The following is a 40655-nucleotide window of genomic DNA, read 5'->3' on the forward strand; positions in this document are numbered from 1 at the left end:
TCTGTCAGGCGAGATTGTCCCTCTGGATCTGGCCGCTTAAACCAAGCTTTCGATTACTCGCCCGGCCCCGCCCATTCGGCGCGTAGGGGGCCGTTTGCGACGCGGATGCTCACTTCAACTCCGTTTGCCACGAGCAATTCTGTCGCTGCCTGAGCATCGGTCGCATTGCCAACCAATACAATCGGCAAATCAACGCGCGATGCAGCCCACTGGACCACACTCAAAGCCTGCGAACCCTCGGGCGTTGGCCCGTCTTCTCCGAAAGTGATCTCCGCCGGCAAACGTCCCGCAGGCGGCAACAGCTCGACATCCCATTCCGGCTCGGTCGCGCTGATCCGCTGCTCCAAAGCTTTGTACGCCGCGAGAGTGGCACCCTCTAGCACCTCAGCTCGAACCAGAGCTTTGCGGCGTGTACGATCGATCAGCACGTCGTCTTCGGGAACGCCTGCAACCAGCGCCAGACGCTGGGCAAGATCGGTGGCCCGCGCCTGCGCATCGGCTTCCTCGCTTTCCCGCGTTGCTGAAAGCTGCGCTTGCTCCGCGGCGCTGGCGCTTGTCCCGACCTGAAACTGAGTCAGAGATAGCTCAACTGGCTGCCCGAGACGGTTCGCCAAAGCACGCTCGATTTCGGTTTCGGCATCGAGTTTGGGTGATGGTGTGTAAATCGAAGCAGACACCGCAATCGGCTTTGCCCGGAAATCGACATCAAGCCTCGAAATCTCGGACCCGGTCATAAACGGTTCTTCGATCTCGCCCCGAATGATGCGCTGTGAATTGGTCTGAAACGCGATCTGTTGCAGCGAGAGGGCCAGAGGGATCGCCAGTCCGATGAACACGGCGATCACCATAAAGTTCTGATATTGCGTCTGGCGGTGGCTCAGCGTGGTTTTGAACCCGTATAGCCGCGCCATCGCCCACGCCGTTAGAGCGATGGTGATAAGGTTGGTCACATAAAGCAGCAGCGCGCCGGAAAAGACTGTCCAGTTCCATGTCGCCAAACCAAAGCCGACCACGGCCAATGGTGGCATCAAAGCGGTCGCAATTGCCACGCCGACAATCGTGCCTTCGCGTCCGCGGATCATAGCGTATGCGCCCGCCAGTGCAGAGAAGAGAGCCACGAACAGGTCAAACAGGTTCGGCTGGGTCCGCGCAGCGATTTCCGGCGTAATCGTCTGGATAGGCGACATATAAACCAGCACCCCGGTCAGGGCGATGCCCATAACACTGCCCCATGCAAGGCTACGCGCGGATTGTTTGAGCCATTGGTAATCACCGATAGCCAATGCAAAGCCGAGCCCCATGATCGGGCCCATCAATGGGGAGAGCAACATCGCGCCGATCACGACAGCAGGCGATGACAGAAGCAGACCGAGCACGGCAATGCCCGCGCTCATCGCGGTCATAAACAGATAGCGTTCGGAAAGCAGGCAATCCTCGCGCCGTTTTTCGATCACCTGCGATTGGTTCACCGTGCCGATGACATCGCGCATCCACCAGCGCAGCAGGCTGAACTTTACGGTTCCGAAGGTCGAAGCGGTTGACCGGATAGCCGTCGCCTCGCCCTCTTCCTTTTTTGCTTCTTTGACCGGATTGTTGCTGTCAGTCGCCAAGTGTTTCAGCCCTTTAGTGTTTCCGGGTAATTACGGCGTTTCGCGCATAAGGCAAAGCGCCTGCGAACAGACGCGCGCAATTTGTTGGAACAGCCGCAACAAAAGAGCTACCTTGAAAGGTGTGTTTTAGATCACTAATACAGTGATTGAAGACATTATGGATTTTGCGGCCGAGCGGCCGACGGAGGAAACGCGTTAGAATGAGCACCGAAAGCCAGCCGGAAACAAAGATCGCCACCGCGACCAAGACCGCCACCGATTTCGAGCTGACCCCGCCCGATCCCGTGCCTGAGGTTGCACCGGAAAAGGCAGCTGGCCTCGTTCCCGTTTCGACCGAAGAGAAAAGCAAGCTCGATACAAAGGTCGATGCCTTTGTAACCGATCTGGTCTCCGTCGATGCCAAATCGCCTGAATTCGGCGAGAAGGTCGATCAGATTACCCGCATGGGTCAGGAGCAAATCCGGGCTGCTGCTGCGCATTCCAACCGCTTCCTTGACCGTCCTGTTCGCGCCATGGATGCCGACAGCAGTGTGGGCAGCGATCTGGCTGAACTGCGCCGCACGGTCGAAGACCTCGATCCGGGACGCAAGAACAAACTGCTGACGCCGCGCAAACTGTTTGGCATCATCCCCTTCGGCAACAAGCTAAAGAACTATTTTGATAGCTACACCTCAGCGCAGGGCCACATTCAGGCGATCCTTGAACGGCTCGAAGGCGGCAAGAAAGAGCTGCACCTTGATAACGCAGCGATCGACACCGAACGGCAAAAGCTGTGGGAAGCGATGGGCGAATTGGAGCAGATGATCCACATCGCGAAAACGCTCGACACGCGGCTCGAAGCGAAAGCTCTGGAACTGGATTCCAGCGATCCTGAAAAAGCCAAGGCGCTGCGTGAAAGCGCCCTGTTCTATGTCCGCCAGCGGACGCAGGATTTGCTCACCCAGATGGCAGTAAGCGTTCAGGGCTATCTCGCGCTGGATCTCGTGAAAAAGAACAATGTCGAGCTGGTCAAAGGCGTCGACCGCGCCAGCACCACCACTGTCGGCGCGCTGCGTACGGCTGTCACGGTGGCTCAGGCGATGACGAACCAGAAACTGGTTCTTCAGCAGATCACTTCGCTGAACGAGACAACCACGAACATTATCGATTCGACCAGCACGTTGCTGCGCGAACAGACCGCGCAAATCCACGAACAGGCGGCATCTTCGACCATTCCGCTCGAAACGCTGCAACGCGCATTCCAGAACATCTATGACACGATGGATGAAGTGGATAGCTTCAAAGTGCGCGCGCTCAGCAGCATGAAACAGACGGTCAATGTCCTGACTGACGAAGTCGAGAAGTCGAAAGGCTATATTGCCCGGGCCGAAGGACAGGCGCAGGCGCAATCGAAGGTCGCGAGCGAACCTTCGCTGCTGGCGCTCGATAAATAATGAACGACACGACCAAGCAATCCGAACAGATCATGAGCGCAGCGGGCCAATCGCTCGCCGTGCAGCGTTCTGGCGGGACACACCGGCCCGGCGACAGCATCGGTCAGGGATCAGCGGCGGCGAAGCGTAAGAACTGGATCAAGCGGGCGAAATACTTTGCCGGCGCGATCCTTACGATCTTTGTCACCGCTTCGATTGCTGGTCTAGTGCTTGAAGGGATCGGTTTCACTGGCGTGATGATGGTTGCCCTTGCTGTGATGGCGGCAGCCTATGTTTTCAGCAACTACCCTAAGGTCAAAGTGCCCAAGCGGGACGAGCTGATGAAAGGCGACCCGAAGCAAATGGTTGCCCGCACGGAGCTTTGGCTGGAATCCCAACGCCCGGCCCTTCCCGCTCCGGCGGCCAAAATCGTCGAAGATCTCGGCGTTCAACTCGACTCGCTCGGCCTGCAACTCGAAACCGTCGACGCAAACCATCCCGCCGCGCGCGAAGTGCGCGAGTTGGTAGGCGAGTATATTCCCGAAACGATAGAGAATTACCGGAAAGTCCCCCAGCATCTGCGCGGCGAAGCGCACGCTGGCAAAACGGCAGATCAACGCCTGACGGACAGTCTCGGCAAAATCTCGACCGAAGTCGACCGAGTGACGCGACGACTCGCCGAAGGGGCGCTGGATGATCTAGCGATCAAGGATCGCTATCTCGAATACCGCTATGGCGGGGATGAACTGCTCGAAGACATGAACGGCAAATCGAAATGAGCCCGGCCTGATGCGCGTCAATCTGCCCCATGACCTCGGCAAAGAAGAAGTCCGCAAGCGCATGCGAGAGCGCAGCCATGAAATTGCGGGCTATTTCCCGCCCGGCATGGCAACTATCGAAACGTCCTGGTCGGATGAAGATCAGATGGATTTGCTGGTGACCGCCGCAGGGCAGCGCATCAAAGGCGCGGTCGAGGTGTATGATGATGAAGTCGTCATCGAAATGAACCTGCCAGCCATGCTCGGATTTCTACGCGGAACGCTTGAAAGCGCGGTCCGCACCCAAGCGACCAAGCTGCTTGAGTGATACCCCCGCTTAGGCCGCAGGCCGCGTTAAGAGCGTTACCTCTGCCGCACTGAAATCAAGCGCGTCAATCGAGGCCGCATACAGGCATTCACCAGCACCCGCTGACGCTTCGCCATCAATCGCGCTGACGCTGCCTTGCAAAGGCAAAGCCATCAGGCCTGATTGGTAGGCGCGTCTCGTCGCCTCGTCTGGCGCACCTTCGACCCGGTCCAAACGGAAATGCGCGCCATTCACCAGGGTCTGGCCGCGCGCGGCCGCAGATCCGCGATGTTCATCCGAATAGCGACCAGTATCAGCTACGCTTATGGCGCGCTCCAGATGCAATTCACGCGGGCGGCCATAATCGTACAATCGGAACGTTGTGTCGCTGTTCTGTTGGACCTCGACCAAGGCAAGCCCTGGTCCGATTGCATGCACCGTGCCAGCAGGTAGGTAAAAGACATCGCCTGCCTTCACATCATGCCAGGTCAGCAATTCCTCGATCGAACCATCACGCGCAGCGGCTTCAATCTGCGCGGGCGTAAGCTCCTGATCAAATCCAATCGCAAGCTTTGCACCCGGTTCGGCATCCAGCACGAACCAGCATTCCTCTTTTCCAGCTTCGCCCGCTTGCGCGTTATGGTTGCCCGGGTGAACCTGCACAGAGAGTTTTTCGCTGGTGAAGAGGTACTTCACGAGCAGTTGGGGCAATTCTGTAGGCGGCTCGAACCAGATCTCTCCGATGCGCTCATCTGCGGGCGAAGAGAATGGCGCGGGGAGCGTATCGCGTCCCCATACCTTTGCGACCATTTTGGTCGGCAATTGGCGCGATGCACCCTCACCCGTCATTGATTGACGGCTCCGGGCAGTTTCCCGACCCTTTGCGCCCCGGCGCGTGTGGTGACCAACACTTCGCCATTGGCAATAACGATGCACACATCGTCAAGCCCGACAACCGACACACGAGGCCCATCGGTTGTCGCCAATACGCCAGAGCATCCATCAAGGTCGATGTCGCCGCGTGTGACATTACCGGCTTCATCGCCTTCGTCGCTCAATGCGTCTTGCAAAGCCGCCCAATTGCCGATGTCGGACCATCCCATGTCCGCAGGCACCATCGCCGCGCGCTGCGTGTTTTCCATGACTGCGTAGTCAATCGAGTCGCCGTCAATTGCGGCAAACGGATCGGCAGCGGGATAGAAGCGCGTGCCGTCTTCTCGCCCTTCGGCGACGGCCTGTGCCACAAGCTCCGCCATTTCCGGGCGATGCTGCGCCAGTTCTTCGAGCAGGTATCCGGCACGGAAAGCAAAGATGCCCCCGTTCCAGCTATATTCGCCGCTCGCCAGATAGGCCTCGGCCCGTTCCAGATCAGGTTTTTCGACGAAGCGCGCAATTTTGAAACCGCCGGGCAAGGCCTCGCCACGGTGAAGGTAGCCATACCCTGTTTCCGGGGCGGTTGGCGCGATCCCGAATGAGACCAACCAATTGTCCTGAGCCAAAGCTGCGGCTGCAATAGCCGCATCGCGAAACGCTTGCGCATCAGCGATATGATGGTCGCTCGGGCAAACGAGCATGATATCGTCCGCGGGCAGCATCGCCGCTGCAAGAGCAATGGCAGGTGCGGTATTCTGGGCCGACGGTTCAACAATCAACCGGTGCTCGCCAGTCATCTGCTCTTCGATGAGATCGATATGTTGAGGACCGGCGACCACAACGGGCGGGGCAAAGCGGCTGTCGCCCGCAACCCGGCTTGCCGCCTGTTCAAAGAGTGTTTCATCGCCGATCAGCGGAAGAAATGGCTTGGGCTTCACCTTACGGCTAACCGGCCATAGCCGGGTTCCGCTACCACCACACAAAATGACCGGGTGAATCGTATTCATGATCATCGCGGCTCCGCTATGCGATCAGAAAAGAAAGCTGTCGTTTCAGCGAGCCTATAGCAGCACGATGCGACGATGCCAGCACGTAGATGCTGGCATTGATGCAAGCGCAACCGTATTCAAAACCAGCGTTGCCGCCAATAGAATGGGGCGGCCACCGGATTGCCATTTGCATCCATAGCCGGGCGGAACCGCAGGCGGTTTTCGACCAGCTCGCAGGTGATCCGGTCAGCCTCCGCATCCGGGCTCGGGCGGTAAACAGAGCACCCGCTGGCGCGGCCATTGATACCAACTGTGACCCGCACAATCACTTCGGTGCCGCGCCGGGCCTCACGGCCCCCGGGCGGCGTCGGGTAGTCACGAGCATTCTGGATTGATCCGGATATGTGCACGGGCTTGCTCACCGCGATGCCGCCCTGCCCGCCGCCCGAATTCCCGCTTCCGGTTCCTACACCGCTACCTGCTGCGCCGGTGCCATCGCCCGTGTCGCGCGCACCGGATCTGTTCGCTGTGCCGGTAGAGGACGCTTGCGGAACCGGCGTCGGGTTCGTTTTTATTTCTGACTTTGGTGCGGTCACTGGTTTTGGGACCGCTTGTTTGCCCTGATCGCCTTGAGCGCCTTGATCGGGCTCAGGTTTGTTTTCCGGTGGCGGGGGATCGGGCGGCGCCGTGATCGTTACGGTGAAAGCGGAGACTACCGTACGCTCGATGCTGCCGGTAAATTCCGGCGCCAGTGCCCGGCCAAGCCCATAGAGTGCAGCGATATGCAACAACACGATGAGCACGATAACCCACCAGCGTGGACGACGAAGAGCCCCTGAATACCGTGTTTTCGCGTGGGTCATGATGAACCTGACGCTTGCCTTTCTGCTTCACCTTAGCGGCAACCCCGCCCGAATTTGCGAGGGATTATATATCAGCTTTGAGGCCAATTGCGATGCAGCGCAAAATCAAGCGCATAGTTTCCGACTTTATCACCGTTGCGCCTGCGCAACCGCGATCACATGTGCCTGACAAAGCCAGTTTAGTCTTTGCGCTGGCGGGATCGTTGGCTTTCTTCGGTCTCGCCATGCTCAGCCTAAACCTGTCGAAGTTCGATACAACATTGGCAAGCGTTTGGGTGCCTAACGCAGCGGCGGTCGCGCTGCTTCTAAGGGCGCGTATTGGCAATGAATTGCCATTCTATCTCGCTGTGATGATCGCGAGCACGCTGGCGAATGCCCTTTCGGGGACGTCGCTCGGGGTATCGCTGGTCTTCTCGCTTGCCAATGTGATCGACATCGCGGTGGTGGTCGCGATCACCAGAGGAACGAACGGCGCCCGGCCGGATATGACACAATTGCCCGATCTGGCGCGTTTCGTCTGGGCCGGAGGGCTGATCGGTCCGACGATCTCTGCCGGCATTGCCTCAATCGCTATGGTGGGCTTCGAAGGAGCAGATTGGGCCGTCGCGACCTCATGGTTGCTCACTGACGCAATGGGGATGGTGCTAGTCGTTCCGGCAACGCTCCTCGCATTTGACGCATGGCAAGAGCGTAATCAGGCAATGCATGCCGACTGGTTTGAACGTATCGCACTGCTTGGCGGCGGAATGGCATGCGCCTTCTTGGTCTTCAAACAAGACGCCTATCCGCTGCTATTTCTGATCCCGCCAATCGCCCTGCTGCATGCGTTCCGCCTCGGAAGTTTGGGCACGGCAATCTATGTTATCGGCCTTGCGATCGTAGCCAGCGCGATGACTTGGGCCGAATTTGGCCCGATTGCAAAGGCAGGTCTGTCGGCAAGCACACAGGTGCACATGGTTCAGGCCTTCATTGCCGCCAATTTTCTGACCAGCCTGCCAGTCGCAGCGATCCTCGCCGGACGACAAAAAATTGTCGAAGATCTTGAAATGGGCAAACGGCAGCTGGATTTGCTCGCTGACAACATCACCGACGCGGTCTTGCGCTATGATATCACGGGTTGCTGCACCTACGCTTCGCCATCTGTGCGCGATGTGCTGGGCGAGGAACCCGAAACCTTTCTTGGTAAGAACCCAACCGACCGGATGCATCCTGACTCGCGCGAAAAGATCATACTGGCGCAGGATCGATTGCTCTCAAACGATTCCGACAAGGAACGCTTTACCTATCGGAGGTTCCACGACGCGCCTGACGGAAGCCCAATCTATATCGAAGCGGATTGTGCCATCGCGCAAAACCCCGAAACAGGCGAACGTGAAGGCATCGTTGTTTCGGCGCGCGATGTGACAGAACGGGTCGAATTGGAATTGCTCCTGAGAAGAGCTCGCCGACATGCCGAAAACGCCGCCCGGGCAAAGTCGGAGTTTCTCGCCAATATGAGCCACGAAATCCGGACACCGATGAACGGCGTCCTGGGTTTCGCGGAACTCATTCTACAGAGCGATCTCGACGATGATCAGCGCCGCCAAACCGAAATGATCGTACAATCGGGGCGGTCAATGATGCTGCTTCTGAATGACATTCTGGATCTCTCGAAGATCGAGGCAGGGCAGATATCAATCGACCGCGCCGCCATAAATCTGCACGAAACGCTCGATGAATGCATCGCGCTTCATCGCCCTAATGCCGAAAAGAAAGACCTTACCCTCACCCTTGAGCGCGAGGACAAAGGGGACAACTCTTCGGAAGATGATGACATTTGGGTGATGACTGACGGTCTGCGGTTGCGGCAAATTGTGCTCAACCTGGTGGGCAATGCCGTGAAATTCACCGAAACTGGCTTGATCGCTGTGAGCTACCGTCTTGAGGACAATGAATTCAGCATTCGTGTCGTCGATTCCGGAATCGGGATCAGCGCCTCAAGGCTTGAATCGGTCTTTCATCCTTTCACACAAGAGGAAAGCAGCACCGCTCGCCGCTTTGGCGGAACCGGTCTTGGCCTGACAATCAGTCGCCAGCTTGCCGAGCTGCTTGGCGGGTTCATTGAAGTGGAGAGCGAAGCGGGTGTCGGCTCATGCTTCACTCTGACACTGCCAGCAAAACGGACAGCACCTCAACGCGAGGTCCAGACAGAGCCGACAAAGCTGTCGCTCGACGAAATGCCTCATCAAGCACGTATTCTGCTCGCCGAAGATCACGATGTTAATCGCATGCTGGCGACAGAGATGTTGGAACGTTGCGGACAGACAGTCGCGGTCGCCCACGATGGCAATGAAGCAATCTCCATGGTGATCGACAGCATGATGCGCGGATCGCCCTATGACCTGGTCCTGATGGACATTCAGATGCCGGGTTGCGACGGGTATTCGGCGGCACGCACGATCCGTGCGGAGGGAATCTCTCCCGAAACACTGCCGATTATCGCACTCACCGCCAATGCCTTCCCAGAGGATGTAGCAGCGGCGCGCGATGCGGGCATGCAGGCGCATTTGGCAAAGCCGTTTGTCTTTTCGGATTTGGCGCGCGCGCTGCAACGTTGGCTACCCACACGCATTATCGAAAGCGGCGAAGAAAAACGGGTAATCGCAGAGCCGGGTCCTCTTCAAACCAGCATACTCACCGAACGTTGGCTGATGCGGCGCAGCGAAGTTGTCGAAGCGGTGCGGCTGGCAACCAATGACGGCACTTTGGCCCCCGATGCTCCGCGCAACGCACGTGAACAACTCGCGCGAATGGTCCACAAACTTGCCGGTACAGCCGCGATGTTCGGCGAAGAAGGTTTGGGGAACCAAGCTGCGATTTTGGAGCGTGCCCTGCGGGATAAACACGCTTCGAACGCGCAAAAAACACTGGCTGAGGACTTCCTCAAACTCGCGGACCACGGCCCGTGGGAAGAACGCGAATTGCGCGAAGCCTAAACGCAAACGGCGGGACCCAAAGGCCCCGCCGCGTGTGTGTTTTAGCTCAGTGCGTACGAATTAGAATTCGTAGCGCGCACCGATCTGGATACGCCAAGCCGATGGGTTGATCGCGATGTTGTTCTGATCATCCGGGTTGAAGCCCGAGATGATGTAACGACCGTCATCGTCGACACCGCCGTCAGCCACGTCAACGAGGCCGTTGAAACCACCGCGCGAACGCAGGATGTTCCACTCATCGTTGATCAGGTTGAGGAAGTTCGAGAAGTCAGCGAACAATTCGATCCGGTCATCAGCGATTCCGGTCAGGCTACCGAGGAACGGAATTTCCTGACTGAAGCGCAGATCCATGTCGATATGCCAGTCATTGCGGCAGGTGTTACGCAGGATCGTTGCACCTGGTGTGAAATCACAACCTGATGCAGCAACGTAATCAACTACTGCAGCCACAGCCGCCGGATCGGACATTGGCGAAACGTTCACGTCGTTCACGCCGGTTGGGACGTAAAGCAGAGCGTTGTCGGTACCCGAAGACGAGTCAGCGAAGACGCCGCCGCCATCGAAGGTCAGGCTGTATGGACGACCTTCACGAGCCCGGAAGAAAAAGCCGAAGCTTGTATCGTAGCCGTCAAGGAACTGCTCGCGGAAGTTAACCGCTGCAGTAAAGTTATGACGGGTTTCCGTGGTCGCTGTGGAGACAGCTGGGTTCTGACGGTCAAACGCGGCAGTAACGTCAAACGACGACGTTGCTGTCGAAGACTGGTTGTTACGTGCGTTGTTTGAGTCAGTGTAGGCATAACCCAGTGTTACGCGGGTCGAACCGCCCTGTGTGAACAGGCCGCTTTCGAACTGCTTGCTGAGAACGATCGAAGCAGAGTGTGCTTCCGAGCTACCAGCATTGGTCAACTGGATGTTGTCGTCACGGCGCGTGTTGAAACAATCGGCGGTGACGCCGGTGTAAACAGGCGGGGTGCCGCCTGTGCCCTGAAGAACTGCATTACAACCAGCGTTAGTCGAATCGATCGCCTGGTAAATCGGACGACCATCGACGGTGAACCCATTGATGCCCGTGCGGATATCCGGAGTCTGCGACAGATCAACAAAGTTCAGCGCATCGTTGAACTTCGAATAGATGTAGTCGAGCTGCAGGTTCCAGTTGCTGAAGAAGCCTGTTTCCGCACCGATTGTGGTTTGGAAAGCAAGGCTTGCACGCGTCACTGTTGGAACGTCAAAGTCTGGCGCAGTCGACTGAACGTCGGCCAGACCCGCGGCTGCATCAGCAGCACCGCCATCAATCGCACATTGTGGGAAGCCAGTGAATGTGCCGTTGGTCACAACGTCAAACTGACCGGTTACCGGGTCAACCGCAATATCGGTGGCCGAGCAATCGAAACGGGTTGTACCCAGAGCGCTCGAGAAGCCGTTGTTCGAGAACGCGTTGGAATAGTACACAACCGGGTCACCGCCCGAGAAGATGCCCACGCCGCCAGTGATACGGCTGTCCGAAATGAACCCGTCATTGTCGAATTCATAGGTCGCCGAAAGGCGTGGAAGCAGAACCGTGTCGATACGACCGAACGAGTTAGCATTGGTGAAACCATAGCGCTCGAGGAAGTTCGGGTTGGCACGCGGCGCATCGCCATCATACAATTGTACGCGGATACCGGCATTTACCGTCAATTGATCAGTCGCCTGCCATTCGTCCTGTGCGTAGACCGAATAGATGCGGCGGCTAAACAAAGCAGCAGCATTGTTGATGTCGCCGTCGATCGCAGCGTTGATGTCACCACCAAGAGCCTGACCAGTCGCGATTTCATCGGCGTTCGGGAACAGCTCGGTGCCGCCCGAAAGCAGACCCTGCTCAAAGTCAGCGAAGTTTTCGAAGTAGAGCGAACCGGTTGCGTTGATCGCGAACAGGTTGAACACTTGGAGATCGTTGATCTCAGCGCCAAGCTTGATGAAGTGACCGCTGCCCGCGTCCACATTCATTTGGAAGCGTGCTTGGTCGATTTTCGTGTCGAGCTGGTTAGCCGAACGGAAGATGCCCGGGCCAGTGCTGAGAATACCGTTCTGATCGGTGACACCGCCACCTGAAACGGCTGTGCCGTCAGGCGTAACGCCAACGACAAGACGCGGTGTCGGGTTGGCCGACTGCGCTTCGCCGAAACCGACAGGACCCTGAACGTCACCGACTTCCGAACGGCTTACACGCAGTTCGGTTGAGATCGTGTCGCTCCAATCCGAATAGAGACGGACCGAGTAATAGTCAGAGATCGTGCCTTCGTCTTCGAAGCTGTTGAAGCCAGTGATGTTCTGACCGCCAAAATCGGATTCGATGTTGGTTTCTTCTAGGCGTTGGTAAGTTGCCTCGAGACGGTGATCGTCATTGATGATTGCATCAAGGCGACCGAAATAACGAACGTTACCTTCCGAAAGAGTGGTCGGGTAGCCGCCCACATCTTGGCCGTAAACGCGGTTGGCGATTTCGGCGAAAGTATCGAATTGCGCCTGGCTTACGAAATCTGCTTCGTTGGTGAAGCCGCCGCCAGCTGGACCGAAGTTGTTGCCTTGGCCAAGATCGACCTCTTCGTAACCTGCCGAGAAGAACAGGCGATCAGGGATGATCGGACCAGAGAGCGTCGCGCCCCAGCGCTTTTCTTCGTTGGCGTTAAGCGGACGACCGTCGATTTGATCGGCAAAAAGGCCGCCATCAAAGTAAGTGATGAAGGCAGAGCCGCTGAACTTGTTGCTGCCTGACTTGGTAACAACGTTGACGAGACAGCCGGTGAATTCCGAGTATTCAACGTCAAACGGAGCAAACTCGACCGAAACCTGCTCAACCACATCGAATGGAAGCGGGAGCGAGTTACGCGATGCGAATGGCGTGCCGTTCAGGCCGAATGTGTCGGATTGGACAATACCGTCGACAGTGAATGTGTTGGTACGGTCGTTACCACCGAGGCAAGAAATACGATCAACGTCGTTGCTTGCTTCGAGGCTGACACGCGGATCGATGCGGATGATGTCGCGAACGTCACGAGTGATCGATGGGAAGGCTTCGAGCGTTTGGGTATCAAAAGCCGTACCTGGACCAACTGCAAGCTGGGTCACCTGAGCGCGGGCGCCGGTAACAACGATGACGTTGTCGGTTCCGCCGGCTGCGGTCGCATTCAGCGTGAAGTTAAAGCCGGTGTTGCCAGAAATGCTGGTGAACACATTTTCAACTGTCTGACCTTCATAGCCGGGAGCAGTCACTGTTACAGTGTATGGGCCGCCAGGTTGAAGCGAACCAACGCGGAAATCGCCGTTGGCGCTCGCGGTCGCATCACGGGTAGCGCCGGTACGTTCATCAACGATGGTGATAGTGGCACCCGCAAGAGCGGTACCGCTTGCATCAACGACTTGACCTTCGATGCCCGAAGTAATGCTTTGCGCGGCGGCAGGTGTGGCGATGGTAGCAGCAGCAGAAAGTGAGACGACGCTCGCTGCCAAGAGATATTTAAGTTTCATGGTTGTGCCCCTGAGTGACTGGGAGAGTTTCACGACAAACAGCTTTATCAGCGCGATTGCTCTAGGGGCGTAGAGCGTCTGAAAAGCTACAGTTTTGTGACAATCCCATGAAACTGACTCCCTGATGAACGCTAACAAGCGCGCTTTGACGCCGAAAAAGCGTCAAAAACCGCAGAATTCAGCGGGTCACAGGCCTGCTGTTGCTGCAGTGCAACGTAGAGTCAGAAAGTGCAATGATTCACGGCGAAGCCAGAAAATTTCACCTGAGAGTACTTTTGTTACGCGCGAATCCGCCTGAAGGTCAGGCCAGATTGATCTCTTTCAATCGCTGCATCAGGAAATCCTGCGCGGTAATCGGCGCAAACCTTTCCGATTCGCTCGCATCACCTTTCAGTGGTTCGATCAGATAATCCGGACGGAAATGCAGGAAGAACGGCATGGAATACCGCGCCCTCTGGGCCGCTTCTCCGCTCGGATTGACCACGCGGTGCGTTGTCGATGGCAGCGCACCACCCGTCAAACGCTCCAACATATCGCCGACATTGATGACCAGAGCGCCCTCCGGGACATCGACCGAAAGCCATTCACCGGATTTGCTAAGCAGTTCGAGGCCAGCTTCTTCCGCGCCGAGCAGCAAAGTGATCGTATTGATGTCACCATGCGCAGCAGCCCGGATTGCGCCATCGGGTGCATCCGGGCCAAGCGGCGGATAATGCAGCAACCGCATTACCGAATTGCCATCCTCGACAGTGGGCGCAAAGAACTGCTGATCCAGACCCAGGTGAAGCGCAATCGCTTCAAGAACGCGCAGCCCTGCATCTTCAAATGCAGAATACAAATCGCTGAAAACGGGTTCAAACCCATCGACCTCGGACGGCCAAATGTTGGGCCGCATGAATTCTGCGAGTTCGTGCGACGGGTCAAGCGAGCGCCCGACATGCCAAAACTCTTTCAGGTCAAAGACATTGGCGTCTTTTGCCTTCTCGGTCCCGAATGGAGTGTATCCGCGTGCGCCGCCGCTGCCTTCGATTTTGTACGCCTGCTTCACATCGGCAGGCAAAGCGAAGAATTCTTTGGATTTCGCTTCGGCGTTGTCGATCAGTTCCTGAGGAATGCCGTGATCGCGCACCACGGCAAATCCGTATTCGGCGAAACTGCGGCCCAGCTCGTCTGCGATATCAGCAAGCGGTTGCGCGAGGGAGACACTGGCGATGCCAGCCGTTGAGCGGGTCGATGGTGCGTTTTTAGTCATGACCGCCCCTTACACCCGCGAAAGTGCACCTGCCAAGATTTTGCCGACAAAGTGCCGATCTGGAGCTTCTAAAACGGTAGGAAAATGCTCGCGAGCGCCGCGCTCATCAGATTGGCGAGGCTACCTGCGGCAAGCGCTTTCAGGCCCAATCGAGCAATCACAGGCCGCTGATTGGGGGCGAGACCGCCTGTCACCGCCATCTGGATCGCGATGGAGGAGAAATTGGCAAATCCGCACAGAGCGAATGTCACGATTGCTCGGCTGCGCTCTGGCAATTGGCCATCGGTCATCGCACCAAGATCGATGAAAGCGACGAATTCGTTGAGCACGATCTTCGTGCCGAACAATCCGCCCGCGAGCTGCGCCTGATCCCAATCCGAAATACCGATCAGGAACATCACCGGAGCAAATACATAGCCAAGCAATTGCTGGAAGGTGACATCAGGATATCCGAAGAAACCACCAATGCCGCCAAGCATTCCGTTGGCGAGCGCGACGAGAGCCACAAACACCATCACCATCGCGCCGACAGCGACCGCCAATTTCACACCAGTTTGCGTGCCTTGCGCAGCGGCTTCGATTATATTGGCTGGGCGTTGGCCTTCTTCAAAAGTCTCAGCCATTTCGACTTCTTCGGCTTTGCCGCTTTCAACAATCGCCGCGGGGCCGCCCGCGCTGATACGCGCTTTGGGCAGCGTCACATCCTCGTTGGACGGTTCGGCATCGCCATCATCCGGCATAATGATCTTCGCCATCAGGATACCGCCGGGCGCCGACATAAACGCCGCCGCAAGCAGGAACGGCACCGCGTCTGATCCGATGAAACTGGCATAGGCGGCAAGGATGGTTCCCGCGACACCGGCCATACCCACACTCATCAATGTAAAGAGCTGTGAGGGCGGAAGAGCAGCAAGATACGGACGAACGACCAGCGGGCTTTCGGACTGACCAACAAAGATGTTGGCCGCGCTACCCAGCGCCTCAACCTTGGTGATGCCGGTAATCCAGCCGATGGCCCCGCCGACCCAACGCACCAGCCGCTGCATGATTCCCAGATGATAAAGGATCGAGACAATCGCCGCGAAGAACACAATCACCGGCAAGGCAGCGATGACGAATGTGTTGGTGAAAGGGTTCGCTTCCATGGAGCCAAACACAGCCTCGATCCCGACTTTCGAATAGTCGAGCAACGCGATCACACCGCCGGAAAGCCATTCGATCACTTTCACACCCCAAGGTGTGCGAAGCACAAGCAACGCCATTACAGCCTGCAGAGCGAAGGCCGCCCCAACCACCCGCAGCTTGATCCGTTTCTTTCCGTTCGAGAGCAGAAACGCGAAGCCGAGAATAGCAACAATGCCGAGCAGGCTAAACAGGATGGATGAAAGATTCTCGCTCACGGTCGAACGGTGCCCCCGATAATTAGGTATTCTGGCGATCCCATGCGCAGACCCCGTCTGCGCTCGAGGGGATGGCGTGGCATTTTGCCAGTGGGAGCGCAAGAGCAGAACCATCTGCTTTTCCCCGCAACAAAGTGTTGATTGGTGATGGCTGCATCTGCGCGGCTTTTCTTTTCACGCGCTGCGCCTTACGCCTGCTGGCATGAGCGAAACCGAAACACAGCCCGAAGCAACTGGCCCTATCGCAGCGCGTGCGCTCGCGGCACCAATGGGCCTGTTCGTGTACATAATCCTGTATGGCGGAATGACTGTTCTTGCCGGTGTGGTTGCGTTTAAGCAGGTGCAATTGTGGCCCAGCAATCTTGCGGTTGAAGCGGGTATTTTCCCGTTCCTGCTGTTGGTTGTGATCACCAGCACGATTGCGCAGCTTTACGGGCAGAAACTCGCCAATAGACTGATCTGGATCGGTTTTATACCGCTCGCCCTTTCGGCTGCGCTGATCTATCTGGTGCTGTCCCTGCCCGCTTCGCCAGAGATGCTGGAGTTCCGGCTTGAGGATCTTTCCGCCTTTGAACGGGTGCTGGGCCAAACACCGCGCATCCTGATGGCGGGCCCGGCGGCCTACATCACATCTTTGCTGCTCAATGTCTGGATTTTCTCGAAACTGCGCGGGTCAGGTGAGGCGACCACTATGGGGCTTATGATCCGCGGCGCTATCGCTTCTGCATTGAGCCAAGCGGTCGATTCCATCATTTTTATCACTCTCGCCTTCTATGGCGAATTTGACATCACAAACCTGATGATCGGCCAAGTCCTTGCGAAAGTAACGCTCAGTATCGTGCTCGTGCCGTTTCTCATCACAGGCGGCGTGAAGCTAGCTCAATGGCTGGATTCGCGCAGCACTTAACCCAGAATGCTCTGGGCGGATCAGCCTGACAGGTCAGTCAGACAGCGCTTCAAACGTTAGTCCAGAATGGGCGCGAAGCCGTTCGATTAACGCATCGCCCAGAAGCGTCGCCGGTGTCCAGAAACCGCCCGGTGCATCGGCTGGCACGTCTTTCGCCAAACATGCCGCCGCTTGTGAAAGCATCTTGGCCGTTGAGCCGTATCCGGGATCACGATCACCAGTAACGCGGCAGGAGATTTTCTCGCCGTCAGGGGTGGTGCCCAAAAAGACGAGATCAAACTTGCCCTCCATCTGCTCTGTTGGGCTTGGCCCTTCACCGGGTTTCGGCAGGACCGTTTTTTCCAGAACCCAACGGACCGGAGGCAGCGCCATCGCGACCATCATTGCGCCCATACCGATTGACGTCAGACGCGCCGCGCGTTTCCCGCGCGAGCCATCGCCCGTCGCCATCGCCTCTTCGTAGAGGAATTGCGTGCCGTAACTGTTGCCCGACGAGGCATTCGATCTGTGCACGACCCGGGTATTAATGGCCGCCATGATGAACGGGGCGATCCAGCCACCAAACTCGCCGTCATATTCCATCTTCACTTCGCGCTGGCGAGCCGAGAATGGATGATCCGGCGGGCAGAGACTGTAGGGGTCTTTCAGTTCACGGCGAAGCTCTGCGTCGGCAGACGCTTCTTTCACCATATTGATCATACTCGCGATTGTTCCGCCAGAAGCACCGCCCTTCATCTTAACAACGCGCATATTGATCCGGTCGCAGGTCTTCCCGAATTTCTCCATCGCGAGGCTTTGCAAGAAATGGACGCCGAGATCAGACGGTATGGAATCAAACCCGCAGCAATGGACAATGCGCGCGCCGGATTTCTTTGCCGCGGCTTCGTGCTGCAATTGCATCTTGCGAATCCATTGTGGCTCGCCTGTCAAATCGCAATAATGCGTTCCAGTGGACACGCAGGTTTTGACGAGCGTATCGCCGTAAAGCGCGTAAGGCCCGACGGTGGACATAACGACCTTTGTGCGGTCGCAGATCGCCTTCAGCGCCGCTTCGTCAGAAGCATCAGCCACAAGCATTTCGACGCCCGACAATCCGATCTCATCGCTCACCTGCTGAAGCTTGCTCAGAGACCGGCCAGCGATTGCCCAAGAGATCGATCCATCGGCAAATTGTTCGTGCATGTAGCGCGTTATGATCTGGCCCACGAAACTGGTGGCGCCGTACACAATGATATCGAATGTCTTGCCGGTCATAGTGAGCCTTGCGGTTGGAGCTGGTTGCGATCTTTGAACCCTATTCCAGCTCTATCAGCACTAAGCAATGTGATCGCGACCGTCGCGGGCGTTTTGCGACCATGGCCGGAAACCGGCTAAAGCCCGTCATTGAACCCTTTTGATGGTCACCTCAAAGTTCATGGAGGCTTTGCCGCCAATCCATTCGTGCCATTCGCTGAAGCTTTCATTCACTTTGAGATCACGACCAAGCTCATGGGCTTTGGTGAGCGCATCATGGGGTTTGTAAAAATCCAACGCGCCGAGCGGATCGAAGATCGTTCCGCGAATCCGCAAATCCGATACACCATCTTCGCCCGGAGGAACTGTGATCGTGAGCGCCGCCGGACCGTTGTCATAAAACTTGTAGTTCTGCGAGCGCGGCCCCTTGTCCGTGCATCGTACGCTGAAGTTCCGGTTTTTTGATTCCAGCTTATCTCCGGCGCTATCGGTAACACTGATCTTCGCCACCCCGTTGTAGCGTTTGCGCAAGAGCGATGACCCCCTGCATTCACCGCCACTGATGTGGAGTTGATAGATACGCGGAAGCGCTGCGACCGGCTCCGGTGGGGGTATGACATTTTGACCATCATCAACTGGAGCGATCGTTAGCTCTGCCGGAACAAGATTGTATTTCGCTTCGCCCAACGCGCCTTTAACTATGCCCTCCAGAGTGCCATCCGGTTGGCGGTTGAAGACGACCTTTCCCATCATCGGCAGATCATCCGCTTCGAACGTGTTTGCTCCGGTCTGGCGAAAGTTCCGAAGTGTCACCATGCCCGGCTTCACCTTTAGGATAAGCGCGTGCGTCCACGGATCGACCACATAAGCGCGCCCATTTTCAATCGTGATCCGCTTGTTGATCGTAGAGACGATGTATGTCCCGTCCGCGGTGGTTGCTTCGCCTTTTTCGACTTCTTCCACCATCGGCAGGAACGCTGGCACTTGGGCCTTGGCCGGCGCCGTCGATATCATGGCTGCACCCAGCAGCGCGCCCGCAAGCATCGCAGATTTCATGTTGATAGGCATCTCAGTTCCCCTGACTTCGCACCCATCCACGTGTGGGTTGTACGAAATTCAAAAAATTCACTTGGGCTCGCTTAGAATTAAGCAAGCTTCCGATGCCCCATTCATACGGAGGTGACCGAAAGCAGACATGGGGCTGATACCCCATCCGTTGCTTTGAGGTGCGCAGCAGACGAGCATGCGCAGAATTGCAAACCGACCAATTCCGATTCTATACCGCCATGGGCAGAGGCTTCGGGGGGACTGACAACGCCATGGCGACTTATCGTGCAATCATTGCCGATGATCACGCAATCGTGCGCAGATCACTTGCCGCGATACTGGCCGAAATCGGCAATGTTGAAATCGTCGCCGAAGCGGAAAACGGCATCGAAACGATCGCCCTTATTAAAGAGCACGCACCCGATCTTTTGTTGCTGGATGCGGCTATGCCATTGGCGCGCGGCGTACAGGTCTATGCCGAGGCACGCAGATGGTCGCCTGACACAAAGGTGATCGTTGTTACGGGTTTCACGTCTGTTTCCATGCTCGCCGACTGGCTTTCGGCAGGCGTTGACGGGCTTTTCCTCAAATCGGCCAACCCCGAAGAAATGCATAAAGGCTTTTCACAGGTGCTCGCAGGCGGGAAATTCGTCTCAGAAGAGGTGGCACGCAAACTTGCGGCCGAGCCTGAGCGCGAGCAGCTGACCGATCGCGAACGAGAGGTCCTCGCTCTGATCGCGGCAGGCCACCAAAATGGACCGATCGGCGAAAAGCTCTTCATTAGCCCAAAGACCGTCGAGAAACATCGCGCCAGTCTTATGGCGAAACTTGGAGTGAATTCCGTTTCAGGCCTCCTCACCTACGCATTGCGCGAAGGGATGTTGGACGAGCATCGACAGTTATGAACGGGCGGCCATGTATAGCTGACGGCGCCGGATGGGGGATGCACCCCATTTGCCGCCAAAGCCTCGCGGTCTAGTCCGGGGTCCATGATGGATCTCTCGTCTCGTTTGCACCTGTTTATGCGCTCAGCACGGTCGGTATGGCTGTTCGTTGTTGCCACGGCGCTCCTTGGTACCGCCGCGGCCTCTCAGACTGCCTCGGTGAACCAAGGGCCAGCCGAGTTGCCGCAGGGAAACGCGCATCTCCAGCCGTTTGACAATCTGCGGTATCTTATCAGTGACGATGCAGCGCTCGACCCCGATGCTGTATTGGCGCGGCGAAACGAGTTTAAGCCGCTTGAGAGCCCCTGGGTCGACTTTGGCGAGCAGCAAGGTGCAGTTTGGTTGCTGGTTGAGGTGACAAACTCGGCCGACCGTTCCGGCAGGTGGATGATCGATATCCAGCGACCGTTCGCGGATGAATTGATCGTCCAAAAACGCGGTGCGGGCCAGCCAGTAGAGACGCTGCTTTCAGTCGATCGGCAAACACCGTTTCAAGAGCGTCCTGTGGTCAGCCAATATCTTGTCGCGCCGCTTTGGATGGAAGCGGGAGAGACCGCAGAAATCCTTGTCGGGCTAAGGTCATCGACCGGGACTTGGATGCCCCTCACCTTTGCCACCGAAGAGCGGATGCGCACCGCGCATATGCAAGAGGCGCGCACCAACTGGATCATCAATGGTGCCATGGCGGCGCTGGTGATCATTGCGATTGCCATGGGCCGGTTGGTCGGCTGGCCGCTTGTCGGGTCATTCGCCGCTTATGTCAGCCTTAGCGCTTTGTTTGTTGCCAACAATGAGGGGTATTTGCATCGCTTCTGGTGGCCCGGATCAATGGGGGCATACGAGCCCGCAAACCTGCTTTTGCTGTGCGGAATGATGATCGCGGTGCTTCAGTTCGCGCGCCTATTCGCTGGGCTAAAGGCGCATTCTCCGCGTTTCAATCGCGGCATCATCGGCCTGCAAGCGGTGCTTGGATTGCTCGCAGTCTTGTGCGTTTTTCTGTGGCAGCTCGATGCGGTCAGTGTGGCGGTGTTCGCAATCGTTCCTGTCGTTGCCATAGCGTATTTCGCAATCGCTATTCTCGCATGGCGCGCGAAAACCTTGGGTGCGATTCCGTTCACAGCGGGTTCGATTGCAATCCTGTTCACCGTCGTAACGATGGGGGCTGTCTTGGCGGTTCCCGGACGCTTTCCGCTCACTGTCGCGCTCGATTATTTTCACGCTACAGTGCTGATCGAAAGCGTCGCATTTCTCATCGCAATCCTTGTGCGCATGCTTGCCATGCAAGCCGATCTCAACCGCTCGTTGCAAGCTGAAGTTAATGCCGCGAACGAGCGCCTAGAATTATCAGAAGCGCTCGAAGAAAGCCGGGCACGCTATGACACAGCCCGGACGCAAGCCGATGGATTGCGCAATCGGCTTGCCTCAACGTCGCACGATCTTCAGCAACCCCTCATGTCGCTGCGCCAGAGTTTAGCCGATGTGGCGAGGCGCGATCCGCAATCAGCTGGTGCCTTGCAGACTGCGCTCGATTACCTGCAAAATGTGACCGACGCGGGATTGGAGGCAGCTGTTTCCGATAGCGATCTTTCTGGCGAGAAACCGGAGGAAGGTGATGAGCTCTTCCCCGTTGGCCTCGTCCTGGAGAACTGCGCCACGATGTTTCGAGCGGACGCAAAACAGCGCGGCATCGATTTGCGGGTTCGCAGCAGCGACACTCTTGTGAAAACCGAACCAATCGAATTCATGCGCGCTGTCAGCAATCTGGTCTCCAATGCGTTGAGGCATTCCAAGGCGAGCACGGTCTTGGTCGCAGCACAAACACGTCCGGATCATGTCCTTGTGCGAGTATTGGATAACGGATGCGGCATGGGCAGCTCTCTGCCTTCAAAAGTGCGAGCAAGCCCTGTGGAAGCCGAGCATAGCAAGGGGCACGGCCTTGGGCTCAAGCAAGTCCAGAACCTCGCCAGCAGGCCAGGACACTCTTTGAAGGTGCGATCCGCAGTAGATGAAGGGACCTGCGTGACACTAGTGATCCCTCGCAGCTGACCGAATCCTCAATCCAGCCGCTTCTGCTTTGCTGGCATTGGAACAACGACTCAAAGATCGCTTGCTCGATTTTGCAGACGAATTGTGGAGACAACGCTGGTTTAGGACCGTTCGGGTTACGGTTTTCCAACGGTTTCAATCTGTTGTAAAAAGTGGTGAGCCCTGCTGGGTTCGAACCAGCGACCTACTGATTAAAAGTCAGTTGCTCTACCAACTGAGCTAAGGGCCCCCACGGGGTATTCGGCGGGGTTGGTATGTGCCGAAAGAGCGGCCCACTTAGTCAGGGTGGGTAGAAGGGTCAAGCGTTACGCGTCATTATCGAGTATGAAATTTCGCAGTGTCTTATTCTTCCGCATGCGCAGCGGTCCAATGCGCAGCGATTTGACTGTTGTTTGGAGCGGCTTCGCGGGCCTTGGTTAGCAATCGGCGGGCTTCAGCTTTCGAGCCACCTTGCTCCCAAAGCGCCCAGCCCAGCGTATCGAGAATCTGCGGACTTTGCGGCGCTTCCGCCAAGGCTCGGCGCGCAAGCGCAACAGCTTCGGCATGATCGCCGAGCTTGGTCTTGACTGCCGCCGCGTTGTTCAGGAGCGCCGGATCATTCTTACCCGCCCCGTTCACGAACGGTCCGTAAATCGAATCGGCCTTGGCCCAGTCTCCTGCACGAATGGCTTTGCCAGCTTCAAGCATAGTCTTGGACAGATTGGGTGCGGCATCCCGCTTCGCGATCAACGCACGGATTCGCGCCGCATCGCTTTTGTTGGTCTCCTCAGCCACCTTCAGCGCGAACAACAATGTCCCGCCGTCAGTTTGCGGATGATCGACCACCGGCGCGATTGTCTTCCAGGCGTTTTCGAATTCGCCTTCTTCGGCATAGCTTCGCGCGAGCACTCGCTGCGCCATCATATCGTTTGGATGGTCTTCTGCGTACCCGCCCAAGGCAAGTATTGCGGAGCCGTGTTGTCCGCGTGCTGCATCGATAAACCCGCGCAAACGGCTGAATGCGGGCTCAGATGCAATCGCCGGGGGAACGGTCTCGATAAGTGCGAAGGCCTGTTGAAGATCACCGGCGTCGAATGACATTTGCGCCAAGAACAGAACGCCGATCGGGTGGGTCGTGCCGCTTCCGCCGGTTTTCTGGATCCAATCAGCAGCGGCCTGTTGGTCGCCGCGATCACGCGCAATCGCCGCCATGCCGAGCATGGCGGTTTGGTGGGCAGGCTGAACGCTCAACACGGTTTCAAACCGTTTCGCGGCCATGTCCAAATCGCGCTCCCCAAGTGCAATTTGACCTGCAAGCATATGAGCCTGAGGCACTGCGGGTTCGATTGAGAGAACCGGTTGCAGACGCGCAAGCGCCGCATCTGATTGCGCTGCTGCCTGCAGCCGCTCCGCATCGATTGTCACAAGCCGCGGGTCTTCGGGGAATTTTTCGAGTCCCTTATCGAGTTGCTCGGAGGCAGTCGGCATATCGCCTTCGGCCATCGCGATAGCGATTGCAGCAGTGTAAGCCATCGCCACATCGTATTCGAGCACACCCACCGCTTCACGGGCCGCACCCATATAGTTTCCGAGCAGGTAAGCCTCTGCCAGTTTCGCCTTTGCGAGACTGCTTGCATTCGGCCCTTTGACCAACGCTTCATACTCAGTCACCGCTCGATCGGGATTGCCCGTTGCGATTGCCAAATCACCAGCGAGCATGCGCAGATCGGCATTGTCGGGATCTGTGGTCAGCGCCTGATTGACATATTCCAGCGCAATACGCGGGGACCCATCTGACATAGCCGCTCTCGCTGCAGCCAATGGATCGGCTGGCGCGGTGTCACACGCCGCCAAGAACGGCATCGAAATGAACGCCAATGTGGCGGCTGGAATAATTGAGCGGGCGGTGTTCGTGCAAAACTTGGGCATAGGTCACGCACATACCGCAAGATGCTTAACAGGCCGTTCGTGCGGGTTAACTGTCAGAATTTCTTACAGACGCACGGACTCAGACACGTACGTTAACTACTACAAGCCCCGTATTTCCGGCAATTTTCGCGGTCTGGCACACCTATTGCTTAACCTTTGTCCGTAGCGAGCCGCCGATTAACCGGCTCACCAGAATTTAGAATTAGAGACATAGGACAAACGGGGAATGGCAATGAGCAAGCTTTACAAATCCGCCGCAATCGCTCTCGCAGCGAGCACGATGGCTGTCGCGGCACCGGCTTCGGCGGACATTTTCGAGTATGAAATGACCAATGGTGACATCCTGACCATTGATACCGACACGCAGATCGGCACATGGAAAGGAAACAAGATCGATGTTTCCTTTACCAGCCCCGAATTTGCCAACTTTCAAGGCGGCGCCAATCCGAGCTTCACCTATACGCTCACAGACATGACCGGTACGCGTAGCATTCGCGGCACCGACTACACACCGACCCGCCAGAACGGTAACCGTTTCCACCCGTGGATGATGAAAACGACCCGCGACGGTCGCATCAATCTGTGGTCGTGGTGGGGTGATCCCGTGATCGCTGGCGACTATGTGAAGCGTATCGGTGACTACCGCGTTGTCGACGTACCGGCTCCGGGCATCGTTGGTCTTCTGGCCCTCGCGCTTGCAGCACTTGGCTTTGGCCGTCGCCGCCGAAAGATCAAAGGCGCCGCTGCTGCATAAGTCAGCTGCTTTCTAAAATCAGCAAACGCCCGGGTGCCTCATGCATTCGGGCGTTTGTCGTTTTGGAATGGGTTAAATCCGTGCGGCGAGTTGGCGCACGCTCAATCCGCTTACCGGATCGCGCCAATCACCTGCGATTGCGCCCGCAGGGCTCAGCACAAAATCACGCTCACGAAAATCGACATGCGGGATCGTGAGCTCGTCGGATTGCCACTCACCACCGCTCCAAAGCACAATATCGAGATCAAGCACACGGTCGCCCCAGCGCCGCCCTTTGCGCCGTCCGAACGCGCGCTCCATCCGCTTTAGTCCGGCGAGCAATGCGGGCGGATCATATTCGCTATCGAGTACAGCAGCGCCATTGGCGAACTGGCGCTGGGCTGGTCCCATCGGCGCGCTGTCGATGATCGGTGCCCGCGCGCTTACTGTGCCAAGCGCGGCGAGCTCCTCCATTACGGCACGCAGCACGTCTCGCGGGCGGCCATAGATGGGATGCCGCCGGTTAGACCCCAACGCGATCAGATAGGAACTGCTCAAATGTCTTCTGCAATCCGGCCGTAAAGCTGCGGACGACGATCCCGGAAAAAGCCCATACCGGCACGGTGCTTTGCTGCCTGCGCCAGATCGAGCGTTGCGACCAGAATGCCTTCTTCTTTGGCGCCGAATTCCTGCACCAGATCGCCCCACTCGTCCGAAATGAAGGAGTGCCCGTAAAAGCTCTGCTCGCCTTGCGGACCTTCGGCACCGATCCGGTTGCTGGCAACCACCGGCATGCAATTCGAAACCGCGTGACCAATCATCGCGCGCCGCCACATGCGGCTTGTATCAAGGTCCGCGTCATACGGCTCCGACCCAATCGCAGTGGGATAGAGAAGCACCTCAGCGCCCTTCAAAGCCATCACACGCGCACATTCGGGATACCATTGGTCCCAGCAGATGCCGACACCGATACGAATCCTGCCGCCGTCATCGCTGGCGATGTCCCACACTTTGAAACCGTCATTGCCCGGGCGGAAATAGAACTTTTCTTCATATCCTGGCCCATCGGGAATGTGGCTCTTACGGTACGTGCCCATGATCTCGCCATCAGGGCCGATCATCGCGAGCGTGTTGTAATAGTGGTGGCCATCACGCTCGAAAAAACTGGTCGGGATCGTGACGTTCAACTTCGCTGCCAGTTTCTGCATGGCGACAACGCTTGGGTGCTCCGCAGTCGGACGCGCGAGTGCAAACAGCGCTTCGTCCTCTTCGCGGCAGAAGTAAGGTCCGGAAAAAAGCTCCGGCGGCAGGATGAGTTTCGCGCCTTTCGTGGCGGCTTGCTCAATCAATGCGCTGACCGCCGCGATATTCGCAGCTTCATCGTCTAGGCCCAGCGCAAGCTGGAGGGCGGCTACAGTGAGTTTCGTCATTGGAATCCTCTGGCGCCGCCCTTAAGCCTATTCCGCTTTCCTGAACAACAACGTCATCCGGTCGCTCTCGCCAATCGCTGCATAGGTTTCGCGATCTTCGTCACCTTTTGCGTAGCTTGGCGGTAGAGTCCAAACGCCGTCTTCATAGTCGGCGGTATCATTCGGGTTGGCGTTGATTTCGGACGTGTCGACAAGTTCAAAGCCCTTGCCTTCGAAGAACGCGATAAGCTCGTCCTGCTTCAGATAGCCCATATTACCATCGACATAGTCTTCCGGTGCATCCGCTTTCGCGCGGTGCTGAACCACGCCGAGCATGCCGCCGGGTTTCAGCGTCGCGTGAAGAGCTTCGATCTCGCTGTCGGCAACGCCCCAACGAATGAGGTTGTGCATCATACGCATCATCAGCACTCGGTCGACGGTGCCGTTCAGTTCTGCGGGAATCGCATTGCCGAAATGGAACGGCAGAGCCTCTGCCGGGATGCCCAGCGTTTCTGACTGAGTTTCGGAAAAGCTGTCCGCAAAGCCGCGCACACGCTCAACAAATCCCTCGCCCAGGCTTGCACCCGCTTCGGGCGGAAAGCTGACCGCTACATAGCCGCCATCACCATTAACATAGGGGGCAAGGATACGCGTGTACCAGCCGCCGCCCGGAGCATATTCGATGACCGTGTGATTTGGCTCCACCTGAAAGAACGCCAGCGTTTCGGCCGGATTGCGGAATTCGTCCCGAGGACGATCCTCATCGCGGCGCGCGTCGGCCAGCACTTCTATCAGCTTGGTGTTTTCAGCGCTGGCTTCCACCGGCGCAGTCTCACCCGCTTCCGGAGCGCACGCAGTCAATGCAAGCGCTCCAACAGCGGCCATCAGAATATGTCTCATATGCTCTCTCCGTGAGCGGTTTAGTCAGCCTTTTTGAACAGCAACGTCATCCGGTCGCTTTCACCAATTGCAATGTATTCGGCGCGCTTTGGATCATCCTGACCGGTTGCGAGCACAGGCGGCAAAGTCCACACGCCGCGTTCCCAATTTGCCGGGTCTTTCGCGTTAGCGTTGATTTCGCTCTCAGCGGCAAGTTCGAAACCGTTAGCTTCGAAAATCGCGACAACATCGGCCTTGCGCATGTAACCGCGCTGGCGTGCACCGTAATCATCGTAGCTCGCGCCATCTGGCGCGCGGTGCTGAACCACGCCAACCATGCCATCATCTTTCAGCATCATACGCGCCGCTTTCAGCACGCTGTCAGCACTGTTGCCAATGTTGAGGCCGTGCATCGAGCGGAAAATCACCACCCGGTCGACCGTGCCAGCAGCGTCTTCTGGCATCTCGTCGGTTTCAAACGCGGTAACATCATCCGCGCTTACGCCCATACCTTCGGCTAAGCCGTTTTTGAACGTTTCAGTCCAACCTTTGGAGCGCGCTTCCTGAGCGCGGGTGCGATAGGTGCGGCCATCGCTGTCTTGGTTGAACGCGATGTATTTGCCAGCGGGCATTAGATACGGCGCAAGAACGCGGGTGTACCAGCCGCCGCCGGGACCATATTCTGCCACAGTCATGTTTGGCTCGATCTGGAAGAAAGCGAGAGTTTCGACTGGGTTGCGATATTGATCGCGCGCACGATCACCATCGCGGCGTTCATGGGCGAGCACGTCTTCGAGCGCGGGCGCGCTGGCGGCATGATCGTCTGCTGCAACAGGGGCACTGACTGTTAGAGCGGCACCGGCAATTGCGGTGAGCGAAGCGAGATAAAGTGGTTTCATCCGTAAGGGATCCTCTCGATTGGAAACGAATAGCCCACATCTCCTGACGCAAGGGCGCGATAATGACAAGTCGCAGGCCTGCGGCACTGGCAAATCCTGTCGGCGATCTTATGTCATTCATCGAATAGGAGACATGACAACATGGAACAGGCAATCATTGCGGGCGGATGCTTTTGGTGCACCGAGGCGGTGTTCAAAGACGTGATCGGCGTGACCGAGGTCGAAAGCGGCTATATCGGCGGAGACAAAGCTGATCCTACCTACAAAGAAGTCTGCACCGGCAATACCGGCCATGCCGAAGGTATTCGTGTGACCTTTGACACCGATCAGATCACTCTGCCTGAAATCTATGATGTGTTTCTGGGCACCCATGATCCGACCCAGCTGAACCGGCAGGGCGGCGATGTTGGCACGCAATACCGCTCAGCAATCTTTCCGCTCTCCGCCAAGCAAGGCGAAGAAGCCGAAGCTGCGATTGGCCGCTGGAACGCCGAGAATGGCAAAATGGCGGTGACCACTATCGAAGGTCTTGATGGCGAGGCGCAGTCAAAGCCATGGTATCCGGCAGAGGATTACCATCAGGAATATTGGGAAGGCGAAGGTCAGCGCAATCCCTATTGCCAAGCAGTGATCCCTCCCAAGATCATGAAGCTGCGCAAGAGCTTTCAGAAGTATGTGAAAAGCTAGGGCAAGCTTCGCAATGCCGCGGCAATTCAGCTCATCTTACACCGGCGATCACAGAGTAAAGGCAGATGGGAGTGTCGCCTTCAGCTGTTCGCAAGATGTCGGGGCATGGCCATGGCTGACGCTCGGACCGCATCATCCGATCGCGATTCAGGCGCAGAATTTCTGGACCAGTGTGGGCGCGATCTTAGCCCTCGGCGGAATGAAGGACGGTCAATGGTCCGCGCTGACTTGGACAGAATGGACATGCGGCGACGCCGAAGCCGGGATGGCCGTGCGCGGAAGCTATGAGCGCGAGACCTCAGGTGATGATGAGCATTACTTGATCGTATTGTACGATGGGGATGACCGCCAAATCGTCTCAATGCGCGGACGCGGCGTGGTCTTTCGCAATCGCAATTTTGAAGAATGGCGCGGGAAAGCCAAATCCAAAGCAAGGTCGCTTTCGGACGCTGAAACGATTGTGTTCGCGGCTCGCGATATATTGGGGATCGGAATGCAAGAGCATCCGCTTATAGGCGTTTTAGATACCCATAAGGTTCCGTATTGCGATGCTCTGATTACTGCTGAAAACGGCCTCCCACCTGCCAACCCAATGCTTGGTGGTTCAGGCGATCACGTCAATTCTGTGCACATGATCGAAGCGGCACGGCAGGCACTCTGCCAGCTGACCGAAAATCCGAGAGTTAAGGTTAGCGGCGGTGAGATGGAGCTCAACCGCTATGTAGAGCTTGGCACTCCATTTCGGCTAGACGTTGCAGATCACAGCAAGAAAGAAACGGTCTTCTCGCTCGTTCAGCTAGGCAAAGTCTGTGGGAAGCTGACATTGCGCCATTAGGGCTTCCGCCAGCGCCCGATAAAGAACCCGTCGAGCCCGCCTTCATCAGCAAGCATACCCGGATGCGTGCGCAGCCAACCTTCTTTGGTCGGTTGCAGACCAGAGGGAAGCTCGTCCGCCGTGATCGGTACCGGCTGCAGATCAAACGTCTCGTCGATCCAGCGCGCCTGATCTTCGCCCTCTTCTGTTTCCAGCGAACATACCGCGTAGATAAACGTCGCGCCGCTCGGCAGCCATTCGACCGCCTGATGGATGAGCGATTGCTGGATTTCGGTCATTTCGCCAATCTGGCGCGCACCGATCCGGTGAAGCACATCAGGATGGCGGCGGCAGGTGCCTGTGGCCGTACAAGGCGCATCAAGCAGAATCGCATCGAACTGTTTGGCCGGATGATACGTCAGCGCATCGGCCTTCACGACTTCGGCTTCGAGCGAGGTGCGCTTCAAATTCTCGCGCAGCATCTCCAGTCGTTTGCCGTTGATGTCGAGCGCAGTGACCGTCCAGCCATTCGCAGCGAGCGACATCGTCTTTCCGCCCGGCGCTGCACAAAGGTCTAGCGCTCTCTTGCCTTCGCCATTGCCAAGCAAGCGCGGCGGCAATTGGGCGGCGAGGTCTTGAACCCACCAAGCGCCATCGTCAAAGCCCGGCATTTTCTCGATTGGTGTACCGCGAGGCAGGCGAACGTGTCCTGCAGCAAGGCTGACCCCGCCCATTTCAAGCGTGCGCGCCTCCGTTTCTGCGACATCTTTCAGCGCCAGATCAACTTCGGGCGGGTCTATCAGGCCGGGCGCAATTGCCTCCGCCCTGCCGCCCCAGCGAGTCAGTACGGCATCGCTCATCGTTGGCACATCCGGCAACGACACTTCGCGCTTCATCAGCGTAGAAAACACACCATGCGCCAGCCTGCGCGGACCGCCGGTTAGCAACGGCAGACATGTTGCGATCACCGCGTGCGGCGGCGTTTGCAGCCGCAGGGCTTGCGCCAGCATCAACCGCAACACGCTGCGCGGCTTCGCATCGTCGGGAAGGCGTTTCTTGGTCGCGCTGTCGATCAACAGATCGAGGTCCGCCAACCAACGCAGGGTCTCACCAATGATCGCACGCGCCAAAGCGCGGTCCGCTGGGCCGTCTACACCTTTCAGCGCAGCAGCCTCAGCCTGTTCGAGCGTCTCGCCCCGGCGCATTACTGCATCGAGCGATTTGAGCGCAGCGCGGCGCGCGGGAAAACCTGGAGCAACAGCCATAAGCGACGCTCATAGAGATATTGAAACCAAGCGCCAGTTGAAACCATATGCAAGCCCGCGCATTGGTATAATGCAATGACAAAACAAAAATCAGAAGCCGCAAAGAATTTTGCAAAGCCCGCGCACTGGACCAATGATCCACCGCCGGAGCCGAAAGCTGTCGATCCACTCAAAGACGAGCCGCGCGAATTATCCCCTACCCGCTATGGTGACTGGGAACGCGAAGGCATTGCTTGGGATTTTTAGATTTTCTTGAACTCCACTTTTAGCCCGTCTTTGGGCTGAGGAATCGGCCAAGCCTGCCACTCCGGCGCATAGCCTTCGCTCACCTCGATCCGGTAACGCTGGAGCAACTGCACCATCAGCACTTTAATCTGCATATAGGCGAAATGCAGGCCGAGGCACATGTGCGCGCCGCCGCCAAACGGGACCCATGCATATTTGTGACGCGCTTTCACCAGATCAGGTGTGAAGCGCATCGGGTCAAAGCTTTGCGGATTGTCCCAATATTCTTCGGAAAAATGGGTCCAGTGAATGTTGATACCCACCATCTGGCCAGCAGGGATTTTATAGCCGCCAAATTCAAACTCTTTCAGCGCGCGGCGCGGCATGGATGGCACAGGCGGCACCATGCGCAGAGATTCCTTGAACGCCATATCGGTCAGTTCAAGTTTGCCAATATCACCATAATCCAGAGCGCGCGGCGCGCCTGATCCGTCAGGCCCGCCGGTCACCGCGAATATCTCCTCACGCAGCTTTTCCTGCCACTGCGGGTTAGTCGCGAGGTGATAGACTAGCGACGTAGCACTCGATGTAATCGTGTCATGCGCCGCCATCATCAGGAAGTTCATGTGGTCAACAACCTCGTCAACCGGCAGCAATGATCCATCCTCGCGGGTGGCGGTTGCAAACTGGCTGAACATATCCTGCCCGCCGCCTTGCTCGCGCCTTTTGTGCGTTTCGGCAGTAAAGTAATCGACGAGATACTTGCGACCATCAACCCCGCGCTTCATCTTCGTGAATGGCAAAGGCGTGCGCACAGGCGCGACCGAAGCCTGCACCATATCGACAAATGCAGTGTTGATCTTTTCTGCTTCCGGCCCCCACGGGATGCCGATGAAGCTGTCAGCCGCGAGATCGAGCGTAAGTTTCTTGATCGCCGGATAGAACTCCATCCGGCCTTCCCAATTCGCCACTTCACGGGAAATCCCGCTATTCAAAGCGCCGGCGTAATGGCGCATCGGGCCGGGCTTGAAGGCGATCGACAGCGCACGGCGATCAATCCGGTGATGGTCAAAATCCATCAACATTAGACCACGCGGGAACAGTTGATCGAGGACTGGGCCCCAGCCTTGCTCGCTGGAGAAAATCTTCTCTTTATTGAAGAGGACAAGCTCGTTGGCATCCGCTCCGATCAGCGCAACGTTCCAGCCGCCAAAGGCATAGGTTTTGTACACCTTGCCATAGGTTTCGATCATCCGCTGTGTGAAAGCGTGCGGATCGGCCAGCTGTTTGAACGTGTTTCCAACGACTGGCCATCCAGCCTCGCCAGGAATATGCGCAATCGCATCTTCATTGGGGACACCCTCGCTCCAATGATCGAAGGTTGGTTCTGCGGAATCGGTTTTTGCAAGCGTAGCCATAATACTCTGTTTCGTATCCAGTTCGGATTTACAACTTATTTACGGCGAACGCTGTGTCAAATCCAACCGGAAAGCTCTCGCCTGATCATCGCATCAAGCATTTGAACCCCGCTTTGCGAGACATTGAGGCAATCGAGCACAGCGTAATCCTCTCCGCCCGCTTCTATAAACTCATCGCGCCCTTCGATAGCCAGTTCTTCCAAAGTCTCGACGCAATCGGCAGCAAAGCCGGGCGCTGCGACGACAAGGTGTTTTGTGCCCTTCTCGCCTTCAGCGATCAAAGTGTCATCGGTTGCCGGTTCGAGCCACTGAGCAGGGCCAAAGCGCGACTGAAACGTGGTTTCAAACCGGACACCGCCAAATTCAGGGCGATCCGCCAGCCGCTCTCGCAGGAGCCGCGCGGTTTTGTGACAATGGCAATGGTAGGGGTCGCCCTTTTCGAGGGTGCGCTGCGGCATCCCGTGAAAGCTCATCAGCATGACTTCGGGACGAAACGAAAGGCCACCGACTTGCCGTGAAAGATCGTCAGCCAAGGCGTTCAGATAAGCATCGTCATCATGGTAAGGCGGCACAAATCGAAGCGCCGGCTGCCAGCGCATTTGGCCCAGAACGCGGGCGACCTCGTCAAAAACAGTTGCCGTCGTCGCAGCGCAATATTGCGGATACATCGGCGCGATCAAAATCCGGTCGCAACCCTTTTCGGTCAGCTCGCCCAAGCGCTGCTCAATCGACGGCGAACCATAACGCATCGCGTAATCAACCACGACATTCTCACCGAAATCACCAGCAATCGCTTCCGCTTGGCTCGCGGTGATATCAGCGAGCGGCGACCCACGATCCGTCCATATCTTGGTATACGCTTTTGAGCTTTTTTTTGGCCGCGTATTTAGAATGATCCCGCGCAGAATTGGCTGCCATGCGATCTTTGGAATTTCGATCACGCGTGGATCAGACAGGAATTGTTTGAGGTACTTCTTCACCGACTTGGGATCAGGCCCATCGGGCGTGCCAAGATTGATCAGCAATACACCTATCGCCCCGCTTTTGACGGGGGGGTGATCATCGGAAAGGCGCTGTGTCTGCCAAGTCATGATGGGAGTAACGCCTCAGGCGCGATCTGTATCCTTCATGTGCAAAGTATCGGTCTTGCGATGCGAGAAAGGCAAAGTTTAAATCCCGCCGGAAAGTAGGGGTAGGCGCCTCAAGCGCAAGCCCGTGGCAGAAAACAGTGCGTTGGCAATGGCTGGAGGTGCAACAACTGCCCCCAATTCGCCGGGATCAGCAGGCGCCGCAGAACTGGCGATAAGCTCCACGTCAATCTCCGGGCAATCGGCCAAGGTTGGTAAGCCAAGATCCGCATAGTCAAAGCTTTCCGGCAATCCGGCACGAAAACGAATTGCATTGCCAAGCGCTGTACCAATTCCGAATATCAGTCCGCCTTCGATTTGCTGGCGAGCGATGTCAGGATTGATGACCTGCCCAATATCCACCGCGACTGAAAGCCGCGTGACCCGCACGCCGCCTTCGCCCTGCCGCGCTGTCGCGATGCAGGCGATCCGGCCACCAGTCTTGGCATCGCCGATCCGGTGACATGCAAGCCCCTGACCGCTTTGGTCTGCGCCGCCATTCCATTCTGCCATTTGGGCGGCTTTCTGAAGGCAGGTGGCCATGCGGATATCATCGCCGAGCATCGCCATCCGATAGGATAACGGCTCACGGCCATTCTCCTGAACGATCTCGTCAATAAAACTTTCGATCGCAAATGCGGTGTAAGTGTTTGCATTGCCTCGCACCCGACCCACCGGAAGGCCGATCTCAACCGGGATGTGTTCGACGACCAAACTTGGCAAGCGATAGGGCGGCACTGCGCCTTCACAGGCAAGTGCATCTTTCTGGCCAGCGCTCTCTCGGACGGCAGCTGAAGACGTGAGATTGCCAAACAGCCGCTTACCGAATTCATGCGTTGCCGGCGGGCAAGCAATGCGCAAACGCATGGCATCAACATTCGCATCGCCGCCCTGCGATAGTTGCGCACCAATCAGCACATAGGCTGGATTGCGCGGGCGCCCCAAAACCATCTCTTCGCGTCTTGGCCAAGTGAGCTGAACCGGACGAGCCAATTCCTTTGCAATGATGGCGATTTCGATCGCCTGATCATGTTCAAGCCGCGCATCGAAGCTTCCCCCCGCCGGCATCGGATACAGCGCAACATCCTCGACTGCGATTCCGATAGCGCGTGCGGCTGCAATACGGGCCTGCTCTGGTGCCTGACTGGCGATCCACAGTTCCAGCCGTCCGTCCTGATATTGGGCCGCAGCGCATGCTGTCTCAAGCGGGGCCGCTGGTGCAGGCTCCACTTCATAACGGCGCGCCATATCCACGCGGGTCATGGCATCTTCGCCAAATCCGGTTTCGGCGATGCGAAAAGAATCGCCGCCATCAACCATCGTGTCGAGACGCGCGCTGATATCTTCACTCGAAACCGGAAAAGCGGTCTTGAATTGCGGCTGCATGGCTTCAATGGCCTGCTGCGCGCTCCACCAAGTCGTCGCGGCAACCGCGAGCCATTTCTTTGATTTCACCGCCCCGACAACCCCGCTTACGCTTTGGGCGGCCTCTGCTTTGAAGTCTGTCAGCTCAGCTCCATCATTGGCACCATGCCGGATCGCTGCGAACACCATGCCGGGTAAGCGGATGTCGCCAGCATATTGATACGAGCCGTCAACTTTCGATGGCATGTCGATACGAGGATATTCAGGCGGCGCATCGGCAATTTCGCGCGAAACCTCCGCGATCGGCAATTCCGGGCGCAATGGCGGCGGATCGGGCGGCGATCTGTCCGCTGCACCCGCTGCAAGCTCACCGAAAGTCGCTCTGTTCTCTCCTAGAGAGACGATGCCGTTATTCACCTGGCATTCCTCCCAGGAGGCATCCCAGCGTGAGGCGGCTTCTTGTGCCAACATGGCCCTTGCGGCGGCCGCAGCTGCGCGCGAGGGCGCTTTGTAAGCAACGATAGATGTACCGTCCGCCGTCGCGCTAAATCGGTTAGAACCAGCGAAACGTTCAACCTGCATTGCGTCTGTTGGATCGGAAAGGCCCGCAGCAAGCGGATCCCACAGCGCCATCCATTTTTCAGCAAGCGGGATATTGGGATAGGCGCCAGAGATAGGCGCAGGCTCGATCGCAATCTGCCGCCAATCCGCTCCGAGTTCTTGAGCAACAATCTGAGGCAAAAGCGTTGTGATCCCCTGCCCCATTTCAATCTGGGGCACGGCAACTGTTACCACGCCATCCTCTGCGATCTTCAACCATGCATCGAAGACGTGCTCACCTTCTGCAGCGATCAGCGGATTGGGATAGCTGCGAGGCATCAGATACCACGCGACCAGCAGGCCGCCACCGGCCGCCGCACCTGTCATCAATCCCCGCCGCGTTACCTGCATAGAATCAGAATTCCTCGCCACTAAGCCACGCGGCGATCCGCTGCGCGATTGCCGAAAACGGCACTGCGCCTTCGCCATCGGTCGCAGCAGGGGGCTTGCCCGAATCTCCGCTTAACCGCGTTTCAATGCGAAGCGGCACTCTGCCAAGGAACGGGATTTCGAGCGCTTTGGCGAATTTCTCGACCCCGCCTTGGCCGAAAGGATCGCTAACCTCGCCGCAAGACGGGCATTCATATCCCGCCATGTTCTCGACCAAGCCAATGATAGGAATTTCACCTTGCTCGAACAGCTGGCCTGCGCGCGCTGCATCAATCAAGGCGAGGTCTTGAGGTGTAGAGACCAGCACAGCGCCGTCGGGCTTGCTGTCCGACATCATTGAAAGCTGCACATCGCCCGTGCCCGGCGGCAGATCAATCAAAAGCAAATCGGTATCGCCCCAATCGGCCTGCACCAATTGCCCAAGCGCTTTTCCAGCCATCGGACCGCGCCACGCCAACGCTTTGCCGGGCGCAACGATGTGACCCATGGAAAGCACTTTAACACCGTGCGGGCTTTCGATAGCGATCAGTTTTTCGCCGCGAGCTTCCGGCTTTTGATTTTCTGTCGCAAGCAGCTTTGGCTGGGATGGACCATAAATGTCGCCATCAATCACGCCAACTTTGTGCCCCTGCCGTGCAAGAGCCACCGCGATATTTGTCGTGAGGGTGGATTTACCCACACCGCCTTTGCCCGATCCGATTGCGATGATTCGCATCCGTTTGCGATCAGCCACCAAAGCCACACGCACTTCTTCGACACCCTCAACACCTTTGAGCGCATTGCGATAGGCGACCTCGAGAACTTCGCGTTCTTCAGGTCGCATATCGCCTGCATCCGCGACAATGATAGCACGACCCTTCGCGAGCCGTGCCGACTGGACGCGGCGGCTGATATTGTCTGGCATCGCTGCGCGCAATCGCGCTTCAATCGCCTTTGGAGTTTCACTTTGTGTCATTGCGAAACGCCTCTAACATCAAAATCGCTACGCCAACCCCTGTTTTTCGCGAGAAGGCGTTCCTATAAGAGAGTTATGCAGATTTTTGATCGGTTGAAAGAGCGCTTTGGGATGTCCGGTTCGGGCCTCGCCATGGCTGATAAGAACCCCTGGGGCGGCTCGGGCAGTAAAGGTGACGGCGAATCGTCCTCGGGTGACAATTCGGAAGGCGGTGGCTCTGATGGTCCGCGCAATCCGTGGCTCCCCGGTGGCGGATCGGGTGACGGCAAACGCCGGTCGGCCAGCATCGAAGATATCTTCAAGAATCGCGGACCCGAAGGTCCAAACCGCGGTGGCAGCGGTGGCGGCCCGAATTTCCGTATGCCGGAAAGGCCCGGCGGCGGCAGCTGGCTGCCGATTATCATTGCATTGATCGTGTTAGTCGGTCTCGCTTTGACCAGCATGCACCTGATCCAGCCGAAAGAAAAAGGGGTTGTGAAGACACTGGGAGCATACACTCGTACGCTCGATTCCGGCCTGAATTTCACGTTCCCCTACCCAATTGAAACCGTTGAGATTGAGGATGTCGAAGGCGTTCGTGCTGTCAACATTCCGGCATCGGGCGATAGTGCGAAATTGATCCTCACTGGGGATCAGAATCTCGTCGATCTAAGTTATATCGTCCGGTGGCGGATCAATGATCTGGCGGACTTCAAATTCCAACTCGCCGAACCCATCGAAACGGTTGGTGAAGTGGCAGAGGCGGCCATGCGCGCTTCGGTCGCTGAAAAAACTCTCGATGCGACATTCACGGGTGCTGGTCGTGCCGAAATTCAACAGGCCGTGCGCGAGCGTATGCAGGAAACGCTTGATGCGTACCGAGCGGGCATCCAGGTCGTTGGTGTTGAAATTGCGAAAGCCGACCCCCCAAGCGAGGTCGTCGATGCGTTCCGCGATGTTTCTGTTGCTGAACAGAATGCCGATGCGGCGCGGAACCTTGCGCGCGGTTATGCCCAACAGACCATTGCTGGTGCCGAGGGTGAAGCCGAGGCGTTTGACAAGGTTTATGAGCAATATCGCCTTGCCCCAGAGGTCACCCGTCAGCGTCTCTATTACGAGACTATGGAGCGTGTCTTGGGCCAGACTGACAAAACAATCGTCGAGGCAGAGGGCGTAACGCCTTACCTGCCGCTTCCTGAATTGCGCCGCCGTGCGACACCGCCCGCGCCGATCACAGCGCAAGCGCAACCTACTGAACAGGGGCAATAATCATGGAAGCTCTCTGGAATAATTATCGCTGGGCGATCATCCTTGTAGGCCTCTTGATCATCGGCCTGATGATGAGTGCCTATATCGTGAACGAAGAGGAACAAGCCGTTGTTGTCCGTACGGGTGAGCCGGTGCGAACCGTCAACACACCCAACGGTGTCACCGGGCCTGGGCTCTATTTTCGCGTTCCATTGATCGAATCTGTTCGCAAAATTGAAAAACGCGTCCTCGATCTGGAAATGACTGACGAAGAAGTGCTTTCGAACGATCAGCAACGTCTGCTCGTCAACGCTTACGCACGTTTCAGGATTGTCGATCCACAGCGGATGATTGAACGTGCTGGTACGACAGAAGGCGTTCGTGTCGCTCTTGAACCGATTTTGAATTCGGCTCTTCGTCAGGAACTGGGACGCCGCACCTTTGCAGCTATGCTAACGGCGGAACGTGGCAATGCGCTTGCTAATGTGAAGGTCAACCTCGACCGCGAAGCTCGCCAATACGGCGCCGAAGTGATCGATGTTCAGATCAAGCGCACTGATCTTCCTTCGGGTAGACCACTGGAATCGGCTTTTCAACGTATGGAGTCAGACCGTGAACGTGAGGCGCGAACCATTCGTGCCCAAGGTACGCGTGATGCACGGATCATCCGCGCTGAGGCCGATGCCGAAGCTGCGCGGATTTTTGCCAACGCATTCGGCAAGGACGCAGGATTTTATGACTTCTACCGTGCCATGCAGAGTTACGACGAAACCTTCCGCAAGGCGCGTGAAGGCGAGAACGGTCGCGGCGAAAGCTCTATAATCCTGTCACCAGACAACGAATATCTGCAGCAGTTCAGAGGGCGACGTTAATCACAAGACTGTCCGACGAACCGTTGATCATTCGCTACCGACTACAAGCGTGTTCAATCACCGTTAAGTGCATCCCCGCTCAATGGAGATGCGTAGTTTTGAAATAGACCTGAGCTTGAAGCGGAGCCGATATCCGGTTGTTTCGGGCACTGAAGAAGGAAAAAGAGGACGTGAAAAACGTGCGGTATGTATATGGACTGACGAGCGCCCTACTTGTTGGAGGCGCGGCTGTTTCGCTGGTCTCCGGGCAGCCGGTTGGCGCACAGGTGGCGCAAAACGATACGAGCGTGATGAACAATGTGGTTCCGCGCGCAGGAGCACCGGCAAGCTTTGCTGATCTCACCGAGCAATTGCAGCCAGCCGTGGTCAACATCGCCACCCGTCAACGTGTCGAAGTCCAGAGCCGCAACCCGTTTCAAGGCACGCCTTTCGCGGAGCTGTTCAATCGCCGCCGCGGCCAACCGGCTCAGCCACAAACACGCGAAGCGCAATCGCTTGGTAGCGGGTTCATCATCTCCGCTGATGGTTTTGTCGTCACCAACAATCACGTGGTCACACCAAACAACCGCGCGACGCTTGAAGAAATCACCGTCACCATGCCTGATGGCACCGAATACGAAGCGGAGTTGATCGGCGCAGACGCTCAGTCGGACTTGGCGGTGCTGAAGATCAAATCTGGCAACACTTTCCCATTCGTAAAATTCGGCAATTCAGCTGAAACACGCGTTGGCGAATGGGTGGTCGCAATCGGCAATCCGTTTGGCCTTGGTGGGACAGTTACCAGCGGGATCGTGTCTGCGGTCTATCGTAACACAGGACAGGGCGGAGCATATGACCGCTACATTCAGACTGACGCCAGCATCAACCGCGGCAATTCGGGCGGTCCGCTGTTCGATATGCAAGGCAATGTGATCGGCATTAACAATGCGATCTTCTCGCCTTCAGGCGGCAGTGTCGGTATCGGTTTCGCAATCCCTTCGGAAATCGCTGCGCCAATCGTTGATCAGTTGAAAGAAGGTCAGGAAATCGAACGCGGCTTCCTTGGCGTTGGCCTTAACCCGATGACAGACGACTTTGCCGATTCACTTGGCCTGCCGGCCAATCGCGGTGAAATTGTGCAGAACGTCCAGGATGACAGCGCCGCAGACAAAGCTGGTCTGCGGGCTGGCGATATTGTGACCCGGATCAATGGCCGCGCTGTAACCAGCGAACAAACCGTATCTTACTTGGTCGCTAATCTCGCTCCAGGTACGCAAGTGCCTATCGAAATTCTACGTGACGGCGAGACCATTGCCGTCACCGCTGTTCTCGGAAAACGTCCGAGCGAAGAGGAATTGATCCAGCAACAACAGACCTTCGACCCGGATTCCGAAGAACCGATGGATCCGGATGAAACGGATGCGACTATCGCAGAAAAGCTCGGACTTTCGGTGCTCGAAATGACGCCTCAAATCGCTCGCTCGCTTCGAGTTGACGAGGATACAGTGGCACTGGTTATCGGCCAGGTAGATCCGAATTCGGACGCTGGCCGCAAGGGTCTTCGCCGCGGTGACCGACTTCTTTCGGTCAACAACGCGCCGCTCGCGACAATCGAGCAGTTGCGCACCGCAATCGCAGATGCCGAAGCCAACGATCGTGAAGCGCTACTCTTCCGCGTGCAGCGCCGCAACGATCCGCCGCGCTTCCTGCCAATCCGCCTGCGTTAAGTCGGACGACAACCAAACAAAGAGAAGGGCGCTGAGGCATCTGCCTCAGC

General features: G+C 57.1%; 34 protein-coding genes and 1 tRNA gene (1 of these 35 running past the window's edge). 15 read left to right on the forward strand and 20 right to left on the reverse strand.

Features of this window, described 5'->3' with window-relative positions:
- Positions 1 to 40 carry the final stretch of a fatty acyl-AMP ligase gene (locus MWU39_RS11820; protein WP_247160233.1) on the forward strand. Its footprint begins 1712 nt before the window's first position, so only the last 40 of its 1752 coding nucleotides appear in the window; the start codon falls outside the window, past its left edge; the stop codon is at positions 38 to 40.
- Positions 41 to 53: 13 nt separating this feature from the next.
- On the opposite strand, the gene MWU39_RS11825 is transcribed toward MWU39_RS11820, so the two are convergent.
- Positions 54 to 1610: a TIGR00341 family protein gene (locus tag MWU39_RS11825; RefSeq protein ID WP_247160234.1), complete on the reverse strand. Its 1557-nt coding sequence runs from the start codon at positions 1608 to 1610 to the stop codon at positions 54 to 56.
- A 200-nt stretch (positions 1611 to 1810) separates the two neighbouring features.
- Here MWU39_RS11825 and MWU39_RS11830 point away from each other — a divergent pair, with 200 nt between their 5' ends.
- Genes MWU39_RS11830 through MWU39_RS11840 form a run of 3 tightly spaced genes read left to right on the forward strand, consistent with a single transcriptional unit; the run spans position 1811 to position 4108 of the window.
- Positions 1811 to 3043, forward strand: coding sequence for a toxic anion resistance protein (locus tag MWU39_RS11830; RefSeq protein WP_247160235.1), 1233 nt, complete (start codon positions 1811 to 1813; stop codon positions 3041 to 3043).
- On the forward strand, positions 3043 to 3801 hold the full coding sequence (locus tag MWU39_RS11835; RefSeq protein ID WP_247160236.1) for a hypothetical protein: 759 nt from the start codon (positions 3043 to 3045) through the stop codon (positions 3799 to 3801). The genes MWU39_RS11830 and MWU39_RS11835 overlap by 1 nt, the downstream gene beginning before the upstream one ends.
- Positions 3802 to 3811: 10 nt before the next feature.
- On the forward strand, positions 3812 to 4108 hold the full coding sequence (locus tag MWU39_RS11840) for a polyhydroxyalkanoic acid system family protein (RefSeq protein ID WP_247160237.1): 297 nt from the start codon (positions 3812 to 3814) through the stop codon (positions 4106 to 4108).
- A gap of 9 nt (positions 4109 to 4117) precedes the next feature.
- Here MWU39_RS11840 and MWU39_RS11845 read toward each other — a convergent pair whose 3' ends face one another.
- The 3 genes from MWU39_RS11845 to MWU39_RS11855 all read right to left on the reverse strand — a co-directional run bounded on the left by MWU39_RS11845 (position 4118) and on the right by MWU39_RS11855 (position 6812).
- Positions 4118 to 4936, reverse strand: a complete 819-nt coding sequence (locus MWU39_RS11845; protein ID WP_247160238.1) for a class I mannose-6-phosphate isomerase — start codon at positions 4934 to 4936, stop codon at positions 4118 to 4120.
- Positions 4933 to 5967, reverse strand: coding sequence for a sugar phosphate nucleotidyltransferase (locus MWU39_RS11850; RefSeq protein WP_247160239.1), 1035 nt, complete (start codon positions 5965 to 5967; stop codon positions 4933 to 4935). Before MWU39_RS11850 ends, MWU39_RS11845 begins: the two co-directional genes overlap by 4 nt.
- Positions 5968 to 6086: 119 nt before the next feature.
- Positions 6087 to 6812: a TonB family protein gene (locus tag MWU39_RS11855; protein WP_247160240.1), complete on the reverse strand. Its 726-nt coding sequence runs from the start codon at positions 6810 to 6812 to the stop codon at positions 6087 to 6089.
- A 92-nt stretch (positions 6813 to 6904) separates the two neighbouring features.
- On the opposite strand from MWU39_RS11855, the gene MWU39_RS11860 reads away from it, so the two are divergent.
- The gene (locus tag MWU39_RS11860) at positions 6905 to 9787 is read left to right on the forward strand and encodes an ATP-binding protein (protein WP_247160241.1); all 2883 of its coding nucleotides are present in this window, start codon (positions 6905 to 6907) and stop codon (positions 9785 to 9787) included.
- A 60-nt stretch (positions 9788 to 9847) separates the two neighbouring features.
- Here the strand turns inward: MWU39_RS11860 and MWU39_RS11865 are convergent, their stop codons facing one another.
- The 3 genes from MWU39_RS11865 to MWU39_RS11875 all read right to left on the reverse strand — a co-directional run bounded on the left by MWU39_RS11865 (position 9848) and on the right by MWU39_RS11875 (position 15925).
- Positions 9848 to 13297, reverse strand: a complete 3450-nt coding sequence (locus tag MWU39_RS11865; RefSeq protein ID WP_247160242.1) for a carboxypeptidase-like regulatory domain-containing protein — start codon at positions 13295 to 13297, stop codon at positions 9848 to 9850.
- A gap of 301 nt (positions 13298 to 13598) precedes the next feature.
- Positions 13599 to 14549, reverse strand: a complete 951-nt coding sequence (locus MWU39_RS11870) for a 2-oxoglutarate and iron-dependent oxygenase domain-containing protein (RefSeq protein ID WP_247160243.1) — start codon at positions 14547 to 14549, stop codon at positions 13599 to 13601.
- Positions 14550 to 14617: 68 nt separating this feature from the next.
- Complete coding sequence (locus MWU39_RS11875) at positions 14618 to 15925, reverse strand: nucleoside transporter C-terminal domain-containing protein (RefSeq protein ID WP_247160373.1); 1308 nt, start codon at positions 15923 to 15925, stop codon at positions 14618 to 14620.
- A gap of 292 nt (positions 15926 to 16217) precedes the next feature.
- On the opposite strand from MWU39_RS11875, the gene MWU39_RS11880 reads away from it, so the two are divergent.
- On the forward strand, positions 16218 to 16856 hold the full coding sequence (locus MWU39_RS11880; RefSeq protein WP_247160374.1) for a queuosine precursor transporter: 639 nt from the start codon (positions 16218 to 16220) through the stop codon (positions 16854 to 16856).
- Between the two features lie 33 nt (positions 16857 to 16889).
- Here the strand turns inward: MWU39_RS11880 and MWU39_RS11885 are convergent, their stop codons facing one another.
- Entirely contained in the window at positions 16890 to 18110 is a 1221-nt protein-coding gene (locus tag MWU39_RS11885; RefSeq protein WP_247160244.1) for a saccharopine dehydrogenase NADP-binding domain-containing protein, read from the reverse strand.
- A 126-nt stretch (positions 18111 to 18236) separates the two neighbouring features.
- Positions 18237 to 19157 (reverse strand): hypothetical protein, encoded by a 921-nt coding sequence (locus MWU39_RS11890; protein WP_247160245.1) that lies wholly within the window; start codon positions 19155 to 19157, stop codon positions 18237 to 18239.
- A gap of 251 nt (positions 19158 to 19408) precedes the next feature.
- On the opposite strand from MWU39_RS11890, the gene MWU39_RS11895 reads away from it, so the two are divergent.
- The gene (locus MWU39_RS11895) at positions 19409 to 20041 is read left to right on the forward strand and encodes a response regulator transcription factor (protein WP_247160246.1); all 633 of its coding nucleotides are present in this window, start codon (positions 19409 to 19411) and stop codon (positions 20039 to 20041) included.
- Positions 20042 to 20125: 84 nt separating this feature from the next.
- Positions 20126 to 22126 carry a sensor histidine kinase gene (locus tag MWU39_RS11900; protein WP_247160247.1) on the forward strand — a complete coding sequence of 667 codons (2001 nt, stop codon included), beginning with the start codon at positions 20126 to 20128 and terminating at the stop codon, positions 22124 to 22126.
- Between the two features lie 153 nt (positions 22127 to 22279).
- Here MWU39_RS11900 and MWU39_RS11905 read toward each other — a convergent pair.
- Together MWU39_RS11905 and MWU39_RS11910 are read right to left on the reverse strand one after the other, a co-directional pair.
- Positions 22280 to 22355: transfer RNA gene (locus tag MWU39_RS11905), tRNA-Lys, on the reverse strand.
- 113 nt (positions 22356 to 22468) lie between these two features.
- Positions 22469 to 24034, reverse strand: a complete 1566-nt coding sequence (locus MWU39_RS11910; RefSeq protein WP_247160248.1) for a tetratricopeptide repeat protein — start codon at positions 24032 to 24034, stop codon at positions 22469 to 22471.
- A 232-nt stretch (positions 24035 to 24266) separates the two neighbouring features.
- On the opposite strand from MWU39_RS11910, the gene MWU39_RS11915 reads away from it, so the two are divergent.
- Positions 24267 to 24788 carry a PEP-CTERM sorting domain-containing protein gene (locus MWU39_RS11915; protein WP_247160249.1) on the forward strand — a complete coding sequence of 174 codons (522 nt, stop codon included), beginning with the start codon at positions 24267 to 24269 and terminating at the stop codon, positions 24786 to 24788.
- 72 nt (positions 24789 to 24860) lie between these two features.
- On the opposite strand, the gene folK is transcribed toward MWU39_RS11915, so the two are convergent.
- Genes folK through MWU39_RS11935 form a run of 4 tightly spaced genes read right to left on the reverse strand, consistent with a single transcriptional unit; the run spans position 24861 to position 27954 of the window.
- Positions 24861 to 25325 (reverse strand): 2-amino-4-hydroxy-6-hydroxymethyldihydropteridine diphosphokinase, encoded by a 465-nt coding sequence (gene folK, locus MWU39_RS11920; protein ID WP_247160250.1) that lies wholly within the window; start codon positions 25323 to 25325, stop codon positions 24861 to 24863.
- Entirely contained in the window at positions 25322 to 26197 is an 876-nt protein-coding gene (gene aguB / locus MWU39_RS11925) for an N-carbamoylputrescine amidase (protein WP_247160251.1), read from the reverse strand. The genes folK and aguB overlap by 4 nt, the downstream gene beginning before the upstream one ends.
- Before the next feature lie 27 nt (positions 26198 to 26224).
- Positions 26225 to 27076, reverse strand: coding sequence for a methyltransferase (locus MWU39_RS11930; RefSeq protein WP_247160252.1), 852 nt, complete (start codon positions 27074 to 27076; stop codon positions 26225 to 26227).
- A gap of 20 nt (positions 27077 to 27096) precedes the next feature.
- Positions 27097 to 27954 (reverse strand): hypothetical protein, encoded by an 858-nt coding sequence (locus tag MWU39_RS11935; protein ID WP_247160253.1) that lies wholly within the window; start codon positions 27952 to 27954, stop codon positions 27097 to 27099.
- Between the two features lie 141 nt (positions 27955 to 28095).
- On the opposite strand from MWU39_RS11935, the gene msrA reads away from it, so the two are divergent.
- Positions 28096 to 28641 (forward strand): peptide-methionine (S)-S-oxide reductase MsrA, encoded by a 546-nt coding sequence (gene msrA, locus MWU39_RS11940; protein ID WP_247160254.1) that lies wholly within the window; start codon positions 28096 to 28098, stop codon positions 28639 to 28641.
- Positions 28642 to 28654: 13 nt separating this feature from the next.
- The gene (locus MWU39_RS11945; protein ID WP_247160255.1) at positions 28655 to 29476 is read left to right on the forward strand and encodes a hypothetical protein; all 822 of its coding nucleotides are present in this window, start codon (positions 28655 to 28657) and stop codon (positions 29474 to 29476) included.
- Here MWU39_RS11945 and MWU39_RS11950 read toward each other — a convergent pair.
- Entirely contained in the window at positions 29473 to 30720 is a 1248-nt protein-coding gene (locus MWU39_RS11950) for an RsmB/NOP family class I SAM-dependent RNA methyltransferase (RefSeq protein WP_247160256.1), read from the reverse strand. The two genes, MWU39_RS11945 and MWU39_RS11950, sit on opposite strands and share 4 nt — an antisense overlap.
- 75 nt (positions 30721 to 30795) lie before the next feature.
- On the opposite strand from MWU39_RS11950, the gene MWU39_RS11955 reads away from it, so the two are divergent.
- Complete coding sequence (locus tag MWU39_RS11955) at positions 30796 to 30966, forward strand: DUF1674 domain-containing protein (protein ID WP_247160257.1); 171 nt, start codon at positions 30796 to 30798, stop codon at positions 30964 to 30966.
- Here MWU39_RS11955 and MWU39_RS11960 read toward each other — a convergent pair.
- From MWU39_RS11960 to MWU39_RS11975, 4 genes are all read right to left on the reverse strand, one after another.
- Positions 30963 to 32363: a cytochrome P450 gene (locus MWU39_RS11960; RefSeq protein WP_247160258.1), complete on the reverse strand. Its 1401-nt coding sequence runs from the start codon at positions 32361 to 32363 to the stop codon at positions 30963 to 30965. The two genes, MWU39_RS11955 and MWU39_RS11960, sit on opposite strands and share 4 nt — an antisense overlap.
- 56 nt (positions 32364 to 32419) lie before the next feature.
- Positions 32420 to 33454 (reverse strand): ferrochelatase, encoded by a 1035-nt coding sequence (gene hemH, locus MWU39_RS11965; RefSeq protein WP_247160259.1) that lies wholly within the window; start codon positions 33452 to 33454, stop codon positions 32420 to 32422.
- Positions 33455 to 33532: 78 nt separating this feature from the next.
- Positions 33533 to 35782 (reverse strand): molybdopterin cofactor-binding domain-containing protein, encoded by a 2250-nt coding sequence (locus tag MWU39_RS11970; RefSeq protein WP_348646389.1) that lies wholly within the window; start codon positions 35780 to 35782, stop codon positions 33533 to 33535.
- 28 nt (positions 35783 to 35810) lie between these two features.
- Positions 35811 to 36800, reverse strand: a complete 990-nt coding sequence (locus MWU39_RS11975; RefSeq protein ID WP_247160261.1) for an Mrp/NBP35 family ATP-binding protein — start codon at positions 36798 to 36800, stop codon at positions 35811 to 35813.
- Between the two features lie 75 nt (positions 36801 to 36875).
- Between MWU39_RS11975 and MWU39_RS11980 the strand changes: the two genes are divergently transcribed.
- The 3 genes from MWU39_RS11980 to MWU39_RS11990 all read left to right on the forward strand — a co-directional run bounded on the left by MWU39_RS11980 (position 36876) and on the right by MWU39_RS11990 (position 40605).
- Positions 36876 to 38048 carry a protease modulator HflK gene (locus tag MWU39_RS11980; protein WP_247160262.1) on the forward strand — a complete coding sequence of 391 codons (1173 nt, stop codon included), beginning with the start codon at positions 36876 to 36878 and terminating at the stop codon, positions 38046 to 38048.
- Between the two features lie 2 nt (positions 38049 to 38050).
- The gene (locus MWU39_RS11985; protein ID WP_247160263.1) at positions 38051 to 38899 is read left to right on the forward strand and encodes a protease modulator HflC; all 849 of its coding nucleotides are present in this window, start codon (positions 38051 to 38053) and stop codon (positions 38897 to 38899) included.
- 170 nt (positions 38900 to 39069) lie between these two features.
- Positions 39070 to 40605 (forward strand): Do family serine endopeptidase, encoded by a 1536-nt coding sequence (locus MWU39_RS11990; RefSeq protein ID WP_247160264.1) that lies wholly within the window; start codon positions 39070 to 39072, stop codon positions 40603 to 40605.
- Positions 40606 to 40655: the final 50 nt, after the last annotated feature.

This window comes from Erythrobacter sp. F6033 (assembly GCF_023016005.1).
In the GTDB taxonomy this organism is placed as follows: Bacteria; Pseudomonadota; Alphaproteobacteria; order Sphingomonadales; family Sphingomonadaceae; genus Erythrobacter.

Coding starts and splice junctions, on each gene's coding strand:
- MWU39_RS11945 (WP_247160255.1), top strand. CDS start 28,655: ATGCCGCGGCAATTCAGCTCATCTTACACCGGCGATCACAGAGTAAAG.
- MWU39_RS11935 (WP_247160253.1), bottom strand. CDS start 27,954: ATGAAACCACTTTATCTCGCTTCGCTCACCGCAATTGCCGGTGCCGCT.
- msrA (WP_247160254.1), top strand. CDS start 28,096: ATGGAACAGGCAATCATTGCGGGCGGATGCTTTTGGTGCACCGAGGCG.
- MWU39_RS11845 (WP_247160238.1), bottom strand. CDS start 4,936: ATGACGGGTGAGGGTGCATCGCGCCAATTGCCGACCAAAATGGTCGCA.
- MWU39_RS11840 (WP_247160237.1), top strand. CDS start 3,812: ATGCGCGTCAATCTGCCCCATGACCTCGGCAAAGAAGAAGTCCGCAAG.
- MWU39_RS11970 (WP_348646389.1), bottom strand. CDS start 35,782: ATGACAGGTGCGGCGGCCGGTGGCGGCCTGCTGGTCGCGTGGTATCTG.
- aguB (WP_247160251.1), bottom strand. CDS start 26,197: ATGACGAAACTCACTGTAGCCGCCCTCCAGCTTGCGCTGGGCCTAGAC.
- MWU39_RS11930 (WP_247160252.1), bottom strand. CDS start 27,076: ATGAGACATATTCTGATGGCCGCTGTTGGAGCGCTTGCATTGACTGCG.
- MWU39_RS11975 (WP_247160261.1), bottom strand. CDS start 36,800: ATGACACAAAGTGAAACTCCAAAGGCGATTGAAGCGCGATTGCGCGCA.
- MWU39_RS11900 (WP_247160247.1), top strand. CDS start 20,126: ATGATGGATCTCTCGTCTCGTTTGCACCTGTTTATGCGCTCAGCACGG.
- MWU39_RS11885 (WP_247160244.1), bottom strand. CDS start 18,110: ATGACCGGCAAGACATTCGATATCATTGTGTACGGCGCCACCAGTTTC.
- MWU39_RS11895 (WP_247160246.1), top strand. CDS start 19,409: ATGGCGACTTATCGTGCAATCATTGCCGATGATCACGCAATCGTGCGC.
- MWU39_RS11985 (WP_247160263.1), top strand. CDS start 38,051: ATGGAAGCTCTCTGGAATAATTATCGCTGGGCGATCATCCTTGTAGGC.
- MWU39_RS11855 (WP_247160240.1), bottom strand. CDS start 6,812: ATGACCCACGCGAAAACACGGTATTCAGGGGCTCTTCGTCGTCCACGC.
- MWU39_RS11850 (WP_247160239.1), bottom strand. CDS start 5,967: ATGAATACGATTCACCCGGTCATTTTGTGTGGTGGTAGCGGAACCCGG.
- MWU39_RS11865 (WP_247160242.1), bottom strand. CDS start 13,297: ATGAAACTTAAATATCTCTTGGCAGCGAGCGTCGTCTCACTTTCTGCT.
- MWU39_RS11860 (WP_247160241.1), top strand. CDS start 6,905: ATGCAGCGCAAAATCAAGCGCATAGTTTCCGACTTTATCACCGTTGCG.
- MWU39_RS11950 (WP_247160256.1), bottom strand. CDS start 30,720: ATGGCTGTTGCTCCAGGTTTTCCCGCGCGCCGCGCTGCGCTCAAATCG.
- MWU39_RS11890 (WP_247160245.1), bottom strand. CDS start 19,157: ATGCCTATCAACATGAAATCTGCGATGCTTGCGGGCGCGCTGCTGGGT.
- MWU39_RS11880 (WP_247160374.1), top strand. CDS start 16,218: ATGGGCCTGTTCGTGTACATAATCCTGTATGGCGGAATGACTGTTCTT.
- MWU39_RS11830 (WP_247160235.1), top strand. CDS start 1,811: ATGAGCACCGAAAGCCAGCCGGAAACAAAGATCGCCACCGCGACCAAG.
- MWU39_RS11980 (WP_247160262.1), top strand. CDS start 36,876: ATGCAGATTTTTGATCGGTTGAAAGAGCGCTTTGGGATGTCCGGTTCG.
- MWU39_RS11910 (WP_247160248.1), bottom strand. CDS start 24,034: ATGCCCAAGTTTTGCACGAACACCGCCCGCTCAATTATTCCAGCCGCC.
- MWU39_RS11870 (WP_247160243.1), bottom strand. CDS start 14,549: ATGACTAAAAACGCACCATCGACCCGCTCAACGGCTGGCATCGCCAGT.
- MWU39_RS11835 (WP_247160236.1), top strand. CDS start 3,043: ATGAACGACACGACCAAGCAATCCGAACAGATCATGAGCGCAGCGGGC.
- MWU39_RS11955 (WP_247160257.1), top strand. CDS start 30,796: ATGACAAAACAAAAATCAGAAGCCGCAAAGAATTTTGCAAAGCCCGCG.
- MWU39_RS11960 (WP_247160258.1), bottom strand. CDS start 32,363: ATGGCTACGCTTGCAAAAACCGATTCCGCAGAACCAACCTTCGATCAT.
- MWU39_RS11915 (WP_247160249.1), top strand. CDS start 24,267: ATGAGCAAGCTTTACAAATCCGCCGCAATCGCTCTCGCAGCGAGCACG.
- hemH (WP_247160259.1), bottom strand. CDS start 33,454: ATGACTTGGCAGACACAGCGCCTTTCCGATGATCACCCCCCCGTCAAA.